Here is a 57,671-nt window from a genome sequence, read left to right as displayed (position 1 = left end):
GTGCCGAAGCAACCCTCTACGGTGATGCGCCGGGGCACAGCCGTCCACGGATTCATCGAGGACTACTACGGTCACCGAGCTGGACTGGATGGGATCGAGGATCCGTTGCAGGGCGACCAACACGTGAGCCGTGAATTCGGTATCGAGAAGGTCCGCGCCTCCGTGGAAACCTCTCCGTGGGGTGCTCGTCAGATCGCGGCAATGGAGATCGGGCTGATGACCTCCGTTGATGGTGTGACGATCAACGGACGTATCGATGCGGTCTTCGGGGTCAAGCCCGACGGGACCGACGTGGAGGTCTCTGACTTCGACCGCTGGCAGGGGTTGCCTCGTGGGGAACGCCATGCGGCGATGGCACAGTGCAGTTGGCAGCTGGTCGACTGGAAAACCGGCAAAGTGCCGCATGATCTGGAGAATAAGCAGCTGCAGCTGGCCATCTATCGACTGGCCTTCAGCCGCACCTTTGGCGTAGCCCTGGAGGACATTTCGGCCGCGTTCTATTACATCGACCACGCTCGCGTGGTGCAGGCCGAGCATCTACCGGAGGCCGACCAACTTGAAGAGGTCATTCGTCGAGCCCGCCGCTTCTTCGCCTAATTTCTTCGCCTGAATTCTTCGTCCCGGGTGAGCTTGACTGCGTAGAGAGCGATCAACACACCGATCACCGCACCCACACCGCCGACGATGCTGGGTGCGCGCAGTCCCCAATCCCAGGCGATGACCTGCGCGCCGAGGATTGCGCCCAGGGCGTTGGCTCCGTTGAACGCGGAGTGGTGGATCGAGGCGGCGGCGTTCGGCGCGTTCGGAGCGGTATCGATCAGATGCGTCTGCATCGAAGGACTCAGCATCGAGGAGGTCACCGCCACCAGCACCATGAACAGCAGTGCCGGAATCAGGGCCCCGGCGCTGAGCCCGAAGGCGAAGAGGAACACGGCAACCAGGCTCATCGCGATGATGACAGTGCCCAGGACGGACTTATCCGTCGCCCAGCCGCCGAGGAAGTTCCCGATCACCATCCCCACCCCGTAGAGTCCGACCACGAAGGGCAGATACTGCGCATCGAGGCCGGCCACATCGGTCATCACCGGAGAAATATAGGAGTAGAGCGCGAACATGCCGGAGAACCCGACGACGGCCAGGGCCACTCCGACCCACAACCGCCGGTTGCGCAGGCCTTTCAGCTCGCCCCGCATCGAGGCGCCAGCCGCGGGCACCTGACGGGGGGCGAAGGCCCGCACCGCGATCATCGTCGCCAGGGCCAGGACGAGCACGATCGCGAACATCCACCGCCAGCCGAAGATCTGCCCGATCGAGGTCACCACCGGCACACCGATCACATTGGCCACTGCCAGACCGGCCAACACAGCGGAGATGGCCTTGGCTCGCCGTGTCGGCCCGGCCATCTGTGCCGCCATCAACGCGGCCACTCCGAAATAGGCGCCGTGGGGCAGTCCGGAGATGAACCGCGCGGCCAGCATCGTCTGATAATTCGGGGCCAGGAAGCTGGCCACGTGGCCCAGGGCGAAGACCCCGAGCAGCATCAGCGCGAATGCTCGGCGTTCGCGTTTGGCCGCGAAGAGCGCGAGGACGGGGCCTCCGACCACGACCCCCAGCGCGTACGCGCTGACCAGGTGACCGCCCTGGGGGATGGTGATGTCCAGGTCAGCCACAGCTTCCTGCAGCAGGCCCATGATCCCGAATTCGGTGACGCCGATGGCGAATCCGCCCATCGACAGCGCCACGATGGCCAGCGCGATGCGGCCACGGGAGAGCGCGGTCTCCTGGTGCGCCTGCTGCTCAGCGCCCTGTGGGGCATCCTGCTCCGAAGTCTGCACAGTCTCTCCCTGGTACTCCGCGTCTACTCCGCGTCTGCCTGCTGTTCCGCCTCTGCCCGGTACTCCACCCAGCGATGATGGCCGTCGGAGTGTGACGGCACATCGATTTCCGAACGGCGCGGCGGACCGCAGAATTCCCGGATCACTCAGAAAAGTCTGGCTCCGGATCTGCAGAGTGAGCGGAAGGCGCAGGGGGACGGTGTCTTAGACGCCGGGTGGGCGCAGACCCGGGTGCCGTTCATAGATGGAGTCGGAGGTCTCCGAGGGCGCCGGTGCCTCGCTGACGGTCTGGATCTCTGTGGTGTCATCAGAGAGCAGATCCGTCTCATCATCTGGTTCATCTCCCGACTCCGTGGGTGCGGAGCCAGGCGTCTGTGGGTCCGGTGTCTGCGGGTCCGGCGTCTCGTCAAGCTTCGGTGCCTCGTCGAGGTCCAGCGTGTCGTCAAGATCTGGAGCGTTGTCAGAGTCCGGCGTGGCGTCAGGATCCGGTGTCTCGTCGGGTTCTGCCTCGATGACCGACCGCTCGTCGAGCGAGGCATCAGTGATCACGGCGGGCTCATCGTCGCCCTCAGAGTCCTCTTGGACAGGGTAGATGCGGCCTGTCGGTGCCTCAGAGGTGCCTTCGGCAGCAGGTTCGGCAGCGGGCTCGACGTCTGCCGTGTCTTCGTCGGGACTGCTCTCGTCAGTGGACTCGTCTGTGGGCTCCTCAGTGGGGTCATCAGGGACGTCGTCCTGGGCGCTGATGTCAGTACCGGCGAGTGTCGGCTCATCGGGAGTGTCCGCGGTGGGAGCGCTGACGGCACGCCCGGAGGGTCCCGACGTCGCCACCGGAGTGGCCACCTCAGCCGCAGGTTCGGAGGCCTGCTCCTGCGCAGTCGCAGCGGAGACACCCGTATCCGGGGAGGCGCCGATCGGTGTCAGCGAGATGGGCTGACCACCATGGGCCTCGACGTCATCGTCCAACTGCCGCAGCAGCTCCAGCGCTTCCTCAACCATCTCCTGGTTGCCGGCGTCCTTGCCGCGCACCAACCATGTGGCCAGGGCGAACTCAGCGGCCAGCGCGGCGCGGCGCATCAGGTGCGGGTCCGCCTCGCCGCGACGATGACGCCCGTAGGCCTCCACCACAGCCTCAGAGAAATCGAGATCCGGGGCCGCCGTCAGCCACGCGAAGTCATCGGCCGGGTCACCGATGTGCAGATCGGTCCATCCGGTGACTGCCACCACGCGCTCACCGTCGACGAGCATCGTGTCCTCGTGGAGATCACCGTGAGTGACCACCGGTGTGAAGTCCCACAGCTCGCGCTCCTCCATGGCGTGCTCCCAGCGGCGCAGCAGGCTCGCCGGGATCTGCCCGGTGGTTGCTGCCTGATCCAGTTCATTCAGGCGCCGTTGCCGGAAACGTTCCGCCGAATACCGGGGCAGGTCAGCCTGATCCACCACTGCAGTATCGAGATCGTGGATGGCGGCGATCGTGCGTCCGACATCATCGGCGAGGTGCTCGGACTGCGCGGTCAGCTCGTCCAGGTCCAGAGAGCGCCCAGGCAGATGGTTGTAGACGAAAGTGCGCAGCTCACCGCGCCGAACCGCACCGGCCACCGAGGGCACACGGAAGGGCAGCTCGGCACGCACTGCGGCGGTGAAGCCGCGCAAGACCTGCAGCTCCGTCTCCAACCGCATGGCCGCTTCCTGATGCTGGGGCGAGCGCACCCGCCACCGGTTGCCCTCGGCATCGGTGATGACCGCAGAAGAGAACGCACGGGCATCATCGGCGGCCGCGGCCACACCGGTGGGGGAGAGCCCGGGCACGGCGGCGGTGGCCAGAGCCGCCAGTTCCATCGAAGTCCATCGCACGGACACCACCCTAGGCTGTAGGGCCGGATCGGCGCCTGCCGACGCGCTGAATCATGCCCTGAAGACACCTCCGAAGATACCTCCGGTCTCACCATCACAACCGCCCATCACCTCTTCATCACCTCACCGCCTCAGGACACATGTCAGGGCTGCCCGCTACCGTGGACCCATGCCCACACCAGACCCGCAGGCTGACCAGCCGGACCGTCCCAGCCCGCTCGAGCTACCGCTGGCGGATATGGGGCTGCACCGTCATGACCAGCAGCGCCAGCGCAATGACTGGCTGGAGCACGTCTGGTCCTTGCCGGACACCCAGGTGCTGATTCTGCGTGACGGCCTGGCCCCCACCCGGCAGAATCGCCTGCTTTTCGTCCCCGCCAGGGCAGCACTGCCCGAGACCGCCGTCTATCTCGGCTCTCTGCGCGGCGAGGCTGCCGAGGCCTCGACGGTGGAGAACACAGCTGGCCCTGGCCACCTGCTGGCCGTCTCCCTCAGCGGGACGCCCCGCGGAGCCGCCGCTGAGGCGGAGATGCCCCTCTCCGCCGAATCACCTCTCCCGGAGCCCTCAGCCCAGGAGTCGAGCGGCCCGCTGGCCGAGGCCGAATGGCTCGACCTGCGCGACATCGGTCACCGGCTCGGCGCACTCGACGCCGCCCTGCTGACCCAGGCGGTGGCCGTGACCACCTGGCACCGTTCCTCACCGCACTGCACCCGCTGCGGCCACCACACGGAGGTCCGCAACTCGGGGTGGATGCGCCGGTGCCCGCACTGCGGCACCGAGACGTTCCCACGGACCGACCCTGCGGCGATCACCGCAGTGGTCGACGACGCCGGCCGGATCCTGCTCGGTTCGGCCTACCGGTGGGCTCCCCACCGGTTCTCTACCTTCGCCGGATTCGTCGAATCTGGTGAGTCGGTGGAATCCGCCGTGGTCCGAGAAGTTGCTGAAGAGGCCGGTGTCACCGTGGATCGGCTGCAGTACCTGGGCTCGCAGGCCTGGCCGTTCCCACGGTCTCTGATGCTCGGCTACCAGGCTCAGACCTCCCAGCCGCAGGACGCTCGCCCAGACCGTGAAGAGATCCGTGAGGTCCGGTGGTTCACTCGCCAGGAGCTCTATGAGCAGGTGTCCGCCGGAACCGTGTGGATTCCTTCCCGTTCCTCGATCTCCCGCGCGCTGATCGAGCACTGGTACGGCGGTCAGCTGCCCGATGCCGAAGGTGAGATCCCCCGATGACACCTGGAACCGCTGCCGAATCCACCGCGCAGTTCCGCCCCGATCCGGCGTCCCCTGAGGCCGTGCTGACAGGACTGGATGCCGAACAGCGCGAAGCAGCCTCGAGTCTGCAGGGTCCGCTGTGCATCCTGGCCGGGGCCGGTACGGGAAAGACCCGTGCTGTGACGCACCGGATCGCCTATGGAGTGCGCAGCGGAGTCTATGATCCCCACCGGCTGCTCGCCGTGACCTTCACCGCCCGGGCTGCGGCTGAGATGCGCTCGCGGCTGAACACCCTCGGCGCCCCCGGGGTGCAGGCCCGAACCTTCCACGCCGCGGCCCTGCGTCAGCTGCAGTATTTCTGGCCGGTCGCCGTCGGCGGCACGATGCCGGAGATCATCGATCACAAAGTCCGGCTGTTGGCGGAGGCCGCCCGTCGCCTGCGGATGACCACAGATCGCGCCGCGCTGAGGGATCTGGCCTCGGAGATCGAATGGGCGAAGGTCTCCACGCTGACCCCGGAGGGGTATCTGGAGGCCTCGGCGGAGCGTGCTGAGCCCGGGGGAGTGGACCATCGTAGCTTCGTGAAGCTCTATCAGGCCTATGAGGACCTCAAGCTCGACAGGCATCTCATCGACTTCGAGGATGTGCTGCTGCTCACCGTGGGCATCTTGGAGGACGATGAGCGGGTCGCCGCGCAGGTCCGCCAACAGTACCGGCACTTCGTCGTCGATGAATACCAGGATGTCTCCCCGCTGCAGCAGCGGCTGCTCGACCTCTGGCTCGGCGGCCGTGAAGAGCTGTGCGTGGTCGGTGACGCGGCGCAGACCATCTACTCCTTCACCGGGGCCACACCGGACTACCTGCTGGACTTCACCCGGCGCCATCCCGAGGCCAGGGTGGTGAAGCTGATCCGCGACTACCGCTCGACCCCGCAGGTGGTCCAGCTGGCCAATGTGCTGCTGGCTGATCGCACCCGCGAGCAGCCCCGGCTGAAGGAGCCGGCACCGTGGCCGGATCCGCTGCGTCTGGTGTCCCAGCGCGAGCACGGGCCGAGGCCGTCGATCACTCAGCACGAGGATGACGACGCTGAAGCCGGGTGGATCGCCGAACAGATCGCTGCTCTGCAGGAGGCCGGGACACCACTGAGCGAGATCGCGGTGCTCTATCGCACCAACGGTCAGTCCCAGGTCTTCGAGCAGGCGTTGAGCAGTGCGGGGATCAGCTATCAGCTGCGCGGCTCCGAGCGGTTCTTCTCCCGTGCCGAGGTCCGTGAGGCGATGGCGGCGCTGCGTACCTCCGCGCTGGTCGCAGAGTCTGAGGATGAGGTGCCGAAGATCATCCGGGATGTCCTCTCCTCCCACGGGTGGCACAAAGAGGCTCCGCAGTCGACCGGGGCCGTGCGGGAGCGCTGGGAGTCGATGTCGGCGTTGGTGGCCCTGGCTGATGATCTCCACGCTGAGCGCGAGGAGTTGACCATGCGTCAGTTCCTCACTGAGCTTGAGGAGCGCTCCGCCGCTCAGCATGCTCCCACTGTGGAGGGGGTCACTCTGGCCTCGCTGCACTCGGCGAAGGGCCTGGAGTGGGATGCCGTCTTCCTCGCGGGGCTCAATGAGGGGCTGATGCCTATCACCTTCGCCAAGACTCAGGCGGAGGTCGACGAGGAGCGGCGGTTGTTCTACGTCGGGATCACCCGCGCCCGCCGGCATCTGTATATGACCTCGGCGCGCGCACGGCATTCCGGTGGCCGGGGGACACGCAGCCCGTCGAGGTTCCTGCGACCGCTGCGCCGGGAGTTGGGCATGGAGGAGCCCACGCGCCGGATCGCCCCCTCGGGTGGTCGGCTGAGCCCGAACGCCCGCCCCGCGAAGCGTGCGGTCACCTGTGCCAGCTGCGGCACCGTGCTCACCGACGGCACCGAGGTGAAACGACGCCGCTGTGCCACCTGCCCGCCCCGTTATGATGAGCAGCTCTTCGAACACTTACGCCAATGGCGGGCCGAAGTGTCACAGCAGATGGAGGTCCCGGCCTTCGTCGTCTTCACCGACGCCACGCTGGAAGTCATCGCGGAACGCCGCCCGCGCACTGATGAGGAGTTCCTGCGCATCCCCGGGGTGGGCCCGCGCAAGCTGGAGAAGCACGGGGCACAGGTCAAAGAGCAGCTGGCCAGCTACTCGAGCGCGAAGCCGAGGGGACACGAGGCAGAGACGGTCGAGGAAGGGCATGACCGTGTCCAGTGACGCTGATGATCCCCTTGTCATACCTGATCCCCTTGTCACACCTGGGGCCGTCATACCTGGTGCCGTGGCGGGCCCAGGACGTGTGGACAGACAAGCCGGCAGACAGGCGGACAGACAGAGTGTGAGCCCACCGGCGGATGACGCCGATGTGCCCCGCTTTCTGGGGGATCTCGGCCTCCCCGGGTTGGCTGATGTGCACACGCATTTCATGCCGCAGCAGGTCCTGGACAAGGTGTGGGCCTATTTCGACGCGGCCGAGCAGAACTACGGTCTCAGCTGGCCGATCACGTACCGGACCGATGAGCAGCGCCGCCTGCAGCTGTTGCGTGAGCTGGGTGTCGCGGCCGTCGTGCCGTTGAACTATCCGCACCGTCAGTCGATGGCGGCCTGGCTCAACGCCTGGACCAGAGAGTTCGCTCGGGCGCACGATGATGTCGTCCTCACCGGCACGTTCCACCCGGAGCCGGAGGCCGCAGAGTATGTCACCGAGCAGATCGCCGCCGGTGCCCGAGTGTTCAAGGCACATGTGCAGGTCGGTGGGTGGAGCCCTGAGGACCCGCTGCTGGAGCCGGTGTGGTCTGCTCTGGCGGAGGCGGGCGTCCCCACGGTGCTGCATGCCGGCTCGGCGCCGTTGGCGGGAGAGCATACCGGGGCCGAGCCGGTGCGCCGTGTTCTGCGGCGGCACCCGGGGCTGCCGCTGATCATCGCGCATATGGGGATGCCCGAATACCACGAGTTTGCGGACCTCGCCGAGCAGTATGAGGCCGTCCACCTCGACACCACGATGGTCTTCACTGACTTCACCGAGGCGCTTGCTCCCGTCCCCGCCGGATACCTCGATCGGCTTCCGGCCCTGGCCGAGAAGATCGTCCTGGGCACTGATTTTCCCAATATTCCCTACCCCTATGCCGAGCAGCTGCGCGCTCTGCATAGGATCAGCCCCGGTGCGGACTGGCTGCGGGCAGTGCTGTGGGACAACGGGGCGCGTCTGCTGGGGCTGCGCTGAAGCAGAGGCGCTGGCGGCTCAGCGGCAGCAGGTGTGCTGGTCTGGTGGGGTACCGGCAGGCTGCTGCGCGTTCAGCCCTGGAGGCGGGGGTTATTCCACCCGAAGCTGACCCCTGCCAGATACGCATCGGCCTCGGCGGTGTGCGGGTACCGGTTGACGAGCTGCCGAAAGGCGTCGTCGTGGCCGGGGACGAGCAGATGCGCCAGCTCATGGACGAGCACCGCGTCCTGCACCCATTGGGGCATGGTCTGCATCCGTGCGGAGAGCCGGATCGCGCCGTCGGCTGAGGTGGTCGATCCCCAGCGCGTGCGCTGCCGATCGGTCCACTGCACGGAGGATGGCTGGGCTTGTCCGTCGAGGAACTCTGCGCTGAGCTCCCTGGCCCGGGTCAGCAGCGCCTGGTCACTGCGGGTGTTCCGGGCGTCACGGCGCTGTTGTGTGGCTCGGAACTGCCGGGTGTACCGGGTGACCTCAGAGCGGCTGAGCCGCCACGGCACTCGAAGTCGCAGCGTGCCGTCGACACGGTCTGCGCTCACTGTGCGCTTGCGATTCGAGGACCGGATCACCAGGACCGGTTCACCGTCGACCTCAAGATGTTCATGCTGCTGCATCGGATTCCGCTCGTGTCAGAGATTCAGGTCAGCCGGTGCGGGCACGTTCAGCAGCGCGCACTTGCACCGGCACTCGCCGCAGGCCACGGGCCGCCATGACGGTGCACTGCTCACGGCGCTGAGCCCACCGACGATTCTCGGGCCAGCTCATTCTAGGACTACCGAGCCGATGTGTGGGCTCTGGGCAGTGCAGACTGTGGAGAACGGGCAGGCCTGTGGAGAGCGAACGCCGATGACGGCGCACAGCTGCCAGGATGAGGCCCATGCCACGCACCGCAACAACACCTCAGCTCCCTCCCCGTCGGCCCTCAGCCCATCAGCCCTCTGCCCATGCTTCTGCCCATGCTTCTGCCCACGATTCTGCCCTTCCCGGTCAGGGCCCCCACCGGCGGCGGAGGCCGGCACTGCTCTGACACAGGCTGCCGCCGCGGTGAGGCAGGATTCTGAGGCGGCGTTGTCCGAGGGGCAGGAGGAGCACACGGTGGATCCGCCCGTGCTTCAGGAGGCGCTGCGCAGCTATCGGCTGCGTCCAGACGCCGAGGCGTCTGTCCTCGATGAGCAGACTCTGCGGCTCAGGCGTCCAGGGATCGCCCTGCGGCTCAACGCACCGGGTATGGCCGCGGCGTCCGTGCTCCAGGCCCTCCGCCGGGGGATTCCGGCGGCTGAGGCTCCCGATGCCGTCCAGCAGCTCTGGCGGCACCGGCTGGTTGATCTGTACCCCACCGGCGAGGATCAGGTGCGGATGCGCCTGGCCGGGGTGCGGATTGATGGCCTGGGCGAGGTCGGAACCTCCCTGGCCGAGCAGCTGGCTGAGGCAGGACTCGGGACACTCGTCGTGCAGGATTCTCAGCTCGCGGGCGCTGATGGGGTACCTGGCGTCTCGGGGACGCTTGGACGGGAGGACTCCCGGCATACCGGGAAGCCGCGAGCCGAAGCGGTACGGGAGGCTCTCTCACGCCGTCACCCTGAGACGGCGGTCTTCGAATGCCCGCCCGATGGAAGAGTCCACGGTGCCGACCTCCACGTGCTCTGCCAGCCGCTGCAGACCCGTTCCCCGTCGGCCGATATCAGTGCTCTGCACGCTGCGGCGGAGCTGTCACCGGCGGTGCTTCCGATCAGCCTGATGTCCGAGGGAGCGCTGATCGGACCGCTGCTAGCGCCGACCCGTGGGCTGTGCCTTCAGTGCTGGCAGCTGCATCTGGCCGATGACGCGAGACGGCCGAGCCACAGTGAGGACGGTGAGGAGGGCAAGGAGGGTGACGGGGCTGAGGAGGACGGCGCCGCCGCTGTGGAGCCAGAGAACACTCCCAGCGCCGGTGCCTCTACGCAGCCTCGGCTCGCGCCGGGCGTGGCCTCGATCGTCGCGGCTCTCACCGCGCGTCAGATCCAGGTGCTGCTCACCGGGCGGGTGCGCCCGGCCATGGCTGATCACGTCCTCCGCGTCGACTCGGACGGGCGGGTGACCGAACAGCCCATCGGCCGGCACCCGGAGTGTACCTGCCGGATGGCCTCGGACCGCCACCGTGCAGCGGAGGAGCCACCCCCACCCGCGCCCGGAGCGGCTCCGGAGCCGGTCTCGGCCCCGGAGTCGTCGCCTCAACTGCGGTCGGAGTCTCCGCCGGAGTCGCCGTCTGGGCCTGACTCCGAGGCGTCATCTGCCTCGCTCTCGGAACCCTCCCCGCCGTGATATCCGCCGTCGAGCAGCTTCTGCAGCTCCTCTTCGAACTTCGCCGACTCCGCCTCGCGCTCGGCGCGGCGGGCCTGGAAGCCCTGCGGATCGTCGAGGTCCTGCTCTTCAGGCTGAACATCGGGGTGGGACCACACCTCATCGCGGCCGGAGACCCCGAGGGTCTCGCGCAGATGCGCCCACAGTGCCGCGGCATCACGCAGCCGTCGCGGTCGCAGCTCCAGGCCCACCAACCCGGCGAAGGCATGTTCGGCCGGACCACCGGTGGCCCGGCGGCGGTTCATGGTCTCACGCAGTGCCGCCAACGATTCCAGATGCTCCGCCGCTTGGGAGACGACGTCGTCGACCCAGCCCTCCACCAGGGCCAGTGTGGTCTCGATCCGCCGCAGAGCTGCCTCCTGCATGGGGGTCCGCTCGGGGGAGAACAGGCCCTGCTGCATGGCCTGCTGCATCGATTCCGGGTTGGAGGGGTCGACCTGGGAGGCGGCCTCCTCGATGCGCTGGGTATCGATGTGGATACCCGCCGCGTATTGGGCCACCGCGGAGAAGAGATCGCCTTCGAGCCAGGGCGACTGCGAGAACAGCCGCATCCTGGCCGCCTCGCGCAGCGCCAGATAGAGCAGGACCTCTCGACGCTCGACCTGCAGCCCGTGCCCGAACTCTGTGATGTTCTTCGGCAGCAGCGCCATCGTGTTCTTCCCGGCCAGCGGCAGGCCGATGTCCGAGGAGGAGTGGACCTCCTTCGAGAGCTCGCCGACGGCCTGACCCAGCTGCATCCCGAAGGCCACACCGCCCATCTGCTCCAGCATGCCGGTCAGCTGCTCAGCCCCGGCGCCGCCCATCATGGCCTGAAGCTCCGGCGGCAGACCGCCGCTGAGAGCATCGCCGTCGCCGAGCTGGTCCTTCATCGCTTTCGACAGGGCTTCAGAGATGGACTCGGCCACCGGTTCGGTGAGCTGTTTCCACGCGTCGAAGGTCTCCTCCACCCATTGAGCACGCGACCAGGCCCGGCCCAGCTGACCGGTGGATTCGAAGGTCGTGGCCGCATCGAGCCACATATCCGCCAGACGCAGCGCCTCGTCGATCTCGCGGGACTCCGCCGGGGAGACGGAAGGGTCATCACCGGCGGCGGCCTGACGGGCGGCCTGCTTGGCCATCGTCCAGTTGACCGGGCCCCGGCGGTCCTCCTCTGAGGAGCTCTGCATCGCCGTGAACATCGACTGGACCTGGCCCATGATCTGCTGCATCATCTGCGGGTCCATCGGTGGCAGCCCCATCTGAGTCGGATCGAAGCCTTCCGGCATGGGCGGAAAGCCGCCCTGGCCCTGCGGGGATCCACCGCTGTTCGAGCCCGGGCGTCCGGTGAAGCCCATCGAGGGGCCGCGGGAATCGCCGGTGGTGGACTCGTCAGAGGAAGACTCGCCACCGGGGGCGTCATCGCCCTGGCCGAAGAGCTTCCGGAACATCTCTTCCATCGCATCCTGGTTCGGATCGTGGCCGTCCTCGCGGCCCTCGCCGTCGTGTCGGTCGGAGTTCTCGGCGTTCATCGCAATGTCTCCCTGGCGTCTGGCGGCTCGATGGTCTCTGGAGATTCCAGCCTACTGCGCGGGCAGAGGCTGCGTCCCTGACTGGGGGTGCAGTTCGCGCTGGGTGGACGCGCTGGCGAGACGGACTGGAGTGGATGGGCCGGTGGACGCACAGCGTCATCGCCGCAGCGCGTCCAGATTCAGGTGCGACAATGACCAGCGATCATCATGACTGAGCCTCATCAGCCGCCGCATCAGCCCCCGCCCCCGGGGGTCGATCAGCATGCCCTGGATCAGCACGTCCCCGATGACGTGCCCCAAGCCCCCTGGACCCTGCGCCGTACTGTGCAGTTCAGTGCTGGTGCCGGGGCGCTGATCCTGGCGCTGGCCTCTCTGATGGCGCCCAGCGCCTACATCACGGAGGCCCCCGGCCCGCTGTTCAACACCACCGGAGAGAGCGACGGCGAACCGATCATCACTGTCGACGGCCGGGAGACCTTCGAGACCGATGGCGCCCTGAACCTGACCACCGTCTACGTCAACGGCGCCCCCACCTCCACTGTGCGGGTGCCCGATGCGGTGCGCGGCTGGTTCTCCTCCAGCATCGATATGACCCCGCAGGAGCTGGTCTACCCCAGCGGGACGACGGCGGACGAAGTGGAGGAGTTCAATACGGCGGCGATGACCAGCTCCCAGGACCTGGCCCTGGCGGCGGCGCTGGATGAGCTCGACGTCGAGTACTCCCAGGCTCTGGAGGTCGTCGACTTCACCCCGGAGGCGCGTGACAGCGGGGTCGATGACCTGCTGCAGCCCGATGACCAGGTGCTCGAGGCCGACGGCGAGCCGATCACCGGCTTGGAAGGGTTGCGCACCGTGGTCAACGAGGCCGCCGAGGAATCGGTAGGATTGACCGTGGTCCGGGGCGGTGAGGAGCTCGATGTGGAGGTCCCCACCTACCAGGAGGCCGATGGCGAGCACTACCTGGGCGTCATGCTTCAGGGGGAGTTCGACTTCCCCGTCGACGTCGAGATCCAGCTTCAGAACGTCGGCGGGCCCAGCGCGGGGCTCATGTTCGCCCTGGGAATCGTGGATACTCTCACGGAGGACTCCATGACCGGAAACGTCTCCTGGGCCGGCACCGGGACGGTGGACCCTGATGGGACCGTCGGGCCGATCGGCGGGATCGCGCAGAAGGTCGAGGGTTCGCGGGAGCAGGGAGTCGAGCATTTCCTGTCTCCGCGGGACAACTGTGCGGAGCTCGAGGGCCGGATTCCTGCGGGGGTCGAGGTCTACGGCGTGGACTCGGTCTCCCAGGCTCGGGAGATCGTCGAGGCGGTCCGCGACGAGGATCAGGGCTATCTGGAGGGACTGGAGGCCTGCGGGACATGATGTGGCCCTGGGCCACAGCCGGTTGGTCACAACCGGTCGCAGCCCCGGTATCCCGATATCGCCACGGGCGCAGCAGCTGAATAGGGCAGTATCAAGACTTCCGCGGCCGGCAGCGCAGCTGGCCGCACACAACTGAAGATGGACACAACTGAAGACGAACAATCGAATACTCACCATCACGCACAGCAGCACACTCGCGCCGGACTCCGAGGCAGGGGATACGGTCGCGGCGAAGAGAGGGTATACGTGAGCTTCTCCCAGGGATTCGGTTCCCAGAACCCCTTCGGTGGCTCCGGCCTGTTCGGCTCCGGCAACTCGGACCGCAACAGGGGAGCGGGCGGATCGGACGGTTCCGGCGGCGACGGCGGCTCCGGTCAGAGCGCCGGGCGGCAGGGTCCGCGCCGGCCGTCGGCGTTGGTCATCACCATCGTCATCATCGCCGCACTGATCGGTGCCTTCGTCCTGTTCTCCGGCTTCTACGCTGAGATCCAGTGGTACAACCAGATCGGGTACTCGGAGATCTTCTGGACCGAGCGACTGTCCCGGTGGGGCGTCGGCGCGGTCGCCTTCCTGATCATGGGCGTGCTGGTCTGGCTGAGCCTGTGGGTGGCCTTCCGGAACCGTCCGCAGACGCTGGACCGGCAGATGAACGAGTCCGTGCAGCGTTATCAGTCCACGCTGACCTCCATGCGTCGTCTGCTGATGCTGGGTCTGCCGGCGCTGCTGGGCCTCTTCGCCGGTACCGCCGCCTCCGGTGCTTGGGAGACGGTGCTGCTGTTCTTCAACCAGGAGCCCTTCGGCCAGACGGACCAGGTATTCGGCCAGGACTTCGCCTTCTATGTCTTCACCCTGCCGTTCTTGGCCTTCCTCAACGGGTTCATCGTCTCGGCAGTGCTGGTGGCCGGGATCGCCGGCATCGTCTGCCACTACCTCTACGGGGCGATCCGCATCGAGCCCTCGGGCAAGTTCGTCGTGGAGAAGGCCGCGCGCTGGCACATCGCGGTGACGGCCGCGCTCTTCGTGCTCTTCCAGGGCGTGAACTGGTGGTTGGACCGCTACGCCACTCTGCAGGGCCAGGGCGGGAACTGGGCCGGTGCCCTCTACACCGATGTCAATGCTGTCATCCCGGCCCAGACGATCCTCGCGGTGGCTGCGGTGCTGGTGGCGATCATCTTCATCGTCACAGCGGTGACCGGCCGCTGGCGGTTCTCCATCATCGGTGCCGCGATGCTGGTGGTCACCGCGCTGGTGGGCGGGGCCCTGTACCCCTACCTGGTGCAGGAGTACCAGGTCCAGCCCTCGGAGCAGACGCTGGAGGATGAGTACATCCAGCGGAATATGGACAACACGCGCTTCGCCTACGGGATCGATGAGATCGACCGTACTGACTACGACGCCGAAGTCGACGTCTCCGAAGGCGCGCTCGCCGAGGACACGGCGAATACGGAGAACATCCGTCTGCTCGACCCGAATCTGGTCTCCGCGGCCTTCGGGCAGCTTCAGCAGTTCCGTCAGTACTATGCGTTCCCGGAGACCCTGAGCTTCGACCGTTATGAGATCGACGGTGAGACTGAGGACACTGTCATCGCGGCCCGCGAGGTCAACGTGTCTGAGGATCAGTCCTGGGTCAACCAGCACCTGATCTACACCCACGGCTACGGTCTCGTCGCGGCCAATGCCTCGACCGTCTCTCCTGACGGGCGCCCTGATTTCACCCTGCAGAACATCCCGACTCAGGGTGACCTGGCCACGGATGAGGACTACGAGCCGCGGATCTACTTCGGGGAGAACTCTCCGGAGTACTCCATCGTCGGTGCGCCGGAGGGTGCGACTCCGCGTGAGCTGGACCGTCCGGCGTCCTCTCAGAGTGAGGATGACGCCACCTATACCTTCAGCGGTGAGGGCGGTCCTGATGTGGGTGGGCTGTTCCACCGGCTGATCTATGCGATCCAGTTCCAGTCCCCTGAGGTGCTGCTGTCCGGGGACATGAACGAGGAGTCGCAGATCCTCTACAACCGTCACCCGCGTGAGCGTGTGCAGAAGGTCGCCCCCTTCCTGGAGGTGGACCAGAACATCTACCCGGCCATCGTCGACGGGCGGGTGCAGTGGATCGTGGAGGGGTACACCACCTCAGATGCGTTCCCGTACTCGACTCAGCAGCAGCTGGAGTCGGCCACCACTGACGCGCTGACTGAGGGCGGGGATGTGCTCTCGGGTCAGGTGAACTACATCCGCAACTCGGTGAAGGCCACTGTGGATGCCTATGACGGTTCAGTGACGCTTTACGCCTGGGATGACGAGGACCCGGTGCTGCAGGCGTGGCAGAACGTGTTCCCCGATTCGGTGCAGCCGTATTCGGAGATGAGCGCTGAACTGATGGATCACGTCCGCTATCCGGAGGACTTGTTCCGGGTGCAGCGTGAGCTGATGGGCCGGTACCACGTGACCGACTCCGGGGCGTTCTATGAGAACAACGATGCCTGGTCGGTGCCGGATGACCCGACGGTCGACGGTGAAGAGCTCGCTCAGCCGCCGTACTACATGACGCTGCAGCTTCCCGGTGAGGAGGAGCCGTCGTTCTCGCTGACGTCGACGTTCATCCCGCAGGTCACCGCGGACACGCAGACCCGTAACGTGCTCTACGGCTTCCTGGCCGCCGACGGCGACGCCGGTACCGGTGAGGATGGCGAGAAGGCGGAAGGGTACGGTGCGCTGCGGCTGCTGGAGCTGCCGCGTGATACGGCAGTGCCCGGACCGGGTCAGACGCAGGCGAACTTCGACTCCAACTCGGAGATCTCGCAGTCGCTGAACCTGCTGCGTCAGGGTGCCTCTGACGTGATCAACGGCAACATGATCACGCTGCCGGCCGGTGACGGCATCCTGTACGTGCAGCCGGTGTACGTGCAGTCCACCGGTGATACTGCCTACCCGCTGCTGCGGAAGGTGCTGGTCTCCTACGGTGAGGAGATCGGCTTCGCCGATAGTCTCTCTGAGGCTCTCGATCAGGTCTTCGGCGGTGACTCCGGTGCGGAGGTCGCCGAGGGAGCCGGTGTCGAAGGTGCGGCCGTGGAGGATGACCTCGAGGAACCGGAGGAGGCGACCGACCCTGAGGATGAGGCTCCGGCCGATGACGAGGAGACCGAGGAGGCGGAGGAGCCTGCCGAGGAGGAGACGACTCCGGCGCCGGACGGTGACGCCCAGCAGCGGCTGAACGATGCGCTCTCCCGCGCCAGCCAGGCGATGCAGGACTCGCAGGCTGCCCTGGATGAGGGCGACTACGAGGCCTACGGTGAGGCGCAGGCCGAGCTGCTGCGTGCCGTGGAGGATGCGGTCGCCGCGGAGGAGGAGCTCGAAGGAGGAGACTCCGAGGAGTGATGCCCCGCGCGGCGTGACGAGGCCGGCCGTCGGTTCCTGTGTAGGGGCCGGCGGCCGTCCTCGTTGTGAGAAGTCCGTTCTATGCCGAAGATCACGTGCACGGGGCGACCCCAGGATTTTGCGCGGCGGTCATCGGCCGGTAAGGTTGATCAGGTCGACGCGGGGTGGAGCAGTTCGGTAGCTCGCCGGGCTCATAACCCGGAGGTCGCAAGTTCAAATCTTGCCCCCGCAACGAGATGAGGCCCCTGACCTGGTGTTGCACCAGGTCAGGGGCCTTCGCTTTGCCCGGAATGGTGTTCGGCAGGCCGGGTATGTGGAGCGGCGGCCCGTCCGTGTGTCACGGCGCGGCCCTTTCGTATGTCGTAGTTGCGTGTCGTAGCCGTGTGTCATAGCTCTGTGCCGGAACCTGCCCGCAGGGAACTCTGATCTGCGCAGACAGCTATGATCCGTGATGCATCGGCGACTTAGAACTGCCCTGAGAATCCAGGCTGTGCGGAGACGTGTTCTCAGGTTCAGTGGAGTGATTGCCCCTTGATGCCCGGGCGGGAAAACTGACCTCGTTAGGCAGCGACGCGCTGGTGCCTCATCGTGGATCAAGCACCGGCGTGGCATCATATTGCAATCGTCTGATCGCTCGAGAATCGAAGGTGCGCTGATATGGAGCCGATCTTCGCCGCAGTCATTGTCTTGGCTTTCGTCGCCATAGGTGAGTTAGCGTCCATCTGGTCGCGCGCACGGATTCCGGGGCTGCTCGTGGCCATGTTGGGCGCATTCATATTTGCCCAAGCAGGCATCATTCCGGAGACCACAGTTGATGACTCCATGTTGCCGCAGGTCTATGCGATCCTTGTGGTTCCGCTGCTCTTCCACATGGGCTCGCTGATCTCGTTGCGTACCCTGCTTCAGCAGTGGAGAGCCGTCGTCATCGCGTTATCAGGAATCACGTGCGCGCTGATGGCCCTGGCCGTCGTACTCCTGCCGCTGTACGGTTTTGACCATTTCGTGGCCGCAGGAGGTCCGCTGACCGGAGGCATCGTCGCCACCGGGTTGACGACGGACGGGCTCGAGGCCGCAGATGTGTTGCCCGCGCTCGTCGTGCTCCCCGCCCTGATCCTGATGATGCAGTCTCTGCCGGCGATGCCGATCACGAGCCTTCTGCTGCGGCGTTACGCCAAGCATGTCGTAGAGTCCGGTGCGTTGAAGGAGCATGTGGCATCTGCATCGGCTGCCTCGGCTGGCGCCGGTTCGCAGCGCAAGCTCGTCACCATGCCCAAGTACCTCGTCGACAACCACATCTTCGTTCTGTTCCTGGTGCTCGTCGGCGCATCACTGGCAACACTCATCGCCAATTTCACGCAGGTTCCCGCCACTGTGGTGGCTCTGTTGCTCGGCATCATCTCCACGGCGATTGGTCTGACACCTGAGCGGTCCCTGGAGCAGGCCAATTCCTTCGGTATCGCTATCGTCGGTGTGGTAGCGATCGTCATGGCACCGCTGATGACGGCATCTCTTCAGGACGTCTTGAGCATGATCGTGCCCATGACGCTCATCATCGCGATCGGCGCCGCGGGGATCATCCTGGGAGGGTTTATCGCCACGAAGCTCGTCGGATGGCAGCCGATGCTCGGGATGTCGGTGGCGCTGACGGCCATGTACGGCTTTCCCGCGGACTATCTCATACCCCGGGAAGTCTCCCGCTCCGTCGGCGAGACTGATGAAGAGTCTGACGAGCTCTTCCACTTCATGCTGCCGCCCATGCTGGTCGGGGGTTTCACCTCGGTGACGCTGGGTCGGTATTGATCGCCGGAATCTTGGTCTCGTTCCTGTAGCCAGTCGTTGAGCCGTGACACCTCATCTATGGTGAGGAGCAGAGCTGCTGTACGAACCGGCACTGCACCGTCTGCCGGTGGTGACCATGCCAAGAGATTCAGTGAGAGGACACGATGAACGACTTTCTGATTCGCAATTGCAAGCTCTTTGACGGCGAGACGTTCCACTCCGATCAGGACGTGAGGATCGAGCAGGGTGTGGTCACCGATGTCAGCAACGCGGCTGAGCGCCCCGGAGCCGGGACCGACGACGTCGGCATCCCCACCCTGGATGGCGCGGGGAAGACACTCACCCCGGGCATCATCGATTGCCACGTACACATGACCACCCGTGAGGCCGGATCTCTCGACGCCATGATGGAACCGTTCTCGCTGCAGTTCTTCCAGGCCGTCGAGCACCTGTCTCGGACGTTACGTGCGGGCGTGACCACAGTGCGTGATGCCGGCGGTTCCGATGCAGGGGTCAAAGCCGCCCTTGAGCGCGGAATCGTCGAGGGGCCGCGACTGCGAGCCGCCATCAGCATCATGAGCCAGACGGGAGGACACGGCGATGGTCGGCTCCCGTCGGGCGCGGAGAGCCCGATGCTGAGCGGGCATCCTGGCCGGCCTCACGGTGTGGCCGACGGCGTCGATGGCGTGACCCGCAAAGCCAGGGAGCTTTTCCACGCGGGTGCGGATCACATCAAGATATGCTCCACCGGAGGTGTCCTGTCGCCGGCGGATGACCCTCGGCATAGTCAGTTCACTGAAGCAGAGATTCGTGCGATCGTCGCCGAGGCTGCGGCTCAGGGAAGTTACGTGATGTCTCATGCCCAGGGCAGCAACGGCATCAAGACCGCTCTTCGGGCTGGTGTCCGGTCTATCGAGCACGGGATCTATCTCGACGACGAGGCCATCGAACTCTTCTTGGAAACAGGTGCCTATCTGGTGCCCACCCTGCAGGCGCCGGTCTCCGTCATCCGGGCCGCCGACTCCGGATCGAATCTGCCGGCATCCGTGGTGGAGAAGGCGCGACACGTAGCGGATGTGCATATTGAATCCATCGCGAAGGCACACCATGCCGGGGTGCGCCTGGCGATGGGCACCGACGCGGGGGTCGGCCCTCACGGTCAGAACCTTGAGGAGCTTGAGCTTCTCTCGAAGGTCGGTCTCAGTGCAGCTGAGGCCCTTCGCGCAGCCACCGTCAACGGAGCCGATCTCATGGGGATCGATGATATAGGACGTGTGACCCGGGGCGCCGTCGCCGATCTTGTGCTCTTCGAAGGAGACGTGGAGGCTGACGGACTCGTGGGGATCCAGGACCGTGTTCACGCCGTGTTCCAGTCAGGAGTCCACGTGGTGTGACCCACTGCGCCGCGGGGGATGGGGTCACCGGCGTCTCATAGCTCTGTGCCGGAATGTGCCTGCAGAGAACTCTGATCTGCGCAGGCAGCTATGATCCGTGATGCTCCGAGGCCCCGTGACCGGGGGAGTGGCCGCCTGAGTCCCAGTCCTCCGGGAGTTTGCGCAGCCCCCGGCGTTGGGCGCCGGCGCCCGCCAGCACCACCAACACGATCCCCACCACCTGCACGATCGAGGGCACCTGGTGCAGCACCAGCAGTCCGAGCAGCACACCGAACGCCGGCTCGAGCGCCATGAGCGTGCCGAACGCAGTGTGCGTCATCCGGCGCAGCGCCAGCATCTCCAGGCCGAAAGGGATCACCGGGGCCAGCAGTGCCAGTCCCGCGGCCACCAGCACCGCGGAGAGATCGACGTCACCGACGGCCTGCGGCACTCCGACGACGGTGGCCACCACTGCGGCGACAGGGATCGTCAGGCTCAACGCGCTGATACCCGAAAACCGATCACCCACCCGCTGAGTCAGCAGGATATAGGTGCCCCAGCCGACTCCCGCGAGGGCGGCGAAGCCGACGCCGAGCAGATCGACCTCGCCCTGCCACGGCTCGGTCAGCATCACCACTCCGCCCAAAGCCAGGAGCGGCCAGGCGAGCATCCGCCGATCCCCACTACGTAGTCCAGCCACCAGCAGAGGCCCGAGGAACTCGATGGCCACGGCGGTGCCCAGCGGGATCCTCTCGATGGCAGAGAGGAACGCCACGGTCATCAGTCCCGAGGCGATCCCCAACGCCACCAGCGGGGCGACGTCTTTCCGCCTGATCCAGCGCAGCGGTGGTCGGGCGATGAGCACGAAGATTACGGCCCCCATCGTCAGGCGCAGCCAGGCCGCCCCTGCCGGGCCGACCTGCTCGATGAGGCCCACCGAGAGGGCGGCGCTGAGCTGGATGAGCAGCATGGCCGAGACGGCCATCGTCCATGGCGGCAGACCGACGCTCGACCTGGTGCTCATCACGGTGTGATCAGCCGCGTGGAGACGGCCACATCCGGGCCGAGGTGCCCCAGAGCATCAGTCAGGGCATTGCCTGCGTCGAGCAGGGCCGCATCGGACATCGGTTCCAGAGCATCCAGGATGAACACGGCCCGGTGGGTGTCCTCGCGCAGTGCCGTGCGTCGGCCTTGCCGCCAGTTCCATCGGCGGCAGGTCACCCCGGCGTCGTCGCGCCAGATGACTTCCCCGGGTACGGGGTTCTCGATGATCGGCTCTCCGCCGGCCACTGTGTCGAAGTCCTCGTCACCTGTGGCGCGTACCAGCTGCGCCGGGCCGCAGTAGGCGTCGAGATCCTCGCCGCCGATCGGCACCTGGTGCAGCACGGAGACGGCGTTATAGGCGTCGGTCAGCAAGTTGACCTGTGGCATACCGCTCTCCGCGCGGCGCAGCAGCGATTCCACACTGCTGCGGAAGCGTGAGGGTTTGGCGCCGAAGTCACGATAGGCCGTCCGCCAGGCAGAGATGTGGGGAAGCTCCTGTGCGGCAGACGACGCCAGAAGACGCTGAGCCAAGGTCTCGGCCTCGGCGATCAGTGCGGCGACCACACTCTCGGCACCCGGGTGGGGCGCCTGCGGGAAGAGCCCTTCGGCGACGAGCAGCAGTGCCCGGTAGTCCGGCCGCAGCGTGTAGACCTCCTCGTCCACCGAGGCGGCGGCGAGGAACTGTGCGGCCGTCATCGCGGTGGTGGGATGCTCAGGCATGAGAGTCCTCCGTTCGGGAAGGGGGCGCGGCACCGGGTTCGAAGACTGCGAGGCAGAACCGCGCCGGATGCACGTGCTGGTTCGAGTAGGTATGGGGCCGGTCACCGACGAAGCTGATCGCGTCTCCGGTGGTGAGCTCCACGTTCTCGCCATCGATCTGGAGCGTCAGGGTGCCTTCACGCATCTGCAACATCTCGCGTGTACCAGGCCGGTGGGCCTCGCTGGCCCGTGATTCCCCGGGCTGCAGGGTCCAATCCCACAGCTCCAGGGCATCCGGAGTGTCGGCGTTGGCGACGAGCACGCCGCGTCCGCCGTGCTCGCCCCTCCAAAGTGGGGAGCCCTCCCCGCTGTGGGTCACCCGGAAGGTGCGCTGCGTGGGCGGTTCCACCAGGGAGGGAAGCCCGACGCCGAGGGCCTCACTGAGTCGCAGCAGCGTGGCCAGGCTCGGGTTGGTCGCGGCCTGTTCCACGTTGACCACCACGCGGCGGCTGAGTCCTGCGGCCTGGGCGAGGTCATCGAGGGTCCACTGTCGGCTGAGGCGCTCATGCTTCACACGGTCTCCGACCGCGCGGGCGAGATCTTCAGGTCGATGCATCACGAGTGCATCATAATGCACTTTCTCCTCAGAGGCTACGATGCATCGCCCGGATGCCCACCCCGAGCCCCAGGCTCGCGATGACCACTGCCGCGAGACCACCCTGCCAGACGGCCTCCGTCGCGAGATCGCCGTCGACCAGTGCCCGCAGCGCCTCCACGAGATACGTCAGCGGATTGAACGCCGCCACGACCTGCATCCACCGCGGGCCGGACTCCAGGGGGAGGAGGATCCCCGAGAGCAGCATCAGCGGAAACAACAGTGTCTGCTGCACAGACCAGAAGATCCAATCCTGATGACGCGCGGCGATGCCCAGCGCATAACTCAGCGCACCGAGACCCACGCCGAAGACGGCGAGGAGCACCAGGCCGTACAGCAGGCCGAAGGCATCGGGCCGGAAGCCGAAGGTCCAGGCCACGGCGCAGAGTGCCGTGGCCTGGACCACCACGGGAACCATCTCCTTCAGCGCTCGTCCCAGCAGAAGTGCCGCACGAGAGACTGGTGTCACCAGCATGCGTTCATGCGACCCCTGGATGATCTCGTAGAGCAGGTTGGAGCCGGTCATCCCGGTGCCGAAGAGGGTGACCATCGCCAGCACTCCGGGGACGAACCACTGCAGCGAAGTGCTCAGAGGCTGACCGGTCAGACCACTGAGCAGCGGACCGAAGAACGCCAGAAAGGTCAGCGGCTGAACGAGGGCGAACACCAGCTGGAAAGGATCCCGCCGCATCGGGCGCAGTTCACGGGACACCACATGGACGGTATCGAGAAGTGTGCGGGGCACGGTAGTGGACATGATCAGTTCTCTCCTGTGCTGTGGTTCGAGTCGCGCAGGCTGCGGCCGGTCAGAGTGAGGAAGACGTCGTCGAGGGTGGGGGCGTCGAGATCGCCCGCGAGGGTGCTCTTGAGCTGATCGGGGGTACCGTCAGCGATGAGCCGTCCGTGATCGACCACCACCACGCGCTCGGCGAACCGGTCTGCTTCCTCGAGATAGTGTGTGGTCAGCAGTACGGTCATCTCCTCGCGGAGCCGTGCCTGCATGATGTGCTCCCAGAGATTCGCGCGGGACTGAGGATCTAACCCGGTACTCGGCTCGTCGAGCAGCAGCAGGCGTGGCCGCGAGATCAGCCCGAGAGCGATGTCGGCGCGGCGCTGCTGTCCGCCGGAGAGGTGCTGCGCCGTCTGCTCCGCCACCGGACCGAGCTGGAGCACCTCGATGAGTTCTTCGGTGCGCCGGCGAGCCTCGCTGCGGCTCAGGCCGTAGAAGCGTCCCTGGCAGTGGAGCTCATCCCGCACCCGTTGGTAGGGACTGATGCCATGTTTCTGCCCCACATAGCCGATGCGAGCGCGTACCTCGCGTGGATGAGTGGCGATGTCCCATCCGCAGATCTCGGCTCGGCCGGCACTGGGCGGCAGCAGCGTGGTGAGCATGCGCATCGTCGTTGATTTTCCGGCGCCGTTGGGTCCGAGCAGTGCCGTCAGGGACCCTTCGGTGATGTCGAGGGTGAGGCCCTCGACGGCGACGATCTCGCCGCCGCGCGGGCTGGGGAACGTGCGTCGGAGCCCCTCGGTGCTGATGAGGCTGGTAGTCATCGTGGTCTCCTGATCTGTGAGTTCGTGGTGGACAGGTGGCAGATGCGCGGCGATCCTCTCGCCACGTGATGACCACGCTAGATACAGATGCGGACAGATCCTGTCCGCATCTGGCAGTAGATTTGCCTCATGAGCGATCCCACGGCGCGCACCCTGCGGCTGTTGTCTCTGATGCAGGCACGCCGTTTCTGGTCCGGAGCCGAGCTGGCCGCACGGGTGGAGGTCTCTGAGCGCACATTGCGTCGTGATATCGACCGTCTGCGCCAGCTCGGATACGACATCGTCGCAGCCTCTGGCCTCGACGGCGGATACCAGCTGCGTTCCTCCACGGCGATGCCGCCGCTGCTGGTCGACGATGATGAAGCCGTGGCCATCGCGGTCGGTCTGCGGGTCGCCGCCGTCCACGGACTCGACGATGGAGAACAGACGGCACTGAGCGCACTGGCCAAAGTGGAGCAGGTGCTGCCGCGCCACCTGCGCCGCCGTGTAGCCGCGCTGCAGGCTCATACAGCCCCGACGGCCTGGGGCGAACAGCCGCGGGTGGGGACTGAGGTGTTGGCGAGGCTGGCGTTGGGGTGCCGTGATCGGGAGCGGCTGCGATTCCGGTATGTCTCGGCGACAGGCGAGGAGACGGCGCGCAGCGTCGAGCCGCACAGCCTGGTATCTCAGGGAGCACGGTGGTATCTCGTCGCCTGGGACACTGCGCGGCAGGACTGGCGCAGCTTCCGCCTGGACCGTATGGACAATGTGCAGGGCACCGGGGTACGAGGGTCGGAACGGCCGTTGCCGACCACAGACGTCACCACGATGGTGCGGGCGGACCGAGCTGCGGCTGAGCCGACTCATCACGCTGTGGTGGTGCTGCGGATGGGCCGAAGCCGGTTCGACCGAGAGTTCCGCGGCTGGGGAGGGCAATCAAGCGATGCCGGTGAGGGTAGGATCCGATGGACGCTGCGTGGCAGGAGCGCGCGGGAGGTGCTGGCTTACCTCTTGTGGTTCCCCGAGGACGTTGATTGGGAGCTTCTCGATGCCGACGTCGGCGTCCGGGAAGCTGCGGCGGTGGTGAGAACGAGGACGAACCGGCTCATAGACTGACCTTCGCCCATGGAGATCGAGTTCCCGATTTCTGATGCATATCAGGCGCAAAACGGCGCCGATTGCACCAGAAATCGGGGACTCGATGGAGAAAGGGCGGGCAGCTCACCAGGTGCTGTTGCGCTCGGAGGAGAGGTTGATGCCCTCGCCGGTGAGCTTATTCCAGCACGACATCTGGCTCTGGTACGAGGTGCAGGCGAAATAGTCGTTGCCGGCGGTCTGCCCGTAGGCCAGCACCTGGCCCTGTTCATCGGCGGAGACGGCGTTGTCGCAGTCGGGTGACGCTGATTCGTCCAGGCGGATCGTGTAACTGGCCCCGTCCTCACAGCCTTCGGGGGCCTCGAAGGAGTGCTGCAGCACAGTGCACGTGAGCTCATCGCCCATCTCACAGATGACGTTGCCCGTCGGTGAGGAGAAAGCGGGCAGGTCCTGCGCGCCTTGGGCGTCATAGTTCACGGTCAGCCAGTCGGTACCCAGCCATTCCAGCGTCGAGGCCAGGTTCTCCGGGGCGTCATCGCCGCCGTTGAGCTGCTGGTGGATCTGAGCCGCGTAGACGCTGCCGCATTCCTGCTGGATGCCCTCTAGCGTCTGACGCACTGTGGGGGAGTCCTCCTCCCAGGACTGCTCCTCATCCGAATAGGAGGCAAAGGCGGTGAAGGTCTGGGCGTCCTGCTCCGGATCCTCGCAGGTGTCCGAGGAGCTCAGCTCCTCCATCGCGGTGCGGGCCTCCTCGAGGTCTGCCGGGAGGTCTTCTTCCTCATCGTCCTCCGGCTCCTCGACCTCGGTCCCACCCTCGGCGATCTGTGCCTCATCGGTGAGCAGATCCTGGGCCAGAGTATTGATCACCACAGCGGCGATCACCACGAGCACGGCCAGCGGCATCACCACCATGAGCATGATCGTCACCAGCCGCGACCCACCGGCGCCCTCGACACCCTGGTCCGGTTCGGCATCCGGGTCCGCGACGGCGACCGGCCCGACTGCTGCGGACCTCTGGGCGCGCTTCTGAGCCTTCTTCTCGGCCTTGTCGGTACGTTTCTGCGCAGTCCTGCCGGAGCGCGAGGCAGGGGGGCGGGCAGAAGAATGAGCGGAATCCGAGGACGTCGACACCTCGGCGGTGCTGCCGCCGGCCGTTGTACCGGTGACCGCTGCACCGCCGGCCGATGTGCCGGCGGCGATGGCCTCGGACCCGCGCGGGGAATCGTCCCCGAGGATGGAAGCGATCGTGCTGCTTCCCGTGAGGTCTGCGGTGGTGGGGGCATCATGAGCCGGCGCCTCGCCGGGGCCGACGTCGGAATCCTCCGGCTCATTGGCAGCCTCAGTGAGTTCGTCCTCAGGCTCGTCCTCGAGTTCGGCTTCTTCGTCGGCGAAGATCTCGGGGGAAAACCGCCGGGCGAGGGCGTCATCGATGGCGGGATCGCCGAGTTCGGCCAGTGCCTCGATCAGCTCCGGGTAGGTCGCAGGGTTCGAGGCGATGTCAGGACGAAACTCTGGGTAGTCCTCTGCGATGCGGTGCAGGGTCTCCCAGTCGGTCGAAGGGTCTGAAGCGGCCCGTCGCAGGTCCTCGTAGCTATGATCCATCGGTTCCTCGTCGCGTGCCTCTGGTAGGCACTTCGGCTCTGAAGAAAGGGTACAAGCTGCTGTCCCCAGACTCTACGTACCACTCAGACTCTATGTGCCACTCAGGGACGACTCTATGCCAGCTTGACTGAGTCGGCCGGCGTGGCGGACGCCGAGGGCCGGGACTGCCGCGTCATCTCCACGAAGAACCGGTGCAGCCGTCGGTCCCTCGTCAGCTCCGGATGGAAGCTCGCCGCCAGGAGCTTCCGCTGGCGCACGACCACGGGTGCACCACGATGCTCCGCCAGCACGTCGACATCATCGCCTGTGCGTTCGATCACCGGGGCCCGGATGAACACCGCCGGCAACGGTTCTTCGAGACCGGTGGCACTGGGATCGCTGGCACTGAGACCGGAGAGACTCAGCTCGGTGGTGAAGGAGTCCAGCTGGCTGCCGTAGCCGTTGCGCCGCACCGTGATATCCAAGCCACCGATGCGGTCATAACCCTGAAGGGCCTGAGCGTCGACGACCTCCTCAGCCAACAGGATCAGCCCCGCACAGGTGCCGAACACCGCCATGCCCTGCCCAGCGGCGGCGCGGACGGCGGGTAGCAGCCCTACCGGTGCGGCTAGGCGCGCCATCGCAGTCGACTCCCCGCCGGGCACCACCAGTCCGTCCAGACCCTCCAGCTCGGCGGGCCGCCGCACTGTCCGCACTGCGGCCCCACAGGCCTGCAGCGCACGCACATGCTCGGCCACCGCCCCCTGCAGGCCCAGGACGCCGAGCTGAGGGACGTTCACCAGCCCCGCTCAGCCAGGCGATGCGGGGCCGGCAGATCGGAGACGTTGAGCCCGACCATCGCCTCGCCCAGCCCGCGTGAGACCTCGGCGATCACCGACGGGTCATCGTAATAGGTGGTGGCCTTCACGATCGCCTCGGCGCGTGCGGCGGGGTTGCCGGACTTGAAGATTCCCGAGCCGACGAAGACGCCGTCAGCGCCCATCTGCATCATCATGGCGGCATCTGCTGGTGTGGCCACGCCACCGGCGACGAAGAGCACCACCGGAAGGCGGCGGTCCCGGGCGACCTGGCGCACCAGCTCGTAGGGCGCCTGCAGTTCCTTCGCCGCCACGTAGAGCTCATCCTCGGCCAGAGCGCCGAGCTGTGCGATCTCAGCCTTGATGGTCCGGATGTGCTTCATCGCCTCGGAGACGTCACCGGTGCCTGCCTCGCCCTTGGAACGGATCATCGAGGCTCCCTCGGTGATCCGGCGCAGCGCCTCGCCCAGATTTGTCGCCCCGCAGACGAACGGCACGGAGAACCGTGACTTGTCGATGTGGTGGACGTAGTCGGCCGGGGAGAGCACCTCGGACTCGTCGATGTAGTCCACCTTCAGGTGCTCGAGCACCTGGGCCTCGACGAAATGACCGATCCGCGCCTTCGCCATCACCGGGATCGAGACGGTGTCGATGATCCCGGAGATGAGGTCCGGGTCGGACATCCGTGCCACACCGCCGGTGGAGCGGATGTCCGCGGGGACCCGCTCCAGGGCCATGACGGCGACGGCCCCGGCCTGCTCGGCGATCTGCGCCTGCTCCGGGGTGACCACATCCATGATCACCCCGCCTTTGAGCATGTGGGCCAGGCCAGTGTTCACCTCCGTGGAGGGGGCGCGATGCCCCTCCGAGTACGGGGAGCCCGTGGAGGCTTGCGAGGCGGGGGAGGTGGTGGGGGCAGATGTCGAGGCGGTCACGGTAAGAGGCTCCTGAAGGGGTGGGTGTCGTGATGGACAAGAAGTGCTGTGGTGAGGCTGTGGTGAGAAGGTGGCGGTGGAGAGGAGCGCGGACCTGGAGGGCAGGTCAGCGGCACAGACGTCAGACGACGGTGTAACCACCGTCGACGAGGTAGTAGCTGCCGGTGACGAAAGAGGCGTCCTCTGAGAGCAGGAATCGCGTCACCGTGGCGACCTCCTCCGGACGTCCCAGCCGGCCCAACGGGTGCTTGGCGGCGAGGCCCTGCTGGGCCTCGGCATCGAGGTGCTTCTCCAGCAGCGGGGTCAGGATGTAGGCGGGGCCGACGGCGTTGATCCGCAGCCCGGCCTCCCCATACTCGGCGGCGGCGTTCTTCGTCAGACCCACCACGCCGTGCTTGGCGGCGGTGTAGGCGCCGTTCAGCGGGGCGGCGACGGTCCCGTGGACCGAGGCCATGTTCACGATCGCGCAGTCGGCGGCACCGGCCTCCAGCATGGCCGGGATCTGGTACCGCATGCCGTAGAGCACGCCGTTGAGGTTGATGTCGATGACCTTGTTCCAGGAGTCGAGGTCCGTCTCGCCTGCGGGAGCGGGCACGCCACCGATGCCGGCGTTGTTCACCGCGTAGTGCAGCGCCCCGAAGGTCTCCTGGGCGAAGGTCACGGCGCGCGCGTTGTCCTCCGGGCTCGAGGAGTCAGCCACGACGACGGCGGCCTCGCCGTCGTCGCGCGCAATCTCGTCACGGACCCGTTCGGCGCCGGCCTCGTCGACGTCGGACAGAACTACCCGGGCGCCGCGGGCGGCGAGGTCCTTCGCGATGGCCTCACCGATGCCGGAGCCGGCACCGGTGATCAGCGCAGTGCGTGCAGAGAAGCTCATGAGTCAGCCTTTCGTCAGGGTGGAGCGGGTCAGCGACGGTCAGTCTCGGTCTCGAGGGCGGCGAAGTCGGCCTCCATCGAGTCTGCGGAGTTCCCCGCAGCGGCACCCGCACCGGCGCCGAGTGCGGGCCGGGATTCTCCGCCGGTCTTCAGTGCGGCCAGCCGGGCCTCGATCTCAGTCTGCTCGCCCAGATCCTCCAGCGCCTCGAACTGGGAGTCCAGGCTCGAGGCCTGGATCTCCGCCTGGCCGCGGACCCGGGCCTCCTCGCGGCGGATCTTCTCCTCGAAGCGTCCGACTTCAGTGGTCGGGTCCATCACATCGATGGACTTCACCGCGTCCTGCACCTGCGCCTGGGCGTGGGCGGCCTTTGACCGGGCGACCAGCTCGTCACGTTTGGAGACCAGCTGCTGACGCTTCTGCTTCATCTGGTCCAGGCCGGTCTTGAGCTTTTCGACGATCTCGCGCTGCGACTGGATCGTCGGTTCAGTGGCCTTAGCGGAGTTCTCCGCGTCCATCTGACGCTGGATGGCGACCTTGGCCAGATTGTCGAACTTGGTGGAGTTCTCTGAGTCGCCGGTCTCGCGGAACTCATCTGCCTTGCGGGAAGCGGCCAGGGCCTTCTGCCCCCAGGAGCGGGCCGTCTCCATGTCCTCGCGGTAGTCGTCCTCCATCATGCGCAGATTGCCGACGGTCTGCGCGGCGGCCTCCTCGGCCTCTGCGATGTTGTTGGTGAAGTCCCGCACCATCTGGTCGAGCATCTTCTCGGGGTCTTCGGCGCGGTCCAGCATGGCGTTGACGTTGGCGCGGATCAGCTGGGACATGCGGCCGAAGATGGACTGCTTGGACACGGTGGTCACCTCTCGCAGACGGGGACGATGGGTAGTCCGTGCGCCTCATCCACCGTCGCAGCACTGACACGTCAGCACTGAGGCGGCGGAGTCGCACGAGGTCAGTCTAGTCACCGGGAGCGACGTGAACGAGATCTCCGCAGGCCCGGAGATCTCGAGGTCGTGCCGAAGTCCGCGGCGAAGAGTCGGCCGCCGGAGATGCCACCGCCGTAGCCTCGGCCGAAGCCGTCTGCCGGTCCGCCGCCGAAACCGCCGGAATACCCGCCGTTGGAGTATCCCGTGCCGAAGTATCGGCCGCCGTGATCCCGCGCCCCGAACCCTTGGCCCATGCCCATGATGTTCTCCTCGGCGCGCTCCCGGTCTGCCGTCTCAGCGATCTGCGCGGCCTGCACGGCGAGCACTTTGGCCTGTTGGGCATGGTCCAGGGCGCGCGAGGGCTGTTCCTCCCGCAGGTTGACGGCCTCGGTGAGGCAGCGCTGCGCCTCGGACATCCGCGCCTGGGCCTCGGCGCTGACCCGCATCCGCCGAGAACGCAGGAAGTCCAGCGAGGACTGCACCTGGTGGCGGGCCTGCAGCAGCTCCGTCTCCAGGGATTCGCGCGCCCGCCGGTCACGGGCGTGGCGGTCCCGCACCGAGTTCAACGGCTCGTCGAGCTCCCGATGGGCGCTCTCCAACTGGGCGAGCAGGTCCAGGGGGTCGATCGGCCCGGGTTCCTGCAGCTCATGCCGAATCCGCGCCACTGCGTTCTTCGCCGCGGCGACCGGCCCGGCGAGCTCCGGCGCCTGACCAGCTGTCAGTGTGGCCTCTGCCTGGGCGATGTCCTGCTCGGTCTGCCCCAGCTCACGTTCCAGGCTCCGGTGCGCCTCCCGCAGAGACACCTCGTGCGATTCGGCTGAGCTGACCTGCTCTGCGGCGTCGTCGATGCTCTCCTCGCCCCGGTGGATCGCGACCACCGCCGCGCTGGAGTCTCCGGCGGTCACCGCCGCGCGTGCCTCATCCAGCGCCTGGTGCGAGATCTCCTGCAGCCGTTGTGCCTCGTCGAGGTTCTTCCGCAGAGGGGCCAGCGCCTCCTCAGCGAAGTCCTTGCTCAGCCCGGAGATATGATCGGTGACTGTGCGCAGGCGTGTGCGCAGGGACTCGATGGTCGAGGAGAGCTGTTCGATCGCCGGGCCGGGCCTGTTCTCCAAGTCACGCAGGGACTCGAACTCCTCCCGGTGAGACTCCAGGGTCTCGTGGATGCGCTGACAGCTGTCCAGAATCCCGATGAAGATGTCCTTCGCCTGCTCCTCATCCGCCGGCGGCTCCCGGTCGAACTCATGCTGAGCGCGGAAGGCCGCCGAGAGGTGCTGGGTGGACTCCTCGATGTCCCGGCGGAAGACGGCGACCTCCTCCTCGCCGTAGGACGCCTGGGCGAAGAGGACCTCCTGCTCTGAGCTGCGGATGGCCTGATCCGCCTCCATGAGCATCGAACCGGCTTCTCTGCGCAGCTGCTCCACACTCTTGTCTCGCCGTGGGTCCCGGACCTGCTGCTCAGTGTCCTGCCCAGTGCCGTGCTGAAGGCTGTGCGGGGCGCCGCCCGGTGAGGCCGGGCCCAGAGCGCGCCGCCCGGAGCCCCGGGACAGATACAGCGCACCGAAGCCGATGAGGATCAGCACCGCGGCACCGATCATCAGCGGCCCGACGATGACGGCGGCCAGAGGCGCAGAAGCGGGACCCATAAGCATGGGCATAGTCTATGAGCGGCCTCTGACACGGTCTATGCAAGGTGTCTGAGTGAGCTGGCTGAGTGAGCTGACTGAGAGAGGCGGCTTGGAATGAGCCGTCCATGACGGTGTCATCGCTGATCACCTGGATCCGTGCACCTAGCAGGAGACTCCCAGCAATCGATCAGCAGACTGTCTCATAAGTTCCAGACGAGCCTGTCACACTGTGGAGCAGGTCCCTGCCGATGCCGGTGCGCGGCGGTTGAGAGATGCCCCTGGTGGTGCTCAGTTCCCGTATCCTGTGCGCTGGTGTCGGTGCAGTCGTGAGCGGCCAGAGATGGCCAGAGAAGGCAGAGTGATCATATGGCATCAGACCAGTACGATCCCCGTTCCCAAGGGCAGCAGCCCCCTCAGCCCTCTGGCCCGCCGCAGGGTGCCTCGCAGGCCCAGCCCATGCCACACGGCCAGCCGACCTCACCAGGACAGCCGACGTCACCGGGCCAGCCGGTGCCTCCGGGTCAGCCGCAGCAGCCAGGCCGTGCACCAGGAACCCCCGGAGCCCCGCAGCCTCACCAGGCTCCGCATCAGTCCCGCCCTGCACATCAGCCCGGCTCTGCCCACCAGTCCGGCCCTGCCCACCAGTCCGGCCCTGCCCACCAGTCCGGCCCCGTGCAGTCGGCCTTCGGCGCTCCCGCCCTGTATTACGGTCCGGGGCCGGGCCAGTACGGTTCTGGTCAGACCGAGCAGCCGCGCCGTCGCGTCGGTGTCGGCGTACTCATCACCTGCGTGGCTTTAGCAGGCCTGCTCGGTGGTGGGATCGGCGCAGGGGCCGTGGGCCTGGCCGGGGGAGGGGACGATGTGGTTCCCGGGATCGAGCTGAACAACCCGGAGAGCGCCACGGAGGTCAGCGCGGCCGCCGCCAAGGCCTCACCCTCTGTGGTCACACTCAGCGTGCAGGACGGTGCTGATATGGGTAGTGGCTCGGGGATCATCCTTGACGACGACGGGCATATCCTCACCAACACCCACGTGGTCACCCTCGGCGGAGTCACCGCCGACCCGGACATCGCCGTCCAGATGAACGACGGCTCCGTGCGCTCCGCCGAGGTCGTCGGCACCGACCCGCTCTCCGATCTCGCCGTGGTCGCCCTCGATGACACCTCCGACATCACCCCCGCCGAACTCGGGGAATCCGGTGAGCTCAACGTCGGTGACACCGCCATCGCCATCGGTGCACCGTTGGGACTCTCGGGCACAGTGACCGACGGCATCGTCTCCACCCTGGGCCGGACGATCTCAGTGGCCTCCGCAGCGGCTGAGGGAGAGGGCTCCGGCGACGTCGCCGAAGACCAGCCCGAGGAGTCAGACCAGGACGCCGAGGGGGAGGGCGGCGAGGACGGCTTCGAGTTCTACTTCCCTGACCAGGGCTCCCAGCAGGCTCAGGAGTCGATCTATCTCAACGTCATCCAGACCGATGCCGCGATCAACCAGGGCAACTCCGGTGGTGCCTTGGTCGACTCCCAGGGACGGATCATCGGCGTCAACGTGGCCATCGCCTCGGCCGGGGGCACCTCGGCGGGGGAGGGAGCCGGCAATATCGGCGTCGGCTTCTCCATCCCGATCGACTATGCCAAGCGGATCGCCGAGGATCTCATCGAGGACGGCGAAGCCAGCCATGGGTTGCTGGGGGTGACCGTCGACGCCGGTCAGGTGGAATCCGTCGAGGACCTCACCGCCGGTGCTCACGTCGCTGAGGTCGCAGACGGCTCACCTGCCGCCGAAGCCGGGTTGGAGAGCGGCGACGTCATCACCGCCGTCAACGATCGTGACGTCCAGGACACTGTCTCGCTGACCGCCCTGATCCGTGAGTACCCTGCCGGTGAGACGGTGACGCTGACCTACCTGCGTGACGACGAAGAGCAGACTGCCGAAGTGACATTGACCGGCATGTGAACCGGCGATGTCAGTGGTGCGGGCTAGGGTGGTGCAGCGATGGACACCCTCAGATACCTCACCGCGGCCGAGCTGGCCTCTGACCTTCCCATCCGGCGGCTGCTGGCCTTCGTCGCGCACCCGGATGACATCGACTTCGGCGCGGCGGCGACCCTGGCTGGCTTGGCCGAGCACGGAGTGGAGATCACCCTGTGCCTGCTGACCGCCGGAGATGCCGGCGGCTTCGAGCCGGGCCAGGACCGCACGGAGATGTCCGCGCGTCGCATGGAGGAGCAGCGCGAGGCCGCCAGGCTGCTGGGCATCTCCGAGGTGGTGTTCCTGGACGAGCGTGACGGCTACGTCGCACCCACCCATGGGTTGATCCGGCAATTGGTGCGGCTGATGCGGCGCATCCGCCCGGATGTGGTGCTGAGCTCACACCCGGAGCGGGCCTGGGACCGCCTCCAGAAGTCCCATCCTGACCATCTGGCCTGCGGGGAAGCCGTGGTCCGCGCCTGTTACCCGGCGGTGGAGAACGCCTTCGCCTATCCGGAGCTGCTGGCAGAGGAACACCTGGCGGCCTACCGGGTGCCTTATCTGTTGCTCATGGGAGCTCCTGGCCAGCGGGTCACCACCTGGGTGAGCGTCGCAGGCTATGAGTCCTTGAAGATCGCCGCGCTGCGGCGGCATCTCAGCCAGCATCCGGACCCCGAGCGGATGGAGAGCCGGGTGCTCGAGCAGATGCGCCAGCATGCTCAGGAAGCCGCTGAGCGCGGCGCCGAGCGTTCGGCGGCAGTGAGCACCGGCAGCACCGCCAGCAACGGCCCGGGTGCCGCGCCCTCGGCGGAGGCCTTCCACCTGGTCACCGTCAACGGTCCGGAGACATTCGCGGGCTTCTAGTCAGAGGCGGATACCCGCGTCGCCGGCTCGACCCATCGAGGGGCCAGCCGTCGGTGGGGACGGAGCAGCCGTCGGTGTGGGACTGGATCAGTCGCTGGTGGGGCCGCCGTAGGTCGGCCCGGAGGAGGCTTCCGGGCTCAGCGGGATCTCCACCACCACTTCACCGGTGGGGCGTTCTGCGCCGGCGATCTCCTCGGCGGTGACAGCAAGCCGTTCATAGGAACCGATGCCGCGCAGCTCCACAGTCTCGTCACTGAGCTCCTCTGCGGAGAAGCTGCCCAGGGAGCTCGGTTGTCCCTCTCCGGCGGGCAGTAGCCACACCTGGTAGGTCAGCCCGTCCATCGCCTCCACATCGGTGAATTCGGCGTAGCCGAGGTCCTCTTCTTCGGAGACCACCAGCTGCGCGGTGCCGCCCTCCTCCAGCTCCACCTGATCGGAGGTGGCGACGTCCTCGGCCTCGTCCACCCGCTCCTGGACGTCCTGACCGATGGTGAACCGCCAGATCAGGAAGGCCGCGAGCACCAGGATCACGATGAGCCCGGTGACCACCATCCACCGTTTCACCACCGGCTGACGCTTCGGCGCTTCCTCTGTGTGGGTGGAGACCTCCTCGACCATGCTCATCCCGACCTCCTGATCCGAGAGATCGAGCATCATCTCCTCCAACAGGTGACGCGGGGGAGTCACCGGGTGGGTCGTGAAGATCTCCGCCAGAGTGCGCCGCGCGGCCAGCACCCGGGTGTCCCAGCGCTGGGCGACGGCGTCCTCAGCGTTGAGGGCGTATTCGTCCAGCAGAGCACGCTCGCGGTCATCCACAGCGTCCATCGCGTAGACCTCGGCGAGTTCGACGAGCAGGCCGCGCTGCAGGTCGGTGTCGATGTCATCGGAGAAGTTGCGGTTGACCCCGGCTCCACGCTCGAGATCCCGGCGCGTCACGGCGGCCCGGAGGATCGGATCGTCGACGTCGACGCGCCCCGACCGCACGGTGTGCAGGCGGGTCATGGCATCGCGCAGCCGCGATTTCACCGCCGGCAGTGCGGAGCGGACTTCGGCGGCGGCCTCGCGGTGGGTCATCCCGCTGAGGTAGCACAGTGCGAGCACCTGGATCTGGGAGTCGGAGAGCGGCGCGAAGTCCTCGAGGACCTCCTCAGGCAGCCCTGCCACACCGCCGGAGCTGACCACGGTGAGGCTGATCGGTTCGACGGTGCCCTCGCGGAACCGTTCGACCATGATCCGATGAGCCAAGGGGATCAGCCACTCGAGGACCAGCTCATGTTCACTGGGCCGATACGCCGGCCCAGCGCTGCGTCCGCTGTTCGGCTGTGCGCCGTCAGCACTGGCAGCACTGTCAGCACTGTTGGCACTGTCAGCACTGTTGGCACTGGCAGCACCGTCAGGGCTGCTCTGGCCGCTGGGGTTGTTCGGCCGGTCATGCTGTGCCCGCTGGGCGTCCTCGGCGGCGACGTGATCGGCCAGGGATTCGGCGGCGGCGGACTGCAGCCGCAGATCCCGGGCGCGTTCATCGGCCTGGTCCCACAGGTGGTGGTAGACCGCGACCATCGCCGTCTGCGCGCCCTCGACGTCCTCATGCATCAGCAGAGCCAGACCGTAGACCACCTCGGCGGTGGCCTCGTAGAACTGCGCGAAGGCGGACTGGTCCCCGCGTGCCGTCTGAGTCAGCAGCCGCGCCAGAGTGTGCTGCGCCGTGTCTGCAGAGTCCTCGGCGTCCTGGGTCACCCCGGCCTCCTGGGTCACCCCGCCCTGGTGCGTGGTGCCAGTGGCCGGAGGCCCGTCGGCGTCGTGGGTGTCCTGAGGATCCTGGGACTGCTCACCGGGCTCCGTGCCCTCGGCGGCCTCACCGACGGCCTCAGGCTCCTGGGCAGCATCATGCTCCCGGGCGGCATCGTCTGAATCGTCTTCAGGCGTGTCCGGAACGTCCTGTGGCACGGTCTCGTCGTCGTCGGGGCGCGGGGAAGCATCGGTCATGGAGACCAGCTTAGTGAAGGTGCAGGCTTCTCAAGCGCAGTGACGCCCCGGTGAGCGTGCTCAGCTCAGACGGCGCCGTCGAAACCGTTCTGCCGCCAGGCCTCGTAGACCGCGATGGAGACCGAGTTCGCCAGATTCAGGGAGCGGCGGGAAGGCTGCATCGGGATTCTGACCCGTGCCGTCACGCGAGGGTCATGTGTGACATGGTCATCCAGCCCGGTGGATTCGCGGCCGAAGAGCAGGACATCGCCGGGACGGTAGGTGATATCGGTGAACCGGGTCTCGCCCTCGCCGGTGAACGCGAACACCCGCTGCGGTGCCAGACTTCGGTACGCCTCCTCCAAGCTGGGATGCACGGTGAGCACCGCCAGATCGTGGTAGTCGAGCCCGGCGCGGCGGAGTTTGGCGTCAGCGAAGTCGAAGCCCAGCGGTTCGGCCAGATGCAGCGCCACACCGGTCACCGCCGCCAGACGGATCAGATTGCCGGTATTGCCCGGGATTTCGGGCTGGTCGACCAAGATACGCAGGGGCTCGGACACGACGCCGATCCTACCGCCCGGCTGCCGCCGCGTGGGACACCGTTCAGCTCAGGCACCGTCCGGGCGGACCAGCTGCTCACGCAGCGTCGCCAGCAGGTGACGATCGACCACGTTGGCCTGCGGCGAGGCTGCCAATGCGGCCACGATGTTCTTCATCGCCCGCGCGGCAGCACCGGGTGCGGCAGCGCCGTGGCCGATCGTCTCCACCACCGGGCTCATCAGACTGCCGTCCGGGGCGAGCAGCACCACCTGCCCGTGGACGCTCAGCGGCCTGTGCCCATCGGTGCGATCATCGGTGCGACCATCGGCGCGATCATCGCGGCGCAGAAGCACCTCGCGGAGCATCCGTGCCTGGGCGACGACGTCGGGCACTGTGACCGAGCGTCCGCCGCTGCGCAGCACCCGCCCATCCCAGGACGCCGTGGTGGCGGGCACCTCCACTGACCCGACCACCACGAGGACGTCGCCACAGACCACGACCTGCTCAGCCCGCGGAGCCGACTGGCTGCGCTTGGGACGCCCCTTCCGGTCCAGCTGGGGCACTGCCAGCGTCACGTCCTGGAAAAGACGTGCGGCGGGAAGCTCACCGAGCACATGGCGTTCCAACAGGTGACTCATCCGCTGCAGCCGACGCTCAGAGCCGCCGCCGAAGAGCCCCGCGAGCCCACCACCGGCGATCTCGCCGTGGACGCGCTGGCTGGTCAGCGTCAGTGACAGCGGCACCGTATCAGAGAGCTCGGGACGATAGACCGGCGGCTGATGCGCCATCCCCGAGGGCCGATAGTCCCCTGTGCGTTCAGTGCCCTGCCCGGAGCCCCGAGCGCCCGCAGTGAACGTCCCGCGTCCGTAGCCGCCCCAATCGGAACGGTCGTCACGGTAGGCGGCACCGGCGGCACCGGGGGATTCGCTGCCGGCCTCGCGCAGGGATCTGTCATAGTCGGCCCGGGCAGATTCGTCGTTGAGGACATCGAAGGCATGCTGGACCTGCTGGAACTGCGCTGACGAACCGCCGAGATCCGGATGCGAATCCCGCACCCGACGACGGTAGGCACGCCGGATCTGCTGCGCATCGGCGGCCGGGGAGATCCCGAGCACGTCGTAGAGCGTACCGGTGCGCTCGGGGTGGTCATCGTGGCGGTGACCGCCGTCGTCGGAGCGGTCGGAGGGGCCGCGGGATTGAGTCGCCATCGACCGTCAACGATAGCGCGTCCCACCGGCGGCCCGCCCGCCGGTACCATCGAGGAGACCGGTACCATCGAGGAGACATGGAACCGCCGAACACCGCCGAGCCGCGCTACTTCGACCACGCCGCCACCGCACCGGTGCGGCAAACCGCCGTGCGGGTGCTCACCGAGACCATGACGCTGTCCAACCCGTCGTCGCTGCATTCGGCCGGACGCCGGGCCCGCGCCGCAGTCGACGCCGCGCGGGCTCAGCTGGCCGCCGCCGTCGGCGCCCACCCCTCCGAGGTCATCTTCACCTCAGGGGGCACTGAGGCAGATAACCAGGCGTTGAAAGGGCTTTACTGGGCTCGGCGCAGTGCTGACCCCCGCCGCCGATACGTGCTGCTGCCGGGCATCGAGCATTCAGCGGTGTTCGAGACCGCCGAATGGCTCGAAGCCCATGACGAGGCACAGCTGCGCCTGCTTCCGGTGGACGCCGAGGGCGTGGTTGATCTGCCTGCCGCGGAACAGCTCCTGGAGCAGCTGGTCGCCGAGGAACCCGAGTCGGTCGCTGTGGCCACGCTGATGTGGGCCAACAGCGAGGTCGGTGCCCTGCAGCCGGTGGCCGAGTTCGTCAGGCTATGTGAGCGTTTCGGCGTCCCGGTCCACACCGATGCGGTCCAGGGACTCAGCACCACCGCCGTGGACTTCTCCGCCTGCGGCGCAGCGACGATGGCGATCACCGCGCATAAGCTTGGCGGCCCGGTGGGGATCGGCGCACTGCTGGTCCGCCGCGAAGTCACGCTGACCCCGGTGCTCCACGGCGGTGGGCAGGAACGTGACATCCGCTCCGGCACCCTCGACGTCGCCGGGATCTGTGCCTTCGCCGCGGTGGTGGAGGAAGTGGTGGCCGGACGTCAGGAGGAGGCCGCGCGTCTGGCTCAGCTGCGGGACCGCCTGGTGGAGGCCGTGGTGGAGATCCCCGGGGTGACTCTGCGTGGGCCGGATCCGCGGACCGCTCCGCAGCGGCGCCTGCCGCAGAATCTTCACGTCACGGTGGCCGGTGCGGAGGGCGATTCGCTGCTGTTCATGCTGGATATGGCCGGGTTCGCCACTGCCACCGGTTCGGCCTGTTCAGCCGGTGTGCCACGCCCCTCCCGAGTGCTGCTGGTGATGGGACTGTCAGAGGAACAGGCACGCGGCGCCCAGCGCTTCACCCTGGGCCACACCACCACCGAGGACGATGTCGAGGCCCTGATTGCGGTGCTCCCGGAGATCATCGGCCGGGCACGTGCCGCGGGCATGGCGGCTGACCGCACCCGCTGACCGCACCGGCTGCTCCCGCACGTCTGGAGGTGCTGCGGACGGTGCCACCGGCCCGGACGCCGACAATCTCGCTGAGAACGGCCGCATAGCGGCGTCACCCCTGTCGGCGCTGGTCCTCGAGAGCCTCGGCGGCATCGCGGACCCGGGTCATCGCACGCAGCGCGGCGGCGGGGCTCAGCCGCGCCATCGCATCGCGCAGCAGCTGACCCGGCCCGGCCGCCTGCGCACCGGCGGTTGTGAGCGAGAATGCCTCCAACGACGCCGGGGGCATCCCCATACCCTGCCAGGGGCCTCGGACCCGCTGAGCCAGGGTGCTCACCGCCGGCAGTGCGTCGGTGCTGCTGGGCCCCGCTGCTGCGGCCAGTTCTGTGCGGCTCAGCACTGCGGCACCGCACCGGGCGCCGGCTTCGACCAGCTCGGCGACGCGCTCCCACTGGTGCGCATCCATGCCCGTCACAGGCAGGACGAATCCATCGGCACGGGTCTCCGAGCGGGCGAAGAGATCCTCGACATGCTCCGGCTCCGGGGCGCGGCCGAGATCCACCAGCAGCTCATCGGTGCTCTCGGTCTCAGCAGCGGCGGCCTGAGTCCGCAGCTGCTCCAGTACACGTCCCACCAGTGCTCGTGCCTCGTCCCGCGGCAGCGCACCGATGCTCTGATATCCGCTCACCGTGGGGATCTGCCCGGCGCGCAACCGGTGATAGTCCGGCTCCAGCAGCACTATCCGCAGCATGGGCGCCGACGAGGCGTCAGCCGGGGCAGCGAGTGCGGTCCGTCGCAGACGTGCGGTGAGCTCGGCGATGCCGGCCGCCAGCGAATCGGTGACGTCCCGCCGTGCACCGTGGTCGATGAGCACCTTCTCGCCGTCGGGCAGGGCCAGACGTGCACACAGACTTACCGGCCCCAGGACGAAGAGCGTCAGCGGGGCGGTGGCCGAGGCCGTGCCGGAGTCTGCGCGTTCGCCGCGGACATCGGTGAGCACATCGACGTCGGCGCGCAGCAGTGAGGCCGCCCGCCGGTGATCGGCACCTGCTCCGGAGGTCAGCCGCCAGCCGTAGGAGGTCAGATCCGTGTGCAGTTCGCTGAGCAGGGCGGTCGCCCGGCCGGTCAGCCCCGCCGGGTGGCCGCGGGCCGGCAGTTCGGGCACTGCCGGAGAATGCGGCGCCGGCAGCTCATCCTCCAGGGCACCCACCCAGGCTAGGGGATCGGTTCCGGGCAGTATGCCCGGGGCGAAAGATGCGACCGGCATCAGCGGCTGTGGTCCGTGGTCTGCTCATGGGCCCGCTCATGGGCCCGCTCGCTGGTCCGCCCGTTGGTCCGCGTGTTCTGGCTCTGCTGGTTTTTCGGGTCATTCCGACCGACTTGTGCGGGGCCGCCGGCAGCGGAGATCGCCTGATGGTGACGGATGACCTCGTCGATGATGAAGTTCAGGAACTTCTCGGCGAACTCAGGGTCGAGCTGCGCCTCAGCGGCCAGGTGTTTGAGCCGGGCGATCTGGTTGCGTTCACGCTGCGGGTCACCGGCGGGCAGCTGGTGGGCGGCCTTGAGGTGGCCCACGCGCTGGGTGGCTTTGAACCGTTCGGCGAGCAGGTACACCAAGGTGGCGTCGATGTTGTCGATGCTGGCACGCATCGCCACCAGTTCTGCCATGACCTCGGCGTCGACAAGCGCTGCGGCGTCACCGCCGCGGGGGTCCGGTGCGGACTCGGCGGAAGGCTCAGGGGCGGTCATGGCGGTCAGTCTAATGCCCCGGCAGCCTGGTAGTCCCGGGACCGCGCAGTGTCGATCGTCGCCTGTCCCAGCACGCGCGTGCCCTGATACATCACTGCCGTCTGGCCCGGTGCCACGCCGCGCAGAGGGGCTCCCAGTTCGACGATCAGCTCGGCCTCCTCAGCTGGTGACTGCGGATCCAGCGGAACCCACGCCCGAGCCGGCACCGGATCGGCGTGGGCGCGGATCTGCAGGTCGATGTCGAAGGGCTCCCCGGTGCTGGCCTGCGGCACCGGCGCACCGGCCCAGGAGAGGCGGATACCGGTGATCCGGTCGATCTCGAGCAGTTCCTTCGGGCCGGCGACGACAGTGTTCTCCTTCGGCCGGATCTCCAGGACGAAGCGCGGTTTGCCGTCGGCTGCGGGACGGCCGAGCTTCAGTCCGCGGCGCTGCCCGACGGTATAGGCCTCGGCCCCGTCATGTTCGCCGATCTGCGCTCCGTCCGGATCGACGATGGGGCCGCTGCGCATCTCGATCTGTTCGGCCAACCACCCGCGGGTGTCGCCGTCGGGGATGAAGCAGATGTCATGAGAGTCCGGTTTCTTCGCCACGGAGAGACCCCGTTCGGCGGCCTCGGCGCGCACCGCGTCCTTCGACGGTGTCCGGCCCAAGGGGAACAGGCAATGACGCAGCTGCTCCTCGGTGAGGACGCCGAGCACATAGGACTGGTCCTTCGCCCAGTCCGCGGCGCGATGCAGCTGGCGGGTGCCGTCCTCAGACTCGATGAGCTCGGCGTAGTGACCGGTGCATACGGCGTCGAACCCCAGGGCGAGGGCCTTGTCCAGCAGGGCTTCGAACTTGATCTTCTCGTTGCAGCGCATACACGGGTTCGGCGTTCGTCCGGCCGCGTATTCGGCGATGAAGTCATCGACCACGTCCTCCTTGAACCGGGAGGAGAAGTCCCACACATAGAAGGGGATGCCCAGAGTCTCACAGGCCCGCCAGGCGTCGGAGGAGTCTTCGATCGTGCAGCATCCCCGCGAGCCGGTGCGCAGCGTGCCGGGCATCCGGGACAGGGCCAGATGGACGCCGACGACGTCGTGGCCGGCCTCCACCGCGCGTGCCGCCGCCACGGCGGAGTCCACTCCGCCGGACATGGCTGCCAGGACCTTCACGGCTCTCTCCTCGTCGGTGCATGGGGACGTGGTGCCTTGTGAGGCACTGCTGATGACTGCTGATGACCCACCAACGATACGGAACCCGACCGCGCGGTTCAACGGCGCGACGGTGGCACCACCAGCGGCCACCACCTCATAGCGGCCACCAACCTCACAGCCGCCCGGCCGCCTTGAGCCGGATATAGGCATCGGCCAGCTCCGGGGGCAGCTGATGCGGTGGAGCCTCCACCACTTCCACACCCAAGGAGCTCAGCTGAGCCCGCAGGGCCTTCCGCTCGATCAGCGAGCGCTCCGCCGCAGCGGCCCGGTACACTTCACCCACCGTCTCCCGCGCCACCGTGCGGCGGGCGAGATCCGGATCCTGCACTGAGGCGATGAGCACCAGATGCCGCTGGGTCAGGGCAGGCAGCACCGGCAGCAGCCCCTCTTCGAAGGACGCCGAATCCAAGGAGGTCAGGACCACCACCAGCGAGCGTTGCGTGGTCACTGATCCCACATGTCCGGGTAGCTGCGAGAAGTCAGCCTCCACCAGCTCCGGGTGGATCGGTGCCAGCGCGGAGACCATGGTGTGCAGGAAATCCCCATTGGCTGAGGACCGCGCGTGGGTGACCAGTCGTCGGTCGAAGCCCAGCAGATCGACTCGGTCCCCGGCGCCGGCGGCGAGGACCCCCAGCAGCAGGGCGGCCTCGATCCCGGTGTCCAGGCGAGGCTCATCCTCTACCCGTGCCGCTGAGGTGCGGGAGGCATCCAGGCACAGCACCACCCGGCGGTCCCGCTCCGGGCGCCAGGTGCGCACCACCAGATGCTGCCGCCGAGCGGTGGCCCGCCAATCGATGGAACGGACGTCATCGCCGCGGACATAGTCACGCAGGGAGTCGAACTCAGTGCCCGCCCCGCGGATCTGCACGGCCGTCTGCCCGTCGAGCTCCCGCAGCCTGTGCCGCTTCGAGGGAAGATGCCGCCGTGAACGGAACGGCGGCAGCACTCGCTGCCGGTGGACTGCGCGATGGGTGACCTGACGCCCAGCCAGCCCCAGGGGCCCGATCGAGCGTACCGCCAGGGTCTGCGAGGTCAGATCCCCTCGTCGTCGTGGTCGCAGCACAGTGCGCAGCCGGGTGCTCTGCCCCGGTATGATGCTCACCGTGCTCACCGGGTTCAGCGCCCCGGCTGAGGGCTGCCACCCGTCCTTCGCGCTGCCGCGCAGCCGCCGCGACCCGGTGTGATGGACCACGGTCACCGCGGTGCTCCGCTGATCCAGCCGGACCGGCTCGGTGGTCACCCGCTCCACCCGCAGCCGCCGCGGAGAGGCCGCCAGCAGCATGTCAGCGGCCACCAGCAGCCCCAGCGCCAGCAGGCACAGCCACAGCGTCTGCTGCCCAGGGAAGGCGACGATCACGACGCTGAGCCCCAGCGCCACCAGCAGCAGACGGAGGGTCAGCACCATCAGCGGGGCACCGGGGCGCTGGCCAGGATCCCCTGCAGCACATCATCGACGGCGACCCCGTCCATCGAGGCCTCCGGGCGCAGCGAGACCCGGTGCCGCAGGCAGGGCAGGGCCAGGGCTTTGACGTCGTCGGGGGTGACGAAGTCGCGGCCGGAGAGCCAGGCCCAGGCCTTGGACGCGCTCATCAGCGCAGTGGCACCGCGAGGCGAGACCCCCAGCTGGAAGCTGGGGGACTGGCGGGTGGCACGGGCGAGGTCGACGATATAGGCGATGACCTCGGGGGCGATGGAGACCTTCCACACCGCCTGCCGGGCGGCGAGCACCTCGTTGGCTCCGGCGACGGCGCGGACACCGGCATCAGCCAGATCAGAGGGGTTGAAACCGGCCGAATGCCGCCGGATGACCTCGATCTCCTCCCCGCGCTGGGGCAGATCCAGCTGGACTTTGAGCAGGAACCTGTCCAGCTGCGCCTCCGGCAGCGGGTAGGTGCCCTCATATTCCACCGGGTTCTGGGTGGCCGCGACCAAGAAGGGATCCGGAAGCGCACGGCCGATGCCGTCCACGGAGACCTGGCGCTCCTCCATGGCCTCCAGCAGTGACGCCTGAGTCTTCGGCGGGGTGCGGTTGATCTCGTCGGCCAGCATCAGGTGGGTGAACACCGGGCCCTCACGGAAGGTGAAATCACCGGTGGTGGAGTCGTAGACCAATGACCCGGTGACATCACCGGGCATCAGGTCAGGGGTGAACTGCACGCGCGCGGTGTCCAACGACAACGAGGCGGAGATGGCCCGGACCAGCAGGGTCTTGGCCACACCGGGAACACCTTCCAGCAGCACATGTCCACGGACCAGAAGCCCGATGAGCACACCGGTGACCGCGCCGTCCTGGCCGACGACTGCTTTGGCGACCTCCTGGCGGACCTGGTGGAAACGCTCGCGCAGATCCTGGGAGTCCTGCGGGGCGGCACTGCCGGGGTGCTGTGGTTCCGGTGCTGCGGGGGGATGCTCGGTCACGTATTTCTCCGTCCTCCGGCATCGGGCGCCGGTGCCTCAGTCTCGTAGATGCTCTGATCTGTCATGCCGCCGGTTGGCGGGCCCACGGTGTGCTCAGACCTGTGCTCAGACCTGTCTTCAGCCAGCCGCTCAGTCGCCTGCTCGGCTGACTGCTCAGATGTCTGCTCAGATGTCTGCTCAGCCACCTGCTCGGCCCGGGTGGGCAGGCCCAGCCGGGTGTGCAGCTCGTCCTCGAAGTCAGCCAGACGCCGACCATAGCGCAGCAGATCGGCGTTGCTGCGCAGCTGCGAGGTGTCCAGGATCTCCACCACGTCAGGGATGGAGCGGCGGCTGTGCCGGGCGGCGGCTTCGATGACAGTGCCTTCCTCCGCCGGCCCCAGACGCAGCAGGCGGGCCGTACGCAGCAGTAGCGCGGAGCGCAGAGTCCGCGCCGAGGGGCCCACCGCGTTGGCCTGCTGATACAGCCGACCGCGGCCCTCCGCTGATTCGGACGCTGGCACCTCCACCGGCAGAGGCTCGACGACCAGCGGCCCGCGACGTCGGCCCATGATCACGGCGAAGAGCACCGTGCAGATCAGCAGCCACAGTAAGAGCCAGTCGAACCACTCGGGGAGCAGGGCCAACGGCTCCTCCGCGGGCCCCCCGTCAGTGCCGCTGACATCGCCGTCAGCGGGGGTGTACCAGATGACGTGATCGCGCTCGCCGAAGAGGTGCAGGCCCAGCGCCGCACCACCGGCTTCGGTGATCTGGTGGTTCGTGAAGGTCTGGGGCGCACCGAAGAGCACACCGTGATCGGTCTCGACCAGCGCGTATCCGGGCTCCTCACCATCCTCGGCCGCCCCACCCGGGAAGCAGCCGTGGAGAGCAGAGCCCTCGGCTGAGGAGTAGAGCGCAGAGGGGCCGATGATCGTCTCCGCGGCCTCGGCGCCGGGATGGGAGCAGGCGCTCCCCGCCGGCAGGGCGCCCTGATCCGAGGACGCCGCATAGGGGCCTGAGGCGATCAGGTCATCGAATTCCGGATGGTTCACCACCGACTGCGGGGCGACCCACACGATCGGCCGGTCCTGGGCGATGAGCTCGTCGAGGATATCGGGGTTGACCGGGCGGACGGCTTCGCTGACCACCAGAGTGGCCTCGGGCTCCTCCTCCAGGGCAGAGAGCACGGCTGCGCCGGTGCGCACGGTGTCCACCTCGACGCCCTCGTCCTCCAGTACAGCGGTCAGGGCTCCGTAGCCGCTGAGCTCGGTGGATTCCGGATCGTAGCGTTCGGTGCCGTCGGGGCTGGCCACCAGGTAGATCGTGGCCGCGAGGACGGCGAAGACCAGCAGCAGGACCCAGAACTGCCACCGGCGGCGCCATCCGCGCCAGGCCTCGCCTGAGGCGGCGACCGTGGTCGGCAGCACTGCGCTCGCGGTGGTGCCGGTGCCCTGGGCCGACGGGGTGCTCATCGCGGTGCCACCACCTGGGCTGGCGACCAGGACGCCGTGGTCTGGTGGGGCGTGGTGGCGGCCAGCGCCTCGCAGAGTTCGTGCAGCTCGTCGACGTCCTCACGGCGCAGCTTCCGGCCGCCATAGCGGGAGAGGTTGAACAGCTCCGCGGCTCGGCGCAGACGCCGCTGCTCAGCGCCGAAGGCGGCACTGAGCTCCTGAGCAGCTTCGGTGGCGGTGCGTCCGGGCAGTTCGGGAAGCAGGTCGCGTTCCTCCGCGGCGCGGACCAGGGCATGGAAGAGGGTGCGGAAGGCCTCATCGACGGCGCCGGACTGCAGCAGGGCCTCAGCCCGGGACAGCAGCTCTTCAGCGCTGACCCCGGGTTCCATCTCCAGCGGGGCGTCTCGGTGACCGCGCTGCAGACGCGGCCGGACCATCAGCACGGCGATGACGATGACGACGAGTACGACGATGATCAGCAGGATCGGTCCCCACGCCAGGGAGAAGCTCGGAAACACCCCAAACCCTGAACTCAACTGACCGAGGAGCTGCTCTAAGAAGCGGCCCAGGCGATACCAGGGCGCGGGATCCTGATATTTCGGGTCCTGCAGTTCGCGCTCCAGCAGTTCGCGCGCCTCATCCCGGTCAGGGGTCAGGTGCGCAGAGAACTGACGCACAGAGTCGAGTGAGGCAACCAGGGACATACCGGGAGCAGACCTCAGCGGGGGCGGGGGTCATCACTGCGGGGGTCATCACTGGAGGGACCGCCCCAGGAGCCACCGTCGGACGGGTGAGAGCCGTAGGGATTCTGCCCGTAGGGTGGCTGGCCATGCGGGGGCTGGCCATATGGCGACTGACCATGCGGGGGCTGCCCGTAGGGGTTCTCGCCGTAGGGGTTCCCGCTATAGGAGTTCCCACCGTAGGGATTTCCCCCGTAGGGGTTCTGCCAGGCATTCGGCATAGGGGCACCGCCTGATGCGCCCGGCCGGAACGGCCCTGCCTCCGGTACGTGCTCGGCGGAGCCCGGGACGACCATACCGTCGTCGTGCGCGCCTTCGGCCTTGGCCAGCAGCACCACGTCGAGCCCCTCCTGTTCGAAGCGGGCATTGAGCATCATCACAGCGGCGCATCCGGCGAAGACAGCAGTGAACAGGGCCGCGACACCCATCTCCAGCACCATGGTGACAACCATGGCCACTGTGCTGCCGGCGCCGCCTCCCTCGGTGGCTGAGGACATCAGCCCGGAGATCAGCAGCATCGGGATCATCACTACGACGCTCGCGGCCGCCGCCATCAGGTAGAGCAGCAGCAGGGTGCCGATGTGCCGCCACCAGCGTCCACGGTTCAGGGCCCAGGAACGCCCGATGGCCTGGAGCGGCCCGCGGCCCTCGACGACGACGGCGAACGGGCTGAAGAGCAGGGCCGCGGAGACCCAGGCCACCAGAAGGATCAGCGCCGGAATCACCACGATCGCTCCGATGAATAGGGTGAGGACCATGAACACCACGGCGGCGATCATCGCGACGGCCATGACCAGGAAGACCCCGATACCGTTGATGATCATCTGCAACGTCAGCTGCGGCGCGCGCTGCCGCCCGGCGTGCGCGACGTGGGCGAAGGAGGTCTGGTAGCCGTAGGCCGCCCGGAACACCGGTACGGCGAGCGCAGCGAAGCTGAGGTAGAGCAGCAGGTTCTGCACGATGCCGATGCCCATCATCACCACGATGGCGGTGGCGCTGAACGGCACTTCCAGCGGACTGGCGCCGGTGGCGGCCTGTTCCTGGACCGAGGGGTCCCAGACGAAGCGCTGAAACTCGCGCACCGAGGGAATCAGGGAGATCGCCAGGGAGAGCAGCAGGTTCGCCGCCGCGGCGGCCAGGGGTATTCCCAGCATGGTGCGCGGGCTGTGGCGCAGCATCGCGAAACCTGCGCCGAAGACCTCACCGAGGGTCATCCTCCGCAACGGGAACACCGCCCCGGGCCGCGCGGGATCTGCCCCGGAGCCTCCGAGTCCTTCGTGCTGCCACGATGCGTTGGTCACCATGCCCTCTTCAACAGCGTCTTCAATACCGTACTGAACCCAGACCGGTCGTTTCCCGGCTCATAGTCTGTCACCTGTCTGTGCTGAGGGGGAAGCGCCACGCACGGCGTTGTGGAGGCAGTCGGATATCCTGGGCTGCGGAGCCGCAGCCCGTCGGTGTGGTCCGGCGCGCGGACTTCAGGCACGCTGACGGGGGAGAAGGAGAGCAGATGAGAGCCAGCATTCTGGTCGTCGACGATGATGAGGCGCTGTCCGAGATGATCGGTATCGTCCTGCGCAACGACGGATTCGAGCCGACGTTCTGCGCGACCGGTCACGGCGCCTTGGAGGCCTTCCGTTCGGCCAGACCCGATGTGGTGCTGCTGGACCTCATGCTTCCGGGTAAGGACGGCATCGAAGTCTGCCGGGAGATCCGGGCGGAGGCTGACACTCCGATCGTCATGCTCACCGCGAAGTCCGACACCGCCGATGTGGTCCGCGGTCTTGAGGCCGGTGCTGATGACTATGTGCCGAAGCCCTTCAAACCGGCGGAGCTGGTGGCCAGAGTGCGGGCCCGGCTGCGCCCCTCGGAGGGCACGCAGCGCCAGGAGTCTGAGCAGCTGAGCCTGGGGGACCTGACCATCGACGTCGCCGGTCATGAGGTCCGTCGCGGAGAGACCAGGATCTCCCTGACTCCGCTGGAGTTCGATCTGCTCACCGCTCTGGCGAAGAAGCCCTGGCAGGTGTGGAACCGGGAGATGCTACTGGAGGAGGTCTGGGGGTACCGGCATCAGGCCGATACTCGTCTGGTCAACGTCCACGTGCAGCGGCTGCGGTCGAAGATCGAACGCGACCCCGAGCACCCTGAGCTGGTGCAGACCGTGCGCGGGGTGGGCTATAAGGCAGGCGGGCAGGGCTGAGCCATCGCGGCATCTGAGGACGAGGCGGAGCGGGGCGGCGCGCAGCCGGACGAGACACTGCGGGATGAGACACAGCCCGAGGCTGCGCAGCCGGACAAGACGCTGCCGGATGAGCCGGGTGACGAGCTGGGTGATGAGCCGCGGGATGAGCTGCGGGATGAAACGGAGCACCCTGCTGACGGGACCGCCTCCGGCTCACGGCGCACCGCCGAGACGACCGGGTCCATCCCCGTGGTCTCGGCCGCTTCCCCCGAACCGGCCGCACCGCAGCGCAGTCTCGGCACCATGCTGCGCAGCATCGGCCGGCTGCCGCGGTTATGGGGCCGCTCCCTGCTGTTCCGCGCGGTGGCCTTCACCGGTCTGCTCACGATGATCGGCACGCTGCTCGTCGCCGTGTTCCTCACCCACCAGGTGACCAGCGGACTGTTCCAGGAACGGTTCGAGCAGGTCGAGACTGAGGCCACCAACGGTCTCGATGATCTGCGCAACTTCTTCGCCAACGCCTCCACCGCTGATCGCACGCAGACTGAGGAGCTGCTGGCCGGCTCGGATGCGATGCTCGAGGGCTCCGGCACGGAGGCCCGGCGCTACTACATCCTGGAACCCTTGGATGAGTCCCAGTCGGTCTACGTCTCGCCGCGTTCCTCCCAGGACGTCGATTCCAGCATCATCTCCGATGAGCTGGCCGAGGCCGTGGCCTCGGGATCGGGCCAGTACTGGCAGTCGGTGGCCATCGAACGCAATGGCCGTGAAGTCCCCGGGGTGGCCTTCGGCACCCAGGTGACCATTCCGCCGGGCCACGCCTGGGCGCTGTACTTCGTCTACGACTTCCAATCCGTCCAGGAATCGCTGGCCTTCGTGCTGCGGATCCTCTTCCTCGCCGGTGCCGCGCTGCTGGTCATGAACATGACCATCGCCGCCTGGGTCACTCGGTCCGTCGTCGCCCCGATCTCCCAGGCCGCCGAAGTCTCTGAACGTATCGCCGCAGGCCAGCTCGACCAGCGTCTGGCCGTGCGCGGGGAGGACGAGATCGCCCGTCTGGGGGTGTCCTTCAACCGGATGGCCTCGAACCTGCAGGACCAGATCACCCAGCTGGCGAACCTGTCGAAGATGCAGCAGCGCTTCGTCTCGGATGTCTCCCATGAGCTGCGGACTCCGCTGACCACCGTGCGCATGGCCGCCGAAGTGCTCCATGACGCCCGTGATGAGTTCGACCCGATCAACCAGCGTTCCGCGGAGCTGCTGTATCACCAGGTCGAGCGGTTCCAGGCGCTGCTGGCGGACCTGCTGGAGATGTCCCGCTTCGACGCTGGGGCCGCGGAGCTTGCCCTGGCCCAGGTGGATCTGCGGCAGGTCGCCCAGGAGGTGCTGACCACGGCTCAGCCTTTGGCCTATAACGCCGGGGCACGGTTGTCGCTGGTCGTGCTCGGTGGCGATGACGATTTCCGCGCTGAGGTCGACGCCCGCCGGATCGACCGCATCCTGCGCAATCTGGTGAACAACGCGGTCGAGCATTCCGAGGGTCGGCCGGTGGATCTGGTGATCGGCTCCTCACCGACGGCAGTGGGCTTCGCCGTGCGGGACCACGGCATCGGAATGAGCCCCTCCGAGGTCGCCCACGTCTTCGATCGTTTCTGGCGTGCGGACCCGGCGCGGGCGCGCACCACCGGCGGCTCCGGGCTGGGCCTCTCCATCGCCACTGAGGACACCCGGCTGCATCAGGGTGCCCTGGACGCCTGGGGGGAGAAGGGCCAGGGCTCGTGCTTCCGGCTGGTGCTGCCGCGCCAGCACGGCACCCCGTACCGCGCCTCGCCCTTGGCGCTGCCGCCGGCCTATGACCCCGGTGACCGCATCGCCGCCGAGGAGATCATCCCCGAGGTGGTCGCCGGAGAGATCGATCACGATCGGGTCAGCGAGCAGTCGCTCTACCAGCCCGGAGGGGAGGACTGATGACGGCGCACAGCTCTGCCCGCCTCGCTTCAGGTGCCCGCGGCCTGGAGCAGCCGACGCTGCGGCGTGTGCTTCCGGTGCTGCTGGCCGCTGTAGCCCTGCTGCTCTCCGCCTGCGCTCCGGTCATCCCCACCGACGGGCCGGTGGGCACCACTGAGCCGGATACCGGTGAGGAAGCGGCACCACAGATCCAGCCTCAGTCCCCAGGGGAGGGAGCCGATGAGAACAGCATCATCGAAGGGTTCATCCAGGCCGGCGTCGGCCCGCAGGACGAATTCTCCGTGGCGCGGGAATACCTGACACCTGAGCTGGCCGAGACCTGGAACCCCGCTCAGCGCACCTGGGTGTACTCCGCGGACCCGGTGTTCTTCCCCGACGGGGAGGACTCCTACACCGTGCAGATGGAGGTCGAGGCCGTCGTCGACGCCGATGGGATCATGACTCCGCTGCCCGAGGGCCGCAGCGAGTCCTTCGAGATCGAGGTCGGCGAGCACGACGGTGAGGTCCGCATCGCCGAGGCCCCGGATTTCACCATGATCGATTCGGTGAACTTCAACCGGGTCTACGCCTCATACACGCTCTACTTCTATGACCCGCAGCAGCAGTACGCCGTGCCGGATCAGCGGTGGTTCGCCACCAGGACCGGCACGGCCTCCCGGGTGGCCGCGGCGCTGCTGGATGGGCCGGCCCCGTATCTGGAGCCTGCCGTCTCCTCCGCGTTCCCCGAAGGTGCGGCCCTGGAACATGCCTCCGTGCCGATCGATGACGGCCAGGCGAGGGTGGAGCTCGCGGCCGGGGCTCTGCAGGGCGCTTCGGCGGAGCAGCAGCAGCTGATGATCCACCAGATGGATCTGGCGCTCACTCAGCTCAACGACGTCTCCTCCGTGGAGATGACCGTGGGCCAGCAGGTCCTGGAGGTGGACGAGGACCTCGAACCGCTCGACGTCATCGACGAACCGGTGGTGACCGCACCGCAGGTCGGCATCCTCGACGATCAGCTCGGACGGCTCGATGGGTATCACGAGCTGAGCATCCCCAATCTGCCGGATATCTCGGCACTGGAACCGCAGCATCCGGCTGTGCCGGAGGCTGAGGATGACGTCTTCGCCTTCCTCGACGGTGAGGCGGAGCGGCTCTTCCACGTGCGTCCGGATCAGGAGCCCGAGGAGATGCTCTCCGGTGAGTCGCTGACCCGCCCGTCGATGGACAACTTCGGGTGGACCTGGGTGGCCTCCGCCAACGACGACGGTGCGGCCGTCCATGCCCTGCCCTACGGTGAGGATGCCGAAGACTCCGAGGACGCCGGGGACGCCGAGGACTCCGCCGTCGAGCTCTCCGTGGACTGGCTGGACGGGGTCGGGATCAGTTCGCTGCGGGTCTCCCAGGACGGCGCGCGGGTGGCCATCGTGCTCGAAGAGGGCGATGAACGGTCTCTGCACGTCGCCGGTATCATCCGCGATGCCTCCGGAGTGCCCTACGGTATCGGCTCACCGATCCGTCTGCCGGTGACCACAGATATCGAGGAGGCCCGCTGGATCTCTGCCGATGAGCTGGTGGTCTGGGCCTCCTCCGAGGAGGACTCGCAGAAGATCGAACGGGTGAGCTTCTCCGGCACGACCCAGGCGGTCGGCCCGGTGCTGCTGGGTCTGCAGAACGTCTCTGTGGGGGAGGGGACCTCCATCGGCGGAAACCAGCGCCAGCTCTTCGCCGAGACTGTGGAGGACCCGGTCCAGGTGCTGCCTGGGCAGCTGTGGAGCACTGAGAACGACGTGGAGATGCGCGACTATTCCTACCCGGGCTGAGCGTTCTCCACAACGGCCCTTCGGCTCTGGTACCCGGTGGCCTCGTCAGCGACGCTGGCACGATGGGCGAAGCGATCAGGCCAGGAGCCGGACGAAAGACCAGGCCAGGAGCCGGACGAGAGATCGGGCAAGAGATCGGCCGAGGGATCGGGCAAGAGATCGGCGGGGGGATCGGCCGGGCGGCAGATCGGATCTGGTGCTCTGCCGCGGGGCGCATGTTCCGCGACTGCGCTGATCAGGCCGCGGCGCTGGTCTCTCCGGTGTGGTGCACCGGGTGCCTGGCGGAGGACGTCGTGCTCTGCGATCTCTGTGCTGCGGCGCTGCGCCGGGCGCTGCGCCAGCCCTTCCGCGCCGAGGCCGCGGCACTGGCCCTGCCGATCATCGGTGAGAGGGGGACGGCGGCGGGCATGCGCGTGCTGCCGGTGATGGCGGCCGGGCGTTACCAGGGCCTGGTCAGCCGTGCCGTCCTGGGGTTCAAAGACCATGAGCGGATCGGCCTGAGCCGGGTGCTGGCCCCTGCGCTGTACCGGGCGGTCCAGGCCGCCTGCACTCAGTTACCCGGTGAGGGACTCGGAGCAGCCCCGGCGCCCGGGGAGATCCTGCTGCTGCGTCCGCCCACTGGGCTGCGCAGTCGCCTGCGGCGCAGCATCGAACCGGTCGAGTATCTGCTGACGGCCAGCGGCCTGTGCACTGAGCCCGGGCTCATCACCGGTGGCCCGGGGCCTGCGGGTCTGCTGCGGACGAGTGCGCAGAAGTCCCGGACCCTCGACGCCCGGCGCCGGGCCGTGCGCGGGATGTGGCAGCCGACGGCGCGGGGACATCAGGTGCTCTCCGGTGCGCCGGTGGTGCTCGTCGACGACGTCCTGACCACCGGTGCCACCCTCTCGGCCCTGTACGCCGCGGCCAGTGAGGCCGGGGCCCGTGTGCTCGGCGCGGCAGTGTTGGCGGCTGCACCGCGTGCAGTCTCCGAGCAGGCACGCCGGTTCTGAGGCACATGGTCAGTGCGGCAGCAGGCCCTGAACTGAGGCGGGTACGGAGCCCGGATGACGGCGTCTGAGTTTCGGCATATGGTGGGGTATGGGCACTTACCTGATGAGTCCCATCACAGCGGTGACGGGACATGAGGCTCTCCTCGCCGCTGTGTCGACGTCGGAATCGAGGAGGACATCATGACCCTTCAGGTCAGCTACACCGGACGCAACATCCAGATCCCCTCAGACTTCAAAGAGCATGTCGAGGAGAAGGTCGACAAGATCGACCAGCTCGCCGACAAGGGGCAGCGTCTCGAGGTCAAGGTCTCCAGTGAGAACTCCCACCGCCGGGCGGACACAGCGCTCACCGTCGAGCTGACCGTCGTCGGCCGCGGCAAGGTGGTCCGTTCCGAAGCGCAGGCCGAGGACAAGTTCCAGGCCTTCGAGATCTCCCTGAACAAGCTGACCGAACGGCTGCGCCGGGCCCGGGACAAGAAGAAGTCCCGCGCCCACAACAGCGGCGGGGCACCGGATGTGGCCTCCGCACTGGCCGGCCTTCCTCCCGTCGCCTCAGACCGCCCCCTCTACGAGCAGGTCCTCGATGCGGAGCAGGTCCATGATCTGCCGCCCGGGGAGGGTCACGACGAGGACGCGCCCATCCGCATCCGCCGTAAGGTCTTCCCGGCTGAGCCGATGACCGTCGACGCCGCCGTCGACGCGATGGAGCTCATCGGCCACGACTTCTTCCTCTACATCGACGCCGAGACCAACCTCGCCTCGGCGGTCTACCGTCGCCGCGGATGGACCTACGGAGTCATCTCCCTGGACTCGGAGAAGGATGCCCAGGATGAGCCGACCACTGAGGAGCGGAACTATCGGGCGGAGAACGGTGCGGCCTGAGGTGCTCGCCATGTGCGGCGCGGCATGCCCCGCCGCACCCCGCTGATCATCCGGGGAACGGGCCGGTCCGATGTGCGCCTGTGGTGCGCGCGGACCGGCCCGTTCCGCGTCGACGGTCCGATGTGCCGGGGCGTAGTATGGGCTGTTGGACCGGACCGCCCGGGTCGTTGTGTCATGCCCTCTTCACGGGCAGCGACGCCGCCCCGCGGTGTCCTGACGACCTGATGGAGAACCGACTGTGGCCAATCTGCTCGAACGCATCCTCAAGACCGGGGACAAGAAGATCCTGAAGTCCCTCCGCGGCTACGCGGACCAGGTCAATGTGCTCGAGGACGAGTTTCGTGCCCTCTCCGACACCGAGCTCAAAGAAGAGACCCAGCGCTTCAAGGACCGGATCGCCGAGGGCGAGTCGCTGAACGCGCTGATCCCCGAATCCTTCGCCGCAGTGCGTGAGGCCGCTGACCGGACCCTGGGGCTGCGCCACTTCGACGTCCAGATCATGGGCGGAGCGGCGCTGCACCTGGGCAATATCGCCGAGATGGGCACCGGTGAGGGCAAGACGCTGGTCGCCACCGCCCCGGCCTACCTCAACGCCCTGACCGGCAAGGGCGTCCACGTCGTCACCGTCAACGACTACCTGGCCTCCTACCAGGCCGAACTGATGGGGCGCGTCTACCGCTTCCTCGGCCTCGACGTCGGCACCATCACCAACGCGCTGCGCCCTGAGGCCCGGCGTGAGGCCTACGCGGCCGACATCACCTACGGCACCAACAACGAGTTCGGCTTCGACTTCCTCCGGGACAACATGGCCCAGAGTCTGGAGGACCTGGTTCAGCGCGAACACCACTTCGCGATCATCGACGAGATCGACTCGATCCTCATCGATGAGGCCCGCACCCCGCTGATCATCTCCGGAGCGGCCTCCGGGGACATCTCCCGCTGGTACGCCGACTTCGCGACGCTGGTCACCAAGCTGACCCGGGACGAGGATTACGAGGTCGATGAGAAGAAGCGCACCGTCGGGGTGCTGGAGTCCGGCATCGACAAGGTGGAGGACTATCTCGGCATCGAGAACCTCTACGAGACCGAGAACACCACGCTGATCCAGTACCTGAACAACGCGATCAAGGCCAAAGAGCTCTATAAGCGTGACTCCGACTATGTGGTCATCAAGGACGAGGTCCACATCGTCGATGAGCACACCGGGCGTATGCTCAAGGGCCGGCGCTATAACGAGGGGCTGCACCAGGCCATCGAGGCCAAAGAAGGCGTGCGGATCAAGGCGGAGAACCAGACCCGGGCCACGGTGACTCTGCAGAACTACTTCCGCGGCTACGAGAAGATCTCCGGGATGACCGGTACCGCTGAGACTGAGGCGGCGGAGTTCATGTCCACCTATAAGCTCGGCGTGGTCCCGATCCCTCCGAACCGCCCCCGGCAGCGGGAGGACCATAATGACCTGGTCTACCGCAATGAGGTCGTGAAGTTCGACGCCGTCGTCAAGGACATCACCGCCCGGCACAAGGAGGGTCAGCCGGTGCTCGTCGGCACCGAGTCTGTGGAGAAGTCGGAGTACCTCTCCCGTCAGCTGGCCAAGGCCGGTGTGCGCCATGAGGTGCTCAACGCGAAGAACCACGAGCATGAGGCAGCGATCGTCGCCCAGGCCGGCCGGAAAGGCTCGGTCACCGTGGCGACGAATATGGCCGGACGCGGCACTGACATCATGCTCGGCGGCAACGCGGAGTTCAACGCCGTCGCGGAGATGAAGAAGCTCGGCCTGGACCCGGAGGAAGATTCTGAAGCCTACGAGGAGAAGTGGGACGAGGTCTTCGCCGCGGCCAAGGAACGCACCCGGGAAGAGGGCGCTGATGTGCGCGACCTCGGCGGGCTCTACGTGCTGGGCACGGAGCGTCACCAGTCTCGCCGGATCGACAACCAGCTGCGCGGACGCTCCGGACGCCAGGGGGACCCCGGGGAGTCCCGGTTCTACATCTCCCTGACCGATGACCTGATGCGGCTGTTCAATCAGGCCGCGGCCACCCGGATCATGAACTCCAAGGCGATGGACGACGAGATCCCGGTCGAGCACCGCTTCGTCTCCTCGGCGATCGCTAACGCCCAGCAGCAGCGTGAGGGGCAGAACACCGAGACCCGGAAGAACGTGCTGAAGTACGACGACGTGATGAACCGCCAGCGTGAGGCGATCTATTCGGACCGTCGGCGCATCCTGGAGGGCGACGACGTCCACGAGAAGGTCCAGCACTTCATCGAGGATGCGATCACGCTCATGATCGAGGAGCACACCCGCGCGAACTCCTCGGAGGACTGGGATCTCGACGTCCTCTGGGAGGAGCTGGAGGGCCTCTACCCGATTACGCTGACCGTGGAGGACGTGGTGGCAGAGGCCGGAGGCATCGACCAGGTCAGTGCGGCGATGCTCAAGCGCGAGGTCATCTCTGATGCGCGGATCGCCTATGAGTCCAAGGAAGACGAGCTGGGCTCCGAGGCGATGCGCCAGCTGGAGCGGCGCGTGCTGCTCTCGGTGATCGATGAGAAATGGCAGGAGCATCTCTACGAGATGGACTACCTGAAGTCTGGTATCGGACTGCGTTCGATGGCGCAGCGCGACCCGCTGGTGGAGTACCAGCGGGAGGGTTACATGATGTTCCAGACGATGGCCGACGCCATTCGCGAGGACTCCGTGCGGTACCTCTTCAGTGCTCAGATCCGTCAGGTCGCGCCCACGGCGCAGGCGCCGACGCTGCCCGGCGTCACCGATGGCCGTGCCGCAGCGGCGGGTGCGCAGATCCAGGTGCC

At 67.3% G+C, this 57,671-nt stretch carries 45 protein-coding genes and 1 tRNA gene (2 of these 46 cut by a window edge); 20 read left to right on the top strand and 26 right to left on the bottom strand.

What is annotated here, in order from left to right:
• Nucleotides 1–597, top strand: the end of a protein-coding gene (locus tag RIL96_RS01035) for an ATP-dependent DNA helicase (RefSeq protein WP_310547137.1). It extends 3,210 nt beyond the left edge of the window; the window shows 597 of its 3,807 coding nt (coding positions 3,211–3,807); its start codon lies beyond the left edge, outside the window; its stop codon occupies nucleotides 595–597.
• Here RIL96_RS01035 and RIL96_RS01030 read toward each other — a convergent pair.
• Nucleotides 594–1,835, bottom strand: coding sequence for an MFS transporter (locus tag RIL96_RS01030; RefSeq protein ID WP_310547136.1), 1,242 nt, complete (start codon nucleotides 1,833–1,835; stop codon nucleotides 594–596). The two genes, RIL96_RS01035 and RIL96_RS01030, sit on opposite strands and share 4 nt — an antisense overlap.
• Before the next feature lie 204 nt (nucleotides 1,836–2,039).
• A complete protein-coding gene (locus RIL96_RS01025) occupies nucleotides 2,040–3,686 on the bottom strand; it encodes a phosphotransferase (protein WP_310547135.1) in 1,647 nt (548 codons plus the stop codon).
• Between the two features lie 169 nt (nucleotides 3,687–3,855).
• On the opposite strand from RIL96_RS01025, the gene nudC reads away from it, so the two are divergent.
• The 3 genes from nudC (at nucleotide 3,856) to RIL96_RS01010 (ending at nucleotide 8,145) form a co-directional block, all read left to right on the top strand.
• Complete coding sequence (gene nudC, locus RIL96_RS01020; RefSeq protein ID WP_310547134.1) at nucleotides 3,856–4,920, top strand: NAD(+) diphosphatase; 1,065 nt, start codon at nucleotides 3,856–3,858, stop codon at nucleotides 4,918–4,920.
• The gene (locus tag RIL96_RS01015; RefSeq protein WP_310547133.1) at nucleotides 4,917–7,139 is read left to right on the top strand and encodes an ATP-dependent DNA helicase UvrD2; all 2,223 of its coding nucleotides are present in this window, start codon (nucleotides 4,917–4,919) and stop codon (nucleotides 7,137–7,139) included. Before nudC ends, RIL96_RS01015 begins: the two co-directional genes overlap by 4 nt.
• A 121-nt stretch (nucleotides 7,140–7,260) precedes the next feature.
• Nucleotides 7,261–8,145, top strand: a complete 885-nt coding sequence (locus RIL96_RS01010) for an amidohydrolase family protein (protein ID WP_310547132.1) — start codon at nucleotides 7,261–7,263, stop codon at nucleotides 8,143–8,145.
• Between the two features lie 71 nt (nucleotides 8,146–8,216).
• On the opposite strand, the gene RIL96_RS01005 is transcribed toward RIL96_RS01010, so the two are convergent.
• Nucleotides 8,217–8,756: a M48 metallopeptidase family protein gene (locus RIL96_RS01005; RefSeq protein ID WP_310547131.1), complete on the bottom strand. Its 540-nt coding sequence runs from the start codon at nucleotides 8,754–8,756 to the stop codon at nucleotides 8,217–8,219.
• A 430-nt stretch (nucleotides 8,757–9,186) separates the two neighbouring features.
• Here RIL96_RS01005 and RIL96_RS01000 point away from each other — a divergent pair, with 430 nt between their 5' ends.
• Nucleotides 9,187–10,443, top strand: coding sequence for a hypothetical protein (locus RIL96_RS01000; protein WP_310547130.1), 1,257 nt, complete (start codon nucleotides 9,187–9,189; stop codon nucleotides 10,441–10,443).
• Here RIL96_RS01000 and RIL96_RS00995 read toward each other — a convergent pair.
• Nucleotides 10,353–11,990 carry a zinc-dependent metalloprotease gene (locus RIL96_RS00995; RefSeq protein WP_310547129.1) on the bottom strand — a complete coding sequence of 546 codons (1,638 nt, stop codon included), beginning with the start codon at nucleotides 11,988–11,990 and terminating at the stop codon, nucleotides 10,353–10,355. The genes RIL96_RS01000 and RIL96_RS00995 overlap by 91 nt on opposite strands.
• 207 nt (nucleotides 11,991–12,197) lie before the next feature.
• Between RIL96_RS00995 and RIL96_RS00990 the strand changes: the two genes are divergently transcribed.
• The 5 genes from RIL96_RS00990 (at nucleotide 12,198) to RIL96_RS00970 (ending at nucleotide 19,906) form a co-directional block, all read left to right on the top strand.
• Complete coding sequence (locus tag RIL96_RS00990) at nucleotides 12,198–13,358, top strand: YlbL family protein (RefSeq protein ID WP_310547128.1); 1,161 nt, start codon at nucleotides 12,198–12,200, stop codon at nucleotides 13,356–13,358.
• 246 nt (nucleotides 13,359–13,604) lie between these two features.
• Complete coding sequence (locus RIL96_RS00985) at nucleotides 13,605–16,733, top strand: UPF0182 family membrane protein (RefSeq protein WP_310547127.1); 3,129 nt, start codon at nucleotides 13,605–13,607, stop codon at nucleotides 16,731–16,733.
• Between the two features lie 158 nt (nucleotides 16,734–16,891).
• Nucleotides 16,892–16,965: transfer RNA gene (locus RIL96_RS00980), tRNA-Met, on the top strand.
• Between the two features lie 425 nt (nucleotides 16,966–17,390).
• Entirely contained in the window at nucleotides 17,391–18,533 is a 1,143-nt protein-coding gene (locus RIL96_RS00975) for a hypothetical protein (RefSeq protein WP_310547126.1), read from the top strand.
• A 143-nt stretch (nucleotides 18,534–18,676) separates the two neighbouring features.
• The gene (locus RIL96_RS00970) at nucleotides 18,677–19,906 is read left to right on the top strand and encodes a metal-dependent hydrolase family protein (RefSeq protein WP_310547125.1); all 1,230 of its coding nucleotides are present in this window, start codon (nucleotides 18,677–18,679) and stop codon (nucleotides 19,904–19,906) included.
• An 88-nt stretch (nucleotides 19,907–19,994) separates the two neighbouring features.
• Here RIL96_RS00970 and RIL96_RS00965 read toward each other — a convergent pair whose 3' ends face one another.
• Genes RIL96_RS00965 through RIL96_RS00945 form a run of 5 tightly spaced genes read right to left on the bottom strand, consistent with a single transcriptional unit; the run spans nucleotide 19,995 to nucleotide 23,837 of the window.
• The gene (locus RIL96_RS00965) at nucleotides 19,995–20,909 is read right to left on the bottom strand and encodes an EamA family transporter (protein ID WP_310547124.1); all 915 of its coding nucleotides are present in this window, start codon (nucleotides 20,907–20,909) and stop codon (nucleotides 19,995–19,997) included.
• On the bottom strand, nucleotides 20,909–21,649 hold the full coding sequence (locus tag RIL96_RS00960; protein ID WP_310547123.1) for a B3/B4 domain-containing protein: 741 nt from the start codon (nucleotides 21,647–21,649) through the stop codon (nucleotides 20,909–20,911). The genes RIL96_RS00965 and RIL96_RS00960 overlap by 1 nt, the downstream gene beginning before the upstream one ends.
• On the bottom strand, nucleotides 21,642–22,244 hold the full coding sequence (locus tag RIL96_RS00955) for a helix-turn-helix domain-containing protein (protein ID WP_310547429.1): 603 nt from the start codon (nucleotides 22,242–22,244) through the stop codon (nucleotides 21,642–21,644). Before RIL96_RS00955 ends, RIL96_RS00960 begins: the two co-directional genes overlap by 8 nt.
• A gap of 28 nt (nucleotides 22,245–22,272) precedes the next feature.
• Nucleotides 22,273–23,040, bottom strand: a complete 768-nt coding sequence (locus RIL96_RS00950; protein WP_310547122.1) for an ABC transporter permease — start codon at nucleotides 23,038–23,040, stop codon at nucleotides 22,273–22,275.
• A 2-nt stretch (nucleotides 23,041–23,042) separates the two neighbouring features.
• Nucleotides 23,043–23,837: an ABC transporter ATP-binding protein gene (locus tag RIL96_RS00945; RefSeq protein WP_310547121.1), complete on the bottom strand. Its 795-nt coding sequence runs from the start codon at nucleotides 23,835–23,837 to the stop codon at nucleotides 23,043–23,045.
• Nucleotides 23,838–23,966: 129 nt separating this feature from the next.
• Here RIL96_RS00945 and RIL96_RS00940 point away from each other — a divergent pair, with 129 nt between their 5' ends.
• A complete protein-coding gene (locus RIL96_RS00940) occupies nucleotides 23,967–24,932 on the top strand; it encodes a helix-turn-helix transcriptional regulator (protein ID WP_310547120.1) in 966 nt (321 codons plus the stop codon).
• 105 nt (nucleotides 24,933–25,037) lie between these two features.
• Here RIL96_RS00940 and RIL96_RS00935 read toward each other — a convergent pair whose 3' ends face one another.
• From RIL96_RS00935 to RIL96_RS00910, 6 genes are all read right to left on the bottom strand, one after another.
• Complete coding sequence (locus RIL96_RS00935) at nucleotides 25,038–26,513, bottom strand: variant leucine-rich repeat-containing protein (protein ID WP_310547119.1); 1,476 nt, start codon at nucleotides 26,511–26,513, stop codon at nucleotides 25,038–25,040.
• Between the two features lie 113 nt (nucleotides 26,514–26,626).
• Nucleotides 26,627–27,292: a pyridoxal 5'-phosphate synthase glutaminase subunit PdxT gene (gene pdxT, locus RIL96_RS00930; RefSeq protein WP_310547118.1), complete on the bottom strand. Its 666-nt coding sequence runs from the start codon at nucleotides 27,290–27,292 to the stop codon at nucleotides 26,627–26,629.
• Nucleotides 27,289–28,149, bottom strand: coding sequence for a pyridoxal 5'-phosphate synthase lyase subunit PdxS (gene pdxS / locus RIL96_RS00925; protein ID WP_310547428.1), 861 nt, complete (start codon nucleotides 28,147–28,149; stop codon nucleotides 27,289–27,291). The genes pdxT and pdxS overlap by 4 nt, the downstream gene beginning before the upstream one ends.
• 217 nt (nucleotides 28,150–28,366) lie before the next feature.
• Complete coding sequence (locus tag RIL96_RS00920) at nucleotides 28,367–29,122, bottom strand: SDR family NAD(P)-dependent oxidoreductase (protein ID WP_310547117.1); 756 nt, start codon at nucleotides 29,120–29,122, stop codon at nucleotides 28,367–28,369.
• A gap of 29 nt (nucleotides 29,123–29,151) precedes the next feature.
• A complete protein-coding gene (locus RIL96_RS00915; RefSeq protein ID WP_310547116.1) occupies nucleotides 29,152–29,970 on the bottom strand; it encodes a PspA/IM30 family protein in 819 nt (272 codons plus the stop codon).
• Between the two features lie 110 nt (nucleotides 29,971–30,080).
• The gene (locus RIL96_RS00910; RefSeq protein ID WP_310547115.1) at nucleotides 30,081–31,694 is read right to left on the bottom strand and encodes a hypothetical protein; all 1,614 of its coding nucleotides are present in this window, start codon (nucleotides 31,692–31,694) and stop codon (nucleotides 30,081–30,083) included.
• A gap of 342 nt (nucleotides 31,695–32,036) precedes the next feature.
• Here RIL96_RS00910 and RIL96_RS00905 point away from each other — a divergent pair, with 342 nt between their 5' ends.
• Both RIL96_RS00905 and RIL96_RS00900 read left to right on the top strand, forming a co-directional pair.
• Nucleotides 32,037–33,626, top strand: coding sequence for a S1C family serine protease (locus tag RIL96_RS00905; RefSeq protein ID WP_310547114.1), 1,590 nt, complete (start codon nucleotides 32,037–32,039; stop codon nucleotides 33,624–33,626).
• Between the two features lie 39 nt (nucleotides 33,627–33,665).
• Nucleotides 33,666–34,505 carry a PIG-L deacetylase family protein gene (locus RIL96_RS00900; RefSeq protein ID WP_310547113.1) on the top strand — a complete coding sequence of 280 codons (840 nt, stop codon included), beginning with the start codon at nucleotides 33,666–33,668 and terminating at the stop codon, nucleotides 34,503–34,505.
• An 87-nt stretch (nucleotides 34,506–34,592) separates the two neighbouring features.
• On the opposite strand, the gene RIL96_RS00895 is transcribed toward RIL96_RS00900, so the two are convergent.
• The 3 genes from RIL96_RS00895 to RIL96_RS00885 all read right to left on the bottom strand — a co-directional run bounded on the left by RIL96_RS00895 (nucleotide 34,593) and on the right by RIL96_RS00885 (nucleotide 38,218).
• Nucleotides 34,593–36,491: an anti-sigma factor domain-containing protein gene (locus RIL96_RS00895; protein ID WP_310547112.1), complete on the bottom strand. Its 1,899-nt coding sequence runs from the start codon at nucleotides 36,489–36,491 to the stop codon at nucleotides 34,593–34,595.
• A gap of 65 nt (nucleotides 36,492–36,556) precedes the next feature.
• The gene (locus RIL96_RS00890; RefSeq protein ID WP_310547111.1) at nucleotides 36,557–37,030 is read right to left on the bottom strand and encodes a tRNA (cytidine(34)-2'-O)-methyltransferase; all 474 of its coding nucleotides are present in this window, start codon (nucleotides 37,028–37,030) and stop codon (nucleotides 36,557–36,559) included.
• A gap of 48 nt (nucleotides 37,031–37,078) precedes the next feature.
• The gene (locus RIL96_RS00885; protein WP_310547110.1) at nucleotides 37,079–38,218 is read right to left on the bottom strand and encodes a J domain-containing protein; all 1,140 of its coding nucleotides are present in this window, start codon (nucleotides 38,216–38,218) and stop codon (nucleotides 37,079–37,081) included.
• A 77-nt stretch (nucleotides 38,219–38,295) separates the two neighbouring features.
• Between RIL96_RS00885 and RIL96_RS00880 the strand changes: the two genes are divergently transcribed.
• A complete protein-coding gene (locus RIL96_RS00880) occupies nucleotides 38,296–39,519 on the top strand; it encodes a cysteine desulfurase family protein (RefSeq protein WP_310547109.1) in 1,224 nt (407 codons plus the stop codon).
• A 94-nt stretch (nucleotides 39,520–39,613) separates the two neighbouring features.
• Here the strand turns inward: RIL96_RS00880 and RIL96_RS00875 are convergent, their stop codons facing one another.
• The 8 genes from RIL96_RS00875 to RIL96_RS00840 all read right to left on the bottom strand — a co-directional run bounded on the left by RIL96_RS00875 (nucleotide 39,614) and on the right by RIL96_RS00840 (nucleotide 48,332).
• Entirely contained in the window at nucleotides 39,614–40,768 is a 1,155-nt protein-coding gene (locus tag RIL96_RS00875) for a hypothetical protein (RefSeq protein WP_310547108.1), read from the bottom strand.
• Entirely contained in the window at nucleotides 40,768–41,250 is a 483-nt protein-coding gene (locus RIL96_RS00870) for a chorismate mutase (RefSeq protein WP_310547107.1), read from the bottom strand. Before RIL96_RS00870 ends, RIL96_RS00875 begins: the two co-directional genes overlap by 1 nt.
• Nucleotides 41,251–41,255: 5 nt before the next feature.
• Nucleotides 41,256–42,404 (bottom strand): tRNA 2-thiouridine(34) synthase MnmA, encoded by a 1,149-nt coding sequence (gene mnmA / locus RIL96_RS00865; protein WP_310547106.1) that lies wholly within the window; start codon nucleotides 42,402–42,404, stop codon nucleotides 41,256–41,258.
• Nucleotides 42,405–42,558: 154 nt separating this feature from the next.
• The gene (locus RIL96_RS00860; RefSeq protein WP_310547105.1) at nucleotides 42,559–43,851 is read right to left on the bottom strand and encodes a DUF58 domain-containing protein; all 1,293 of its coding nucleotides are present in this window, start codon (nucleotides 43,849–43,851) and stop codon (nucleotides 42,559–42,561) included.
• Nucleotides 43,851–44,792 carry an AAA family ATPase gene (locus tag RIL96_RS00855; protein WP_310547427.1) on the bottom strand — a complete coding sequence of 314 codons (942 nt, stop codon included), beginning with the start codon at nucleotides 44,790–44,792 and terminating at the stop codon, nucleotides 43,851–43,853. Before RIL96_RS00855 ends, RIL96_RS00860 begins: the two co-directional genes overlap by 1 nt.
• 68 nt (nucleotides 44,793–44,860) lie before the next feature.
• Nucleotides 44,861–46,312, bottom strand: coding sequence for a DUF4350 domain-containing protein (locus RIL96_RS00850; RefSeq protein WP_310547104.1), 1,452 nt, complete (start codon nucleotides 46,310–46,312; stop codon nucleotides 44,861–44,863).
• A complete protein-coding gene (locus RIL96_RS00845) occupies nucleotides 46,309–46,995 on the bottom strand; it encodes a DUF4129 domain-containing protein (RefSeq protein ID WP_310547103.1) in 687 nt (228 codons plus the stop codon). The genes RIL96_RS00850 and RIL96_RS00845 overlap by 4 nt, the downstream gene beginning before the upstream one ends.
• A gap of 14 nt (nucleotides 46,996–47,009) precedes the next feature.
• The gene (locus RIL96_RS00840) at nucleotides 47,010–48,332 is read right to left on the bottom strand and encodes a DUF7847 domain-containing protein (RefSeq protein WP_310547102.1); all 1,323 of its coding nucleotides are present in this window, start codon (nucleotides 48,330–48,332) and stop codon (nucleotides 47,010–47,012) included.
• Between the two features lie 209 nt (nucleotides 48,333–48,541).
• Between RIL96_RS00840 and mtrA the strand changes: the two genes are divergently transcribed.
• From mtrA to secA, 6 genes are all read left to right on the top strand, one after another.
• The gene (gene mtrA, locus RIL96_RS00835) at nucleotides 48,542–49,231 is read left to right on the top strand and encodes an MtrAB system response regulator MtrA (protein WP_310547101.1); all 690 of its coding nucleotides are present in this window, start codon (nucleotides 48,542–48,544) and stop codon (nucleotides 49,229–49,231) included.
• Nucleotides 49,232–49,462: 231 nt separating this feature from the next.
• A complete protein-coding gene (gene mtrB, locus RIL96_RS00830) occupies nucleotides 49,463–51,181 on the top strand; it encodes an MtrAB system histidine kinase MtrB (protein ID WP_310547100.1) in 1,719 nt (572 codons plus the stop codon).
• The gene (locus RIL96_RS00825) at nucleotides 51,181–52,983 is read left to right on the top strand and encodes an LpqB family beta-propeller domain-containing protein (protein ID WP_310547099.1); all 1,803 of its coding nucleotides are present in this window, start codon (nucleotides 51,181–51,183) and stop codon (nucleotides 52,981–52,983) included. The genes mtrB and RIL96_RS00825 overlap by 1 nt, the downstream gene beginning before the upstream one ends.
• A 62-nt stretch (nucleotides 52,984–53,045) precedes the next feature.
• The gene (locus tag RIL96_RS00820) at nucleotides 53,046–53,972 is read left to right on the top strand and encodes a ComF family protein (protein ID WP_310547098.1); all 927 of its coding nucleotides are present in this window, start codon (nucleotides 53,046–53,048) and stop codon (nucleotides 53,970–53,972) included.
• A gap of 180 nt (nucleotides 53,973–54,152) precedes the next feature.
• Complete coding sequence (gene hpf, locus RIL96_RS00815) at nucleotides 54,153–54,854, top strand: ribosome hibernation-promoting factor, HPF/YfiA family (protein ID WP_310547097.1); 702 nt, start codon at nucleotides 54,153–54,155, stop codon at nucleotides 54,852–54,854.
• A gap of 238 nt (nucleotides 54,855–55,092) precedes the next feature.
• Nucleotides 55,093–57,671 carry the 5' portion of a preprotein translocase subunit SecA gene (gene secA, locus RIL96_RS00810; protein WP_310547096.1) on the top strand. 91 nt of this gene lie beyond the right edge of the window, so the window shows 2,579 of its 2,670 coding nt (coding positions 1–2,579); it begins with the start codon at nucleotides 55,093–55,095; its stop codon lies off the right edge, out of view.

The sequence above is a fragment of the Nesterenkonia aerolata genome, assembly GCF_031470965.1.
GTDB lineage: Bacteria > Actinomycetota > Actinomycetes > Actinomycetales > Micrococcaceae > Nesterenkonia > Nesterenkonia aerolata.
Note: the sequence above shows the minus strand (reverse complement) of the source record. Positions and strands in the feature narration are given on the sequence as shown.

Coding starts and splice junctions, on each gene's coding strand:
- RIL96_RS00975 (WP_310547126.1), top strand. CDS start 17,391: ATGGAGCCGATCTTCGCCGCAGTCATTGTCTTGGCTTTCGTCGCCATA.
- nudC (WP_310547134.1), top strand. CDS start 3,856: ATGCCCACACCAGACCCGCAGGCTGACCAGCCGGACCGTCCCAGCCCG.
- RIL96_RS00910 (WP_310547115.1), bottom strand. CDS start 31,694: ATGCTTATGGGTCCCGCTTCTGCGCCTCTGGCCGCCGTCATCGTCGGG.
- RIL96_RS00950 (WP_310547122.1), bottom strand. CDS start 23,040: ATGTCCACTACCGTGCCCCGCACACTTCTCGATACCGTCCATGTGGTG.
- RIL96_RS00860 (WP_310547105.1), bottom strand. CDS start 43,851: ATGGTGCTGACCCTCCGTCTGCTGCTGGTGGCGCTGGGGCTCAGCGTC.
- RIL96_RS00850 (WP_310547104.1), bottom strand. CDS start 46,312: ATGAGCACCCCGTCGGCCCAGGGCACCGGCACCACCGCGAGCGCAGTG.
- RIL96_RS00870 (WP_310547107.1), bottom strand. CDS start 41,250: ATGACCGCCCCTGAGCCTTCCGCCGAGTCCGCACCGGACCCCCGCGGC.
- RIL96_RS00825 (WP_310547099.1), top strand. CDS start 51,181: ATGACGGCGCACAGCTCTGCCCGCCTCGCTTCAGGTGCCCGCGGCCTG.
- RIL96_RS00995 (WP_310547129.1), bottom strand. CDS start 11,990: ATGAACGCCGAGAACTCCGACCGACACGACGGCGAGGGCCGCGAGGAC.
- RIL96_RS01005 (WP_310547131.1), bottom strand. CDS start 8,756: ATGCAGCAGCATGAACATCTTGAGGTCGACGGTGAACCGGTCCTGGTG.
- RIL96_RS00940 (WP_310547120.1), top strand. CDS start 23,967: ATGAGCGATCCCACGGCGCGCACCCTGCGGCTGTTGTCTCTGATGCAG.
- RIL96_RS00875 (WP_310547108.1), bottom strand. CDS start 40,768: ATGCCGGTCGCATCTTTCGCCCCGGGCATACTGCCCGGAACCGATCCC.
- RIL96_RS00920 (WP_310547117.1), bottom strand. CDS start 29,122: ATGAGCTTCTCTGCACGCACTGCGCTGATCACCGGTGCCGGCTCCGGC.
- RIL96_RS00885 (WP_310547110.1), bottom strand. CDS start 38,218: ATGGCGACTCAATCCCGCGGCCCCTCCGACCGCTCCGACGACGGCGGT.
- RIL96_RS00880 (WP_310547109.1), top strand. CDS start 38,296: ATGGAACCGCCGAACACCGCCGAGCCGCGCTACTTCGACCACGCCGCC.
- RIL96_RS01015 (WP_310547133.1), top strand. CDS start 4,917: ATGACACCTGGAACCGCTGCCGAATCCACCGCGCAGTTCCGCCCCGAT.
- mtrA (WP_310547101.1), top strand. CDS start 48,542: ATGAGAGCCAGCATTCTGGTCGTCGACGATGATGAGGCGCTGTCCGAG.
- RIL96_RS00990 (WP_310547128.1), top strand. CDS start 12,198: ATGACTGAGCCTCATCAGCCGCCGCATCAGCCCCCGCCCCCGGGGGTC.
- RIL96_RS00905 (WP_310547114.1), top strand. CDS start 32,037: ATGGCATCAGACCAGTACGATCCCCGTTCCCAAGGGCAGCAGCCCCCT.
- RIL96_RS00955 (WP_310547429.1), bottom strand. CDS start 22,244: ATGCATCGACCTGAAGATCTCGCCCGCGCGGTCGGAGACCGTGTGAAG.
- RIL96_RS00970 (WP_310547125.1), top strand. CDS start 18,677: ATGAACGACTTTCTGATTCGCAATTGCAAGCTCTTTGACGGCGAGACG.
- RIL96_RS00820 (WP_310547098.1), top strand. CDS start 53,046: ATGGGCGAAGCGATCAGGCCAGGAGCCGGACGAAAGACCAGGCCAGGA.
- RIL96_RS00900 (WP_310547113.1), top strand. CDS start 33,666: ATGGACACCCTCAGATACCTCACCGCGGCCGAGCTGGCCTCTGACCTT.
- RIL96_RS00945 (WP_310547121.1), bottom strand. CDS start 23,837: ATGACTACCAGCCTCATCAGCACCGAGGGGCTCCGACGCACGTTCCCC.
- hpf (WP_310547097.1), top strand. CDS start 54,153: ATGACCCTTCAGGTCAGCTACACCGGACGCAACATCCAGATCCCCTCA.
- RIL96_RS00845 (WP_310547103.1), bottom strand. CDS start 46,995: ATGTCCCTGGTTGCCTCACTCGACTCTGTGCGTCAGTTCTCTGCGCAC.
- RIL96_RS00935 (WP_310547119.1), bottom strand. CDS start 26,513: ATGGATCATAGCTACGAGGACCTGCGACGGGCCGCTTCAGACCCTTCG.
- RIL96_RS00965 (WP_310547124.1), bottom strand. CDS start 20,909: ATGAGCACCAGGTCGAGCGTCGGTCTGCCGCCATGGACGATGGCCGTC.
- RIL96_RS00895 (WP_310547112.1), bottom strand. CDS start 36,491: ATGACCGATGCTTCCCCGCGCCCCGACGACGACGAGACCGTGCCACAG.
- RIL96_RS00960 (WP_310547123.1), bottom strand. CDS start 21,649: ATGCCTGAGCATCCCACCACCGCGATGACGGCCGCACAGTTCCTCGCC.